Raw genomic sequence first — 57671 nt, forward strand, 5'->3', positions numbered from 1 at the left:
CTATAGTTTCAGGAAATGAGGATGGTATATTTAAAATTGATGAGAATTCAGGGGAAATTACGGTTTTTGATAATACCTACCTGGATTATGAACGAGATGGGAGTCATAACCTAATTTTAACAGTAAGTGATGGATTACATACGAGTGCAGAGGAAAATGTACAGATTCAGATGTATGATGAAAACGATAATGCTCCTGTAATTGCAAATGGACAGTCATTTAATGTGGACGAAAATGCTTCCAATTCAACAAGTGTAGGAACAGTAAGTGCAACAGATGCTGATTTGAATACTCATTACACAGACTGGACAATTACCGGAGGGAATACAGATGGCATTTTTGCGATTAATGCAGCATCCGGAGAAATCAGTATTGCAGACAATACGAATCTTGATTTTGAACAAACGGAATCATATACACTTTCTATAACAGTAAGCGATGGTTCGAATACCAGTCTGGCTGAGAATGTCAGGATCGATATCAATGATTTGAATGACAATATTCCAGTTATAGTGGCAAATCAAACTTTCAATGTAGATGAAAACAAAGCTAATAATACAATTATTGGAACAGTAATGGCAACAGATAATGACGCCGGTACAAGTTTCTCTGCATGGAAAATTACAGCTGGAAACACAGATGGTATATTTGAGCTTAATGCTTCTTCCGGAGAAATCAGTATTGCTGACAATACGAATTTGGATTTTGAAACTACTACCAGCTATGCATTAAGTATTACAGTTAGTGATGGCATAAATACCAGTCTTGCTGAAAATATTAGAGTTAAGATCAATGACTTGAATGATAATATTCCTGTTGTTACTGCAGGACAAAATTTTGGTGTAGATGAAAACTCAGCAAACAATACTGCAGTTGGAATAGTTTTAGCCACAGATGCAGATGCACAAAGCACATTTTCGCAATGGACAATTGTCGATGGTAATGAAGATAGTATTTTTACTATTGATGCTGTAACCGGAGAGATCAGTATTGCTGATAATTCCAATTTGGATTTTGAGAAAACAGCATCGTTTACACTTTTAGTGACTGTTAGTGATGGATTGAATATCAGTACTGCTGAGAGCTTGATAATAAGTTTAAATGATATAAATGACGTTCAGCCAGTAATTACTCCTGCACAAGTATACCATATTGCAGAAAATTCTGAGCAAGGAGTTGTAGTTGCTACAATAGATGCTACAGATGGAGATGTAAATCCTTCTAATTTTACATTTGCATGGAGCAGTAATGATGGAAATATTAATTCTGCCTTTGTTTTAGAACCATCAACAGGTAAAATTAAAATCAATAAGGAAGGTGCTATTGATAGGGAACAATTTGAAAAGTTTGAATTAATGTTCACAGTTAGCGATGGAGTGAATACAAGTGTTCCCGAGAAAGTGATTGTTGTTTTGGATGATCAGAATGAATTTGCACCAATTATTTCAGAGGGACAACGTTTCGATATTAATGAGAACAGCAAGCAAAATACCATTGTTGGTACAGTGAATGCTACGGATGGAGATATCAGTTCCACATTATCAAACTGGAAAATTACCAGAGGTAATGAAGATGGAATATTCAGTATTGGAGAATCAAACGGTATGATTTCGATTGCTGACAATACCAAACTCGATTATGAAGCAATAACAAATTATAGCTTGCAACTAACGGTTAGTGATGGAGAAAAAATCAGTACAGCACAAAACATTTCAATTAATGTGATGAATGTAAATGATAATGTTCCATCTATTACACCAAATCAAAGTTTCACAATTCATGAAAATCTTCATAATGGGAATGGGTTTGCAGTGATCAGTGCAATAGATAAAGATCATGATGCAGAACTGACAAACTGGAAGATTATTAGTGGAAATGAATTGAATGCATTTAGATTGAATTCCGATGATGGATATTTATACGTCAATAATAGTAGCCTTTTAGATCGTGAAAAAGTAGAGTTTTTTGAAATTACTGTGAGTACAAGTGATGGCGAACACACTTCGGAACCTGAAGTAATTAAAATTCTCCTGAAGGATTTAAATGATAATCGTCCGGTTATTGCTACAAATCAAAGCTTTTCTTTAGATGAAAATCCGGAAGAAAATGAGATCATTGGTAAGATATTGGTAAGCGATGCTGATGTAAGTCCAACAACTTACAGGAACTGGATGATCACAAACATGCTTGATTTTGACAATAATGGTAATAATGCAATCAAAATAGACCAGGACAATGGTAATTTATTGGTGAATGATCCTGCAGATTTTGACTGTGAAACCAATGCGAGTTTTACAATTAAAGTAAAAGTATCGGATGGTACTGATTTTGGAGCTGAGGAAACAATTACTATTAATCTGAAGGATATTAATGAATATGCTCCTGTTGTGACAGAAAATCAAGAGTTTAATATCGAGGAAAATGCCAGTGAAAATACAGCCATTGGTGTTTTAAGTGCTACGGATAAAGATATTGAAACAAGTTTGTCACAATGGACAATTACGGATGGAAATGAGGCTAATATTTTCATGATTGATCCGTCATCTGGTGAAATCACACTTGCTAACAATGAGAATTTAGATTTTGAAATAAACCAGGCTCATATCTTATCAGTTACAGTAAGTGATGGAATGTATAGCAGCGAACAACAAAATGTAAGTATTAAGGTTATCGATGTAAATGAAGCACCTGTTGCCAATGTTGGTGATGATCAAATGGTGGCAGGAAATGTATTGGTAACATTAGATGGGAGTAATTCTACAGATCCGGAAAATGATGAATTAACTTATCATTGGACAGCTCCTGAAGGAATTACCCTTTCGGATGTGAATTCGGCACAACCTACTTTTACTTCGCCAATATTGAATCAAAATAAAGACTTTACATTTACTTTAGTTGTAAATGATGGTGAATTTGATTCTGAAGAAGTAACAACAACAATCAATGTTGAGTTGACTACCGGAGTGGATGATCTAAATCCAATTGTTGAACAAGTCCTATTATATCCAAATCCAACGAAAGGTGCATTTAACTTATCGTTTGGTGAAAATCCAACAGGTGGAGTTCTTGTTATTATTAGTAATGTTAATGGACAGGTGTTCCATCAGGAAAGAATTTACGAAAAGGTGAAACAATTTAATAAATCACTGGCACCAGGTATGTATCTTGTAAAAATAATGTATCAAAATAATGTATGTACCCGAAAATTACTGATTCAATAATTGAATATTATCTAATTTAGATACTTGATTTTAAATAAATAACTACCTCATTTTTGGGGTAGTTTTTTTATTGGTTTCATTACTGTGGAACAATTCCACACAACTTGTCCAATAATTTCTACAATTCATAGATTTTTCCGTTTAAAACCATTTTTGGTCTTTTTGTAACAAAAAATATAACTTCTACGTTTACAGGGTGTTAATTGAAATTGCAAATTGGTAGGGTATACCTATACAATTTCGGTATTTTAATTGTAAAGGTTTTAAGATGAGAAATTAAACAAGATTTTAATCAAGTCCGGATGTAAAGAATATTGGGAAATCACATTTGGAGGATTATCAACTAAAATTTAAGAATATGAAAAGAAACATTGTTGCCGTAGGAATGTTGTTGGCTTTTTCAGCTGCACTTTGGAGTTGTTCAAGTTCTGATGATAAAACACCAGGACAAGATCAAACATTAGAACAAAACTTGACCAGTGAAACTCAATCATTAGCTACTGCTGTGGAAGAAATTTCTACATCAGAAGGATATAAACTAATTACTTTGAGCGAAAGCACAAAAGAAGGAACTGAAGGTGGATCTGATGATAGATTCTCGTTTACACGAACAATTACTCTTGAAGATATAAAAGGAGTATATAACTATATACTTCCAACAAACGAATCTGAAGGAAGTAGCACTAAAATGTGGGGAACAGAGTTTGCATTTGAAAAAGCTGAAGAGAGTGAATTTTTCGTAATTAACCTGCCTCAGGAAAAGGCTAAGAAACCTTGGATGCTATATCAGGAAATGGAAGGTGAAAGCGAAATGGATAATGATTTCAATGTTACCGCTTCTCAGTATAATTCTTCAACAGTAATGAATAATGAAGGCTTTGAATTCGATTATTTATTAGATGCAGATATTACAATTGAAGAAGAAGCTGCAGGAAGTATTTTTGTTGATTGGACAATGAGTATGTCTGCTGGTATGAGTTGGGATTATGAATCGGAGTTTGGATTCCCTAACGGATATTCAGTTGGTCACGAATTTGAATTTGGAGAAGAAATTGAGTTTGCTTACAATCTTAAGAAAGATGATGAAGTATTATTCATGGAAGAGGTTTCGTTTACTCCAGCTAATGGTGAAGAAAATGCAGAATATGAATATGCTCTGACAATTGGTAATATCAAGATTGTGAAGAATTCTTCAAGTGAAGAATACATGGTATACCGTGATGGTGAATTAGAAGAGGATGCTGTAATTACTGTTCTTCATAATGAAGATACAACTACAGGAGAGGGAGAAGAAGATGAATCAGATCATGCATTCTGTAGAGGAGGACTTGACATCAAAATTACTTTCACAAATGAAGATGGTACTCAAGAGGAAGTTATCCTATCAGAATTAATCGGTGAGGAAACTCTTGAACAACTTGACGAGATTTTTAGCTCGATGCACGATATGTACTTTGTAAACAAATTGGTTGACAGAGTAGCAAAGGAAGCATACGATATTAACATGGGTGAAGGTGCTGGAGAATAAATTTCAGCAAAAAATATAGATTAAAATCCGGCCAAAAGGTCGGATTTTTTTATGCATCTTTATTTCACCATCACAATAATAATTTGGATGAAGATAATTTGTATAAGCTTACTACTGAATCTCATTTTCTCCTCTGTAAATTCTCAGGAGAAAGAGAATTATTCTGAAGAAGGCAAAGCAAGTTTCTATTCGGACTATTTTGAAGGAAGAAAAACCAGTTCTGGTGAGATATTTTACCAATGGAAGTACACCGCAGCTCATAAGAGCCTTCCTTTTGGAACTTTGGTAAAAGTGGTCAATCTGGAAAATAAACGCTCTGTAATCGTCTTAATTAATGATAGAGGTCCATTTGTAAAAGGGCGGGTTATTGATTTATCCAAAGAAGCCGCAAAACAACTGGGAGGTTTATGCGAGGGGATTTTTCGTGTTCGGGTTTCAATTCATATAAAGGATGAGGATTACATTAGAGTTAAATCAGTTTTGAGACCTGTTCCGAGCCAATCTTTATCTTCATCTTTACATTAGGAAAGTTCGATATAAGAAAGTATAAGTATTTATAAAAAAAGAGCGCTACCCTAAAGGATAGCGCTCACTATATTTGGATTTCAGTCTAATTAATCCTTGATTTTTGCTGCTAAGAACTCACGGTTCAAACGAGCGATGTTTGCAATAGAAATTCCTTTAGGACATTCTACCTCACAAGCACCAGTGTTGGTACAGTTACCGAAACCAAGCTCATCCATTTTAGCTACCATGTTCTTCGCACGACGAGAAGCTTCAACACGTCCTTGTGGCAATTTAGCCAAGTGAGAAACTTTTGCTGAAACGAATAACATAGCTGAAGAGTTCTTACAAGTAGCAACACAAGCACCACATCCGATACAAGCAGCAGCATCCATTGCTTCTTCTGCATCATCCTGTGAGATTGGAATTGCATTACCATCAGGTACACCACCAGTATTTACAGAGATGTAACCACCAGCTTGCAATACTTTTTCAAAAGCAGTACGATCAACGATCAAGTCTTTGATTACAGGGAAAGCACCTGCTCTCCAAGGCTCAATAGTGATAGTTTCGCCTTCTTTGAATTTACGCATGTGCAACTGACAAGTTGTAATGTCATCATCTGGTCCATGAGCACGTCCGTTGATAAACAAGCTACACATACCGCAGATACCCTCACGACAATCGTGATCGAATGCGATAGGCTCTTGTCCATCATTAATCAATTGCTCATTCAAAATGTCCAACATTTCAAGGAAAGAAGTACCTCCTGAAATATCATTGATTTTGTAAGTTTCAAACTTACCTGCAGTTTTAGCGTTTTTTTGACGCCAAACCTTTATAGTTAATTCTTTAATTACTTTATCTGCCATGGTTTACTTGTATGAACGTTGTGTCAATTCTACAGTTTCAAACACTAAATCTTCCTTATGCAATACAGGCTCTTGGTTTTCTCCTTTGTACTCCCAAGCTGATACATAAGTGAAGTTGTCATCGTCACGTTTTGCTTCGCCTTCCTCAGTTACTGATTCTTCACGATAGTGACCACCACAAGATTCGTTACGATTCAAAGCATCACGAGCCATCAAATCACCCAATTCAAGGAAATCTGCTACACGACCTGCTTTCTCCAATTCGATATTCATTGCATCGAAATCACCAGGAATACGTACGTTTTTGTAGAAATCAGCTTTGATTTTAGCAATCTCTTCGATAGCATATTTCAAACCTTTCTCGTTACGTGCCATACCTACATAATCCCACATGATGTTTCCTAAACGCTTGTGGAAAGAATCTACCGACTTATCACCTTTAACATTGTAAAGTCTTTGTAGACGTTCGTTAACAGCTTTCTCTTTTTTATCAAACTCAGGGTGATTTACATCGATACGAGGAGTCTGAATTTCGTCAGCTAAGTAATCACCAATAGTATATGGCAATACGAAGTAACCATCAGCCAAACCTTGCATCAAAGCAGAAGCACCAAGACGGTTACCACCATGATCAGAGAAGTTAGCTTCACCAATTGCATATAAACCAGGAACAGTAGTCATCAAGTTATAATCAACCCATGTTCCACCCATTGAATAGTGGATTGCAGGATAGATCTGCATTGGCTCTTTGTAAGGATCTACGTCAGTAATCTTTTCGTACATCTGGAATAAGTTTCCATAACGAGCTTCGATTACATCCTGTCCTAATCTTTCGATAGAATATTTAAAGTCAAGGTAAACGGCTTTTCCTTCAGCGTTAACACCGAAACCAGCATCACAACGCTCTTTAGCAGCACGAGAAGCAACGTCACGTGGTACTAAGTTACCGTATGATGGGTATCTTCTCTCCAAATAGAAATCACGATCTTCATCAGCGATATCATTTGGTCCCATTTCACCTTTTTGCAATTTAATTGCATCTTCTTTTTTCTTTGGAGTCCAAACACGACCATCGTTACGAAGTGATTCAGACATCAAAGTTAACTTAGATTGTTGCTCACCGTGAACAGGAATACAAGTTGGGTGAATCTGTACGAAACATGGATTTCCAAAGAATGCACCGTTCTTGTAAGCTTGCCATGCAGCACCTCCGTTACAACCCATAGCGTTGGTTGAAAGGAAGAATACGTTACCATAACCACCAGTTGCAATTACAACTGCGTGAGCTCCGTGACGCTCAACCTCACCAGTAACCAGGTTACGAGTGATGATACCACGAGCTTTTCCATCAACAGTAACAATGTCAAGCATTTCGTTACGTTCGTGCATTTCGATCTTACCTTGTCCGATCATGCGGTTCATAGAAGCGTAACAACCTAATAATAGCTGCTGTCCGGTTTGACCACGAGCATAGAAAGTACGGCTTACCAATACACCACCGAATGAACGGTTAGATAGAGTTCCACCATACTCACGTGCAAATGGTACACCTTGAGCAACACATTGGTCGATGATGTCACCACTTACCTCAGCCAAACGATATACGTTTGCCTCACGTGCACGGTAGTCACCACCTTTAATTGTATCATAGAACAAACGATAAATAGAGTCATTATCGTTCTGATAGTTTTTAGCAGCGTTAATACCACCCTGAGCAGCAATAGAGTGAGCTCTACGACCTGAATCCTGGTAGCAAAATGCTTTTACGTTGTATCCCATCTCTGCCAAAGAAGCGGCAGCAGATCCCCCGGCCAAACCGGTACCTACAACGATAATATCTAATTTTCTCTTATTCGCAGGACTAACTACTTTAATAGCAGCTTTGTGTTTCGACCACTTTTCAGCTAATGGTCCGGCTGGAATTTTTGAATTTAATACTGTCATAACCGTTTAAATATTAACAATTAAGCAAAAAAGTGTAAATACAAAGGAATAATAATGAATCCGCCAGAGATAATAATTGCGTAGATGTAACCCGCTTTTTCCAAACGTGCTCTCCAAATAATATTACTCATTCCGATAGATTGGAATGCTGACCAGAAACCGTGAGCCAAGTGTAATCCCAATAAGATTGCACCAACTACATAAAGACCAGTGTATACCAGGCCTGTTGATCCATTAGTAAATAGGTTTTTTACCAATTGATAATCGTCATGTACATTTCCTTGAATCTGAATTGGCACGAAGAAATGCATCAAGTGCATTGCAATGAAAACCAACACAAGACCACCCAAAACAAACATGTTTCTTGAAGACCAGGTACTGCTGTTACCCAAGTTCTGCGAAGCATACTTTTGAGGACGAGCCTTCTGGTTTTGCAATGTCAAGATGATTGCATAGATGATGTGCACGATAAAACCACCAAATAAAACTGGCTGTAAACCAAAGCGGATTACCGGCATTGCCATAAAGTGTGCTCCTGCATTAAATAACTCTCCTGTGCTATCAAACATCAAGAAGGAGTTCAAGATCAAGTGCACCAACAAAAATAGCACAAGGAAAAGACCTGACAAACTCATTATCAACTTTTTCCCAATAGATGAACTTAAAAAACTGCTCATAAGTTTAAAGATTTAATTAGACTGTTTATTATAAGCTTTTACTATAATTCCTTGCAAATGTAGACGCTCCCCATGGCTGAAACAATATTTAGGAACATATACAATTTATTTAGATTGATTCTAGGATAATCCTATGATTCAGGTTTTTAGAAAATTAGAATTATAAAACTAGGTATAATTCTAACTATAAACCAATTAAGGAATATTTTCCGTAATGATTTTTTTCAAAACGATGCAATTTATTAAATATTTGTATGTTATAGAACAAGCTTTTTTGATATTCTACTAATTTAGAATGTCATTAAAACTTGTAAAAAATTGTTTTATCCGATAAGAATACAATTTGCTCTTTTGCTGCGTGTTACTTGTTGAAATTTCAAATTTACATATGGATCAGTATTTAGAACTGGAAAATTGCCGATTACGATTCAGAGATAATGGGAAGGGAAATACAGTCGTTCTTCTTCATGGATATCTTGAATCTGTAGAGACATTCGAAACTTTTGCCAATGATCTTTCTCGATTGGCCAGAGTAATTACCGTTGATTTACCAGGGCATGGATCCTCAGAGTTAAAAAGCGATTCTTGTAGTATCGATCAGATGGCCGAGGCTGTTAATCAATTAGCTGAACATTTGAATTTGGAGCGAATCAATATCATTGGACACTCCATGGGAGGATACGTGGCATTGGCTTACGCAGATTTATTCACCGAAAAACTGGAAAGCTTTTGCTTGTTTCATTCAACGCCAAATCCGGATACCGAAGAGAAAAAAGCCAATAGGCAAAAAGAAATTGAACTGGTGAAAAAAGGGAAGAAGGAACTGATTTGTAAAACCAGCATTCCTAACACTTTTTCGAATAGTAATCTGAAAAAGTTTGCACACGAAATAGATCGAATCACTCAAATTGCTTGTAATACTTCAGATGTTGGAATTATTGCTGCCTTAGAGGCTATGATGAATCGCCCCGATAGAAATCATGTAGTAAAAGAACTGGATATGCCCAAGGTGAGTATCATTGGGAAAATGGATAATTTTATTCCTTTTCAGGTGGCAGGACAAATTGCCAAAGAGAATAATTTAACTCCTTTGGTATTGCAAACATCAGGACATATGGGATTTATTGAGCAAAGACAAGAATGTTTGCGTGAGATTTTCAGGATTATTTATGAGTGTTGATCCTTAACCACTAAGGATAAAGAAGTACTTCACAAAGGAACACGAAGTAAAAGGAATAAAAAAAGTCTCACAAAAGAACTATAAATTCCTTTGTAAGACTTCGTGAAAAACCTTAGTGTGTACTTTGTGGTTAACTACTTTTCTCCATAAAGCAACTCATATTCTTTTTTACTTGCTGTGGCATGCCATTTTGCAGGAAGTACTTTCCAGTTGTTGTCGCACTCAATATCAACCGTTCCCTTTTCTTCTATCCATTTCATCAGGTAGTAACGAAGATCTTTGGTAGTTGAGTTAATCAATCTACTGGTTAATTCTTCTTTCGTTAGGCCAGAACCTTCGGTAAGGTGATTACCGCCGCCATTTCCACGATAAGAATTTAAAGCAACTCGGTAGGTTTTGTTTTCATCGAATTTTTCACCCGAACTCATTCCCGAGATCTTGATTCGATTGCCATATGATTTTGAAACATCAACGGTGTAATCAATTCCTTCGGCCGAATCGTAATTGAAAAACATGGTGGTTAGTCGGCTGCCTTTATCCGTAGTTGAAATGTATAGCATCGGATCCTTTGCCGATTTCATTTGCTGAAACCAGTTGTTGTAGCTAAACTCCAGAAAATCTTTAATCTCTTTCCCGGTAAGATTCATGGTGTATAACAAATTCTCAAATCGATACAGCTTAAACAGGTCACGTACCTGTAGTTCTCCAGAGTCAATTGTAGCATTGAAAGATAAAGGTGCAGCAAATGAAATGTCTGCATCAGCCAAATCCATTTGAATGTTCTGAATTAAATCGATGAAAGGAGAATCGCCAAACATGGCATCTTTTGTTGAAATGCTTGTTTTAAAACTACCTACTTCTCTGGAAACATATGCTTCTACCTCTTTAAACAGGGGTGTGAAGTGATCAGCATATTCTTTCGATTTTTGTACATCAGCAATCTTTACCAAATTTGGTTTTAAAGTTTTATCGTAGGAGTTCTTTTCATTGTTCCAGTTTAAATCAACCACAACTTCGGCCAAAAATTTAGCTTTGCTTTTGGGGTTGATCACCAAAACTTTTTCCTTATCAATGTTTTCGAACCAAGCGATTTGTTCATGATGATCGTGTCCGCAGATTACCATATCGATACCTGGAACTTGTTTGGCAACCAGTATAGAAGCATTTTCATGGCTCATTTCATTTTCATGCTCTTCTCCAGCGCCCGAGTGGAATAATCCAACTACAAAATCAGGCTGTTCTTTTTCCTGAATGATTTTCATCCACTTTTGTGCCGATTCAAGCATGGGTTCGAAATGCATTCCCGACCAAATTTTCTCTGGCAACCATTTCGGAATTGCAGGGGTGATTAAACCCAAAACTGCAATTTTCACACCTTGTTTTTCGATTATGGTATAAGGTTGGAAATATGGTTTGCCATCTGCGTTTTTAACTGCATTGGCTGCCAACCAAGGAAAGGCAAATTCCTTTACCACTTTATCGTATACGGCATGTCCTGGCTCAATGTCATGATTTCCAACTGTAGCTGCATCGTATCCCATGTAATTCATTACATCGGCACAAATGTGTTTGGTTTCTGTTTTTTCGAAATTCGAATAGTAAACCAAAGGATCGCCTTGCAGGATATCGCCATTGTCAAGCAAGATTACTTCAGCATCAGCATTTTTTCTTTGCTCGTTTACATACTCATAAACCTGAGCCAACGAGGTAGAAGTTTCTCGTTCGTTAACCAAATCGTAAGGAAATAGTGCTCCGTGAACATCACTGGTTCCGTATATTTTTAATTGTAATTGTTCTGCTTTTTTTTGTCCACATGCCGAAATCATCAGCATGATAATTGTGGCATAAAAGATTGATTTTAGTTGCATCTTAATTGGCTTGTTTTTTTGTGATTTGAATAAGGTGCGTAAAATAATAAAAAAGAACAAATACTGAATGGACTGGAATATCTATCGAAAGAATACGCCTGAAGAGGTATCTGGAGCATTGGTTCTTTTTTTGGCTTTTTCTAGTACCTCTTTCTTTTCATTATCGTTGTAAAGCGACCAGTTTCCAATTTCTTCTGTAGTTCGCTGGCATCCAAAACATACGCCGTTGCTGTCTTGTCGACAAATTTTAATACATGGTGATTTTATTTCTTCCATAGCTTAGTTTGTTTATTTAAATTCATTACAAATAAAGATTAAAAAGTCTTTTTTTCAAAATGGGAGCTTGAATTTATCCCAAAGAAAAATCCCGAACTTCGTTAAGTCCGGGATTTTCTCTAACCACTATTTACTAACCTAAATCTAATCTATGAAAAAACTTCTCTGTTTTGTACATTACAAATGTAGGGTAGAAGTGTGCTAAATGGTTTGAATAAAAGTTAATGAAACTTAAAAGAGATGAGAATATTGTGATTCAGACTGCGGTGCTCTGCACCTAATTAAAAATACAATTGTATAGTTCTATAAATACTGCGCAGCTCTGCTGCTTTACCAGTAAAATGTTTAGGTACGGAGTACCGGAGTATTTGTAGAAAATTAGAATAAGTGGGAATGAGGTACAGGGTACCGTGGTGTTTAAATTGTATGAATACCTTGGTTTGAAATCCGAGCCAAAGACTAAATACAGCACGGACTATTTCCATTTGCTCTGCTTTAGATTAGGGCAGAATATATTCCAAAGAAAAATCCCGGACTTGCAAGTCCGGGATTTTCTCTAACCACTATTTACTAACCTAAATCTAATTCTATGAAAAAACATCTCTGTTTTGTACATTACAAATGTAGGGTAGAAGTGTGCTAAATGGTTTAAACAAAAGTTAATGAAGCTTAAAAGAGATGAGAATATTGTGATTCAGACTGCGGTGCTCTGCACCTAATTAAAAATACAATTGTATAGTTCTATAAATACTGCGAAGCTCTGCTGCTTTACCAGTAAAATGTTTAGGTACGGAGTACCGGAGTATTTGTAGAAAATTAGAATAAGTGGGAATGAGGTACAGGGTACCGTGGTGTTTAAATTGTATGAATACCTTGGTTTGAAATCCGAGTTGAAGACTAAATACAGCACGGACTATTTCCATTTGCTCTGCTTTAGATTAGGACAGAATATATTCCAAAGAAAAATCCCGAACTTGCAAGTCCGGGATTTTCTCTAACCACTATTTACTAACCTAAATCTAATTCTATGAAAAAAACATCTCTGTTTTGTACATTACAAATGTAGGGTAGAAGTGTGCTAAATGGTTTAAATAAAAGTTAATGAAGCTTAAAAATGTTGAGATTGATATTACGGTGCGCTGCACCTTGATTAAATTTCTAATGTGTAGTTCTATAAATATTTCGCAGCTCTGCTGCTTTATTTTTCCAAAGGAGTTAGGTGCCGTGCATTTTGGAATTTATAGATTGTAAATCCATTTACTTCAGAATCCCTGATTGCAAATCAGGGATAGCTTGAGAATTTTAGGTACGGAGTACCGTAATATTTATAGAAAATTCACATGAAATGAAAGAAGGTACAGCGTACCGTAATCTTTAGATTGTATGAGTGTCTTGTGTTAAATCCCGAGGCAAAGGATAATTTCAGTATTTAAGGATTATAAATCCTTTTTCTCCACAATCCCTGATTGCAAATCAGGGATAGCTTAAATGTTGATTACTCCTTCGAATTCCTCAAAAAAGACTGCACATATCGTAGTTCCGAATAGCTGTAATCATTTCCCAATGCTTCTTTTACTGGGTTTAAACTATCGGTACCATGCTTTTTAAATTGCTCTTTAATTTTTTTGATTTTCTTTTTTTCCACAAAGTCTTTTAAATCGAGCATGCCCAGGCCAACGTAGTGTGCCAGGTGCGATTCTATTGTGGTTTGTGACAAGTTGCGTAGAGCTGCAATTTCCCGAACGTTTTTGCCTTCGGAATACATATCGTAGCTCACCTCCTTGGTGTTGGGTTTCTTGGGTTTTACTTCAGGCTCTGGTGTAAAATTAAGCATGCCCAAACCTTTTTCTTGCCTGTATTCCATTACCAGCTTAATTAGCTCGCCACCATATCGTTCAATTTTCTTTTTCCCAAATCCTTTTACCGCTTTTAGCTGGTCGGCCGAACATGGCAACATATTGGCAATATCAACCAGACTTCGTTGTGAGGCAATCATGTAAGCAGGTGCATTTATATTCTCTGACAGCTCTTTTCGCCAGTTTTTTAATTTGCGAAGCAAAGTAGGATGTTCAACATTTTCATCCACCACATCGCGTTTCCGTTTGGCTCTAAAACGAACTTTTTCCAAATGTGCCTTGGCCCTGATGTCCAAATAATGATCAAGCTTAAACCCATTGACGCATGATTTTACACAGCTAAGTTTTACGTGCGAAAGCTCGTGTAATTGCTTTAGGTATTCATTAATCACTTTTTCAATGGCTTGATTATCGGTTTCAAACGAATGATCGTTTATGATGGAAATTAAATGCTGATCGAGTTTATCTGTAAAATACTTGCAGCCATTTTTAATTCTTTCCTGAGCTTCCTTGTTGTCATCCAATTTTTCATCGCCAAAGCAATACCTTTTTAAACTTGGCATAAACTTATCGGCAACGCTTAAAATTTCGGTCTGGAATGCATCGAAGCCAGCTTTGATTTTCTCAGGCAGATTGCCCTGGAATGCTTTCAGGTTATCTTGCAGTTGCTTGTTGATGTTTCGATAAACTCGATATAGATCGGAGTAGGTAAACAGTTCTTCCAATAGCTGAAACTGGAAACTTCTTTTGGCAATTTCCAATTGTTCTTTCCTTGGCGGATTTTTCTCGATGTATTGGGTGAACTGCGATACCGAACGATCGCAAATGATACCGCTTTCGCTTAATTTCGATTTTAGTACCAATCCTTCCAAAGTTTTGCACCTACTCAGAGCTACATAAACCTGACCATGAGCAAAAGCTGCATTGGCATCGATAATGGCCTTGTCGAAAGTCAAGCCCTGGCTTTTGTGAATGGTAATGGCCCAAGCCAATTTCAGTGGATATTGGGTAAACTGACCAACCACATCTTCCTGAATCTCTTTCGATTCCTGGTTGATGCTGTATTTAATGCTTTGCCATTCTTCAGGGTGTACCTCAATTTCGGAATGATCATCTTCACATTTTACCAGAATGGCATCTTCTTCGAATCCGATAACAGTACCAATTTTTCCATTGAAATATAGTTTCTCAGGTGAGCTATCGTTCTTAACGAACATTACCTGGGCACCTTTCTTTAATTTCAAATCTTCATCGGTAGGATAGGAGTATTCAGGAAATTGTCCATCAATTCTAGCGCCGAAAGATTCTGTTTTGCTTTTAAGCTTCTCCAGTTGTTCTTCGTTTATTTTTTGGGCTCGTGCATTGTGCGTAGTCAATGTAATGTAGCCATCCTTATTTTTTGGATTAAAATCAGGCAAATATCTTTTTTCCAATTCCTTGAATGAGGCTTGGGAAAGGTGGTTGTTCCTGATTTCGTTTAGGATTTGAATAAAATCCTGATCTTTTTGGCGATAAACATGTTTTAACTCGATACTAATGTGTTGCGAGGAACGAAAAGCGCGACTGCTAAAGAAAAATGCGGTATCGTAATGCTGGCTGAGCAAACTCCACTCTTCATTTTTTACTACAGGAGGAAGCTGTTGCAAATCTCCAATCATGAGTACCTGCACGCCACCAAAAGGTAGATTTCGATTCTTGAATTTTCTCAACACTTCATCAATTCCATCCAGCAAATCGGCACGAACCATACTTATCTCATCAATGATGAGAAGATCCAAAGATTTAATCAGGTTGATCTTTTCCTTTCGGTATTTGCGCACCGAAGCTTCGCTTGCATTGGGGTTTTCATTCAGGATTTGACCAGGGAGAATGGGGCCAAATGGCAACTGAAAAAAGGAATGTATGGTAACCCCTCCCGCATTAATGGCTGCCACACCCGTTGGTGCGACCACAACCATTCGCTTAGGCAATTCAGCCTTAAGTTGTTTCAGAAATGTTGTTTTACCTGTACCGGCTTTTCCTGTCAGAAAAATTGTGGTATTCGTATTTCTAACGAATTTATGCGCAAGCTCGAGTTGTGAATTGGATTCCATTTTGTTCAAATCAATATAAGATATTAAAAGTACAAAATGTTTATGATTAACCCGTTTTTATATGGAATTATTGATTTCTTTTGACTCAGTTGCGGGAGTTGTCAGAGATGGAGTAGTGCACATAGCAAGTATATCCTAAAAAATTATCTTGCCTTTTGGTTAAGGGAAAGTTTTGAGCTGTTGTGTTCTTCTTTAAGGTTTTAAGTTGAACATGTATGTGAAGTTCTTTTACTTTCTGATCGGTTTCTTTTAAATTGATATTCGAAATGATCCAGGGATATGAAATATCTAAAGCTTGAGAAAATATTTTGTATTCATTCATGTCCGAGATTTTTTAAATCGAACCCTGAATCAATACTCAGGGTTCGAACTTAGGTTAATATGAATAGATCTAAAAAGCGTATTTAAAGTGCAGAAGAAATCTTGTGCTGTTTACAACATCAGAGTCTCCAACCTTGCCGTCGGCCTGAGTTGTTCCGTAGGCAGCACCCGTGTGAATAATTTCTCCACCAATCTTCATTTTACCAGTCAAGAATTCAATTCTTGGCGCTAGCTGGTACAGATAGTCTATGTTTGAGCCGCGGCTGTATAGGCCAACGAACTTATCTCCATTTTTAGCCAAATCATCATCAGCTCCCAGGTTGGCGCTGTAGCCCGCGTTGAATCCGTAACGAACATTTCCTGTTGTAGTGAAAATATCAGAAGTCAAATTCCAGGTCTTAATATTTGTGTACTCATAGTCACCATTTGACTTTACATTTTTCACTCCATAGCCACCAATCATGGTGAAGTTGTACATGTTTTGTCCGTAGATACTCTGGATGTTCCACTTGAACTTTTTGCCTGTGATACCCAACCAATAGTTCATGTAGTAGCTGCCCAGTTTCTCATTGGTTTTAACTCCGGCAGAATTAACCGTTAAAGGCATAATGGTTCGGTAACCTACAGTTAGTCCTGTAGAAACTGCATTTGATAATTTGGTTTCGAAACGAGAACTGATCTCAGGAATACTTGACTGCTGAACGTACTTCACATTTGCACCTTCAGGTCCTGTACTTTTAAAGTCCATCTCGGAAAGCAGTGCAAAGCTTAATTTGCTCTTGTTAAATTTTCTGGTGTATCTCAACTGAGGTGCACGATTCAACAATCCAAACGGAACACCTGCTCCCCAGTGTAATACTCTTGGGAAAGCCGACTCAATAAACATTGGGTGCCAGTACTTACCCGCTAGCAGCTGGTCTTTGTCCCAGTCAAGCTTGATGAAAGCATGACGCAGGCGAAGCAATCCGCTTTTGTCGTTCGAGGTTCCTACAAAGTCACCTTCAATAACTGCTGTTCCTTTTGCTCCGAAAGCTTCAAATCCACTTACCGTTGCATTCAAACGAGACTGAATGGTCGTCATAAAGAACTCCGATCGATCGTTTAAATCATTGCCTTCCAAATCTAAAGATTCAGGTGCAGGATAAAGTAGGATTGCTCCCTCTCTGGCATTAACGGTTTTGCGTGTATCGAAGTAGGTTTCAGCGGCTACAAAGCCTTTAATTTTAACGTTCACTTTTTCCTGTGCCTTTGCAAGAGATCCAAAACAGATCAATAGTGCAGGAAGTAAAAATTTAAGTGTTTTCATTTTTGTACAGATTTAGTTTGTTAGGTTTTATTGATGTTCTAGTTTCACTTTGGCTTGAGACTTTTTGTAAGCCACGAACAAGAATGCTCCAAGACTTGCTAGGGCTGTGAAAATTCCCAATGGGTAAGCCATGCTTTGCGAGATTCCAAATCCTTCAGGTGCAATTAAAATATAGGTTGTGATTACTGCTGTCATAAAAGTGGCAGGTAAAGAGATAAACCAGTGGCTTCTACCTTTGTGTACCATATACATGGCAGCTGTCCATAGTACCACGGTTGCCAAGGTTTGGTTTGCCCATCCAAAGTATCTCCAGATAATGGCGAAGTTGACTTGTGTAAGTAGGAAACCTACTGCGAACAATGGCAGGGTAATCAACAGACGTTTACCAAGTGATTTCTGGGAGAAATTCAAAGAGTCTGCAATGGTCAAACGAGCACTTCTAAAGGCTGTGTCACCAGAAGTAATTGGAGCGGCAACAACGCCGAAAACAGCTAACAGTCCACCAATTTTACCAAGCAGGCTATTACAGATTTCATTAACAACCCAAGCTGCATTGTGTCCTGGTTGCGACATGGTTTCTCCCAATTCGCGGATACCACCGAAGAATGTCATGGCAGCAGCGGCCCAGATCATGGCAACAATACCTTCTGCGATCATGGTTCCGTAAAATATTTTTCTTCCCTGCTTTTCATTGGTCATACAACGAGCCATAAGAGGCGATTGTGTTGAGTGGAATCCTGAAATGGCACCACAAGCAATGGTAATGAACAGAAGCGGATAGATTGGATATTTACCTGGAGAGGCGTGAAAGTTCATGATGTTTGATGGAACCAATTCCGGAATTTGATAACCTCCGAAAATTAAAGCTCCGGCAATTCCGAATGCCATAATTAAAAGACACAAACCAAAGATTGGGTAAATCTTACCAATCAGCTTGTCAATAGGAATCATGGTAGCTAACAGGTAGTACAGGAAGATGGCACCCACAAGGATGGAAACATTGAATCCTGTTAAGCCATTAAGGATACTGGCAGGCCCTTTGATAAAAACAACGCCAACCAACACCAAAAGCACAACTGAAAATACTCGCATGAAGTTTTTAAAGGCTGGACCTAAATATTTTCCTACTACTTCTGGAATACTGGCACCTCCATGGCGAACAGAAAGCATTCCTGAAAAATAATCGTGGACAGCTCCGGCGAAAATACAGCCAATAACGATCCAAATAAAGGCAACAGGCCCCCACAAAGCACCGGCAATTGCTCCAAAAATTGGACCCAGTCCGGCAATATTTAAGAATTGAATCAGGAAGATCTTCTTCCAGTTCATAGGTACAAAGTCAACGCCATCTTCTTTCGAAATGGCAGGTGTAGTTTTTTCTGAATCAGCTCCAAACTTGCGTTCTACGAATTTTCCGTAAACCACATATCCAAGAATCAGAGCGGCAATACAAATAAAAAAGGTTACCATAGTAATTTTGTTTTGTATGAGTACTAAATTTTACTTCTACAAAACAAGTGGAAACGATTGCGTAGGGGAAGGGTAGTTTTGCGCAAATTGCGCCAAAATACCCTCACAAGTGTATGAGGGTAAATACGCACAAGGGGGTTGTAAGTGATACAATTACAGGTGCTTGCGATCTTGTTTGGAATGGATTTAATTAAGGGTCTGTAAGTATCAGGTTTTGAGCTTAAATCTCAATAATATTGTTTTTCACAGCATACATTACCATGGCTATGGAGTTGGCACAATTGGTTTTACTTAGCAAATTGGCTCTGTGTCGTTCCACGGTTCTAATGCTAATATAAAGGGTGTCTGCAATTTTGTTATTGCTGTATCCTTTACAGATAAGTTGCAGAACTTCCAGTTCGCGATCGGTAAAATGAACCACCTCAGAAGGGTTCTTTTGTTGTTTTCGTTTGTTTAGAATACCAACCAGTAATTCTTGAGAAAAGTAACTTCCTCCTGCTCCAACCATATTAATAGCCGTGGATAATTCATCAACATCGGAGTTTTTAAGCAGAAAACCTTTTACCCCTGCTTCTACCATTTTGTCGTAGTATTGTTCCTCTCCATGCATCGACAGAACAATAATATTAAGGTTCGGATTCTCTCTGAGGGCATGTATGGTAGCATCAATACCATTCATCTTTGGCATATTGATGTCCATTAGAACAATATCAGTTGTGGTAAGTTTTAGCAAATCCAAAAACTCCTGTCCATTTTCGGCTTCCCCAACCACATGAATTCCTTCCATATCATCAAGCAAAAAACGCAATCCTTTACGGAAAATTTTGTGATCGTCAACAATGATTATTTTTTGTTCGTTCATGTTAGAAATTTTAAAGGTTTACATTTACAACAGCCATCATTCCACCTGACTCTGCGCTGCTCTGAATGCTGTGCGAGCCATTTAGCGATCGAATTCTACTCAAAATGTTATAGAGTCCCATGCCAGAACTTTCGTAGTTGAGTTCGTCCGGGTCGAATCCTTTTCCGTCGTCAATATATATTAAATTCAGCAAATTGTGCTCCCGCGAGAGTTTGATCTGAATATGATCGGCATCGGCATGCTTAATGGTGTTATTGATTAGCTCTGTTACAACCCTGTAAATCACAACCTCCACTTGTTGGTTCATTCTCGACTCCAAATTCTTGGTATCGAAGGAGATGTTGATGCTTTTTGAAAGATTGATTTTGTTGATGAATGAGTTGATGGCATTCACCAATCCAAAGTCGTTTAAGATATGAGGACTTAAATTGTTTGAGATTTCCTTGATATTTACAAGGGTTTCACTCACAATATCTCTTGAAGCAGTAATCATCTGTTCATTTTTTGGACTTAAATCGGCTTTTCCAAGTGCTGAAAGATACAGGTTTATACTGGAAAGAAGTGGTCCAATGGAATCGTGCAGATCCGTGGCAAATCGTTTTCTTTCGTTCTCCTCGGTTTCAATAACGGCATTTAAAACCTTGCGTTCGGTTTCCTGCCTGATACTGATATCGCTAACCACCGCCAGGATGAGTTTGCTATCCGACAGATCTATTAAACTGATATGTACTTCAATGGGGAAAGTCGTATTGTCTTTTCTTTTTTGAATAGATTCTAATTTTACCGAAGGATTCTCGGTGTTCAGCTTGCTCCACATGGATTTCAGTTGCTTCAGATTGTACTTGTTGTCCAGAAGTGTAACGTTGGCACCAATGATCTCCTCGCGGCTGTATCCTGATAGCTTGCAAGTAGAGAGGTTTGCATCCAAAATTTTTCCATCAAAATCAAGGATAATAATTTCATCGGCAGCTTGCTCTATTAAGGAGCGCCAGCGTTTTTCCGAGGCTCGTATTTTCTTTTCATCCTCTTTAATTTTAGCTTCTGCCTCTTTCCTTTGGGAAATATCTATGAGTGTTCCTACCAGGTTGATTGCTTTTTTATCCTGTGTAAAGTCAAGATTTTTGGCCTTTGCTTTCAGCCAAATCCATTCGTCTTTTTTCGATAATAATCTGAATTCAACATTAAAAAGGTCAATTTCTCCCAGGCTTAGCTTTTCTCTGTTCAAAATAAAATTTTCTAAATCGAAAGGGTGGATAAGATTTTCAACAAATTCAGGAGTGTTTTGCACCAAATCAGGATTGTAGCCTAGCTTTTCCCAGATATTTTTACTGATATAAGTGGTTTGCTCTACAAAATTGTGCTCCCAAACTCCATCAGAATTGGCATCAAGCATTCTTAGCAATCGATCACGACTGCTTTTTAGTCTTTTATTTCTTTCCAGAAGCCTGTTTTCGGTTCTTTTACGTTTGACCCTCAAATAAACTACAATCAGAACGATAAGTGTAAGAAAGGCAATAATGATATTGATACTGGACCTGTGTTTAGACAAAAAGCTTGGTGGTTGATTGATGATGGTACTATTTTTTGGAAGGTCGTTGACCATTATGCCAAAGCGTTTCATTTGCTGAAAGTCAAACATGAAACTGTTGTATCCTTCGGTAACCAAAGGTATGCTGTTGATGTCGGTACCATTAACAACTTTTACAGCCAGTTCAGCTGCCAATTGTCCTTGTTTCACTCCGCTGGTGAGCATACCCCCAACAATACCCTCGTTAAAATAGAATTCCCAGGAGCTGTAGATGGGAAGATTAGTGGCTTTGCGGATGATCTCAATATTTTCCTGGTAGGAGATGTAGTTGCCCTCCTGGTCCTTACTGAAATTGATCAGTAAAATGACGTTTGAATCATCCAGCTTTTCTACCTTTCTTACCAAATCTTCTATGGAAAGGTTTTCCAGGAAGATCAAATTCACATCTGTTTTTAATTCAGGCCAAAAAGAAATGATATGGTTTCGGTTGATGATGGCAGATGTGGTAATGTTATCGTTGATTACCACTAGGTTTTTGGCTTTTGGATGAAGGCGCAGGGCCTGCTCAACGGTCTGTTTAAAATCGATGAATTCAGTAACTCCGGTAATATTGGTCATTCCCTCGATGAGGTTGTCTTCAAATTGATCGATGGAACAAAAGACTATGGGAATATCTTTGAAAAACTCATCTTGGTGGTCGCGGGTAAAATAAAGAGCATTGTTATCGGAGGCGATAACTGTATTGTAGGGAATTCCCTTGTGTTTGAGTCGGTATAACTTTACAAACTCTTCAAGATACTCTTTGTCATATCTTCTTTTGGTATCCATGTACTCAAACTGAATCTCGATGTTTTCATGATGGTTGAGTACGGAAAGAATGCCTTTGGTGATATTATCGGTCCAATTCAATCCCTGATGGTAGGAGTGAAGTACTAGTATTTTTTTTCTTCTTGCCGAAGCATCTAGACAGGATATAATCAGGAATACCACCAGAAGAAGTAGGAAATACTTGTATTTACCCAGTAGTTTTCTCATCGTTTATCATTCTATTTCAACAATTTTATTTTTAACTGCATACATAACCAGTGAGGTAGAGTTTTTACATCCTGTTTTACTGAGTAGATTGGCACGATGACGATCAACAGTTCTGTGGCTGATGAAAAGTTGTTCGGCAATCTCAGCATTACTAAAACCGTCACAAATCAACTTTAAGACTTCGAGTTCTCTGGTGGATAGTTTAACTGCATCGGTTCTAAGTTTTTGTAATCTTTTCTGATCCAGAATATCCACAAGCAATTCTTGCGAAAAGTATGATTTTCCTGCGATTACAGCCTCAATGGCTGCAATTAATTCATCGGCATCAGAATTTTTTAAAAGGAATCCTTTCACACCTGCGTCCAACATCTGATCGTAATATTCTTCTTCGCCGTGCATCGAAAGAACAATTACTTTCAAATCCGGATATTTTTCCATTGCAATTCGAGTGGCATCTATACCATTCATCTCTGGCATATTGATATCCATTAAGGCAATATCGATTGTTTCATTCTCAGCCATTTCAAGAAACTCCTTTCCGTTTGAGGCTTCTCCAATAACAGTAATGTTTGGAATATTGCTTAATAAGAAACGCAATCCGCTTCTAAACATCTTGTGATCGTCAACAATTATTACCTTATTTTCTTCCATTTTGCAATTATAATTTAATTTCAATAATAGCCATCATTCCGCCACGTTCGGGATTACTTTTTATTTTATGAGTTCCATTTAATGATCGGATACGACTTAACACATTGTACAGTCCCATTCCACTCGAAGTTCCGGCATTTATTTTTTTAGAGTCAAAACCTATTCCATCATCAATGTAAATTAAGGACAAAAGCTTGCCTTCACGCGACAGGTTGATTTCTATATTTGTAGCCTTGGCATGTTTAATGGTGTTATTGATTAGCTCAGTTACTACTCTAAAAATAACAACTTCTATCTGGTGATTCAACCGTTCCTTCATATTTTCTGCATAAAAGCTGATATTTATGGCCTGCGAAACATTAATCTTATTGGTGAATGATTGAATTGCTTTTTCTAAGCCAAAATCATTTAAGATGTGTGGACTCAGGTTGTTAGAGATCTCTTTAATGCTTACTAGTGCTTCGTTTACGGCGTCTAAAGAAGCACTTATAATATTATCCTTATCATCTTGAGTTTTTACTTTTCCAAGTGAAGAAAGATACAGGTTAATACTTGATAACAAGGGACCAATGGAATCATGCAAATCGGTTGCAAAACGTTTCCTCTCGCTTTCTTCCGTATTGATAACAGCATTTAAAATTTTACGCTCAGTTTCTTGTCTAATGCTGATATCGGTACCAACAGACAGAATTAGTTTGCTATCCTTAAGTTCAATTAAACTCAGGTGAATTTCAACAGGAAAAGTACTGCCATCTTTACGACGTTGTACTGATTCAAATGAAACCGAAGGGTTTGATGTACTTAGTTTTTTTCGATAAGTATGAAGCTTGGAGCTGCTGTGAACGATATCAATTTCACTATAGTTCAGTTCTAATAATTGACTCTGTTTGTATCCCAGCCATTTGCATGCAGCAGAATTGGCATCTAAAATCTGACCATCAATATTGTAAATCAGAATTTCATCAGAAGCTTGTTCAATTAACGAACGCCAACGTTTTTCTGATACTCTTAACTTTTTCTCTTCCTCACGAATTTGCTCTTCAGCAACTTTACGTTGGTTGATATTAATTAGTGTTCCAACCATGTTTAATGGGCCTCCATTTTCAGAGTAATCTAGAATTTTGCCTTTTGCCTTGAACCACATCCATGTTTTATTCTGAGAACAAATTCTAAATTCGATAACAAACATTTCGCTTTTACCGGATCTGTTTTGTTTGTCTTTCTGTTTAATAATGATCAGATCTTCAGGATGAATTACTCTGCATAGCAATTCTCGTGTATCATTTTTGGTTACCGAATGGTAGCCAAGTTTGTCCCAAATGGTTTTACTAATGAAAATTTCACCAGTCTTAAAATTGTGTTCCCATACACCATCCGAATTGGAATCGAGCATGTGAAGCAATCTATTTCTACTGCTTTTTAATTCCTCATTGGCATGCTCAAGGTTTTCGGTTCGTTCTTTTACCAGTTCCAAGAGGTTGTGGCGGTGATGTTCAAGTTCTTTGTTTTGTTTTATAATTTGTTCAGTTTGCAATTCAAGTTTTTCATTGGCAAAAATGATTTCTTTGGTACGAACCGCAACTCTTCTATCCAGTTCTTCATTAATTTTTTTCAATCTTCTTTCATTTCTTTCTCGTTTAATGGTAGTGTATCTAAGAATGAAAATAATCACCACAATAAAAATGGCAATAACAACAAGAGAGGTTCTATATTGCTTTATGATTGAAGGCGGTTGATTGCTGATAAAGCTATCCTTTGGTAGTTGCTTTGGAAGGATTTTAAATCGCTTCATCTGTTCAAAATCGAACTTGAATTGGTTGTATCCTTCCTTTACAAGAGGAATATCCGAAGCATTTGCACCATATAAAATTTTTAAGGCTGATTTTGCCGCTAGTTCTCCTTGTTTATAGCCACTGGTGATCATTCCACCAACAATACCTTCGTTAAAATAAAATTCCCAGCTACTGTATATTGGTAGGTTTGTGACTTCGCGAATGATTTCGATACTTTCCTGGTAGGAGATGTAGTTCCCTTCCTTGTCGCGGCTAAAATTGATAAGGTATATGATGCTTTTCGGATCAAGGGTTTTTACTTGGTGTACTAGTTCATCGATTGATAAATTTTCAAGAAAAACAAGTTCAGCATCGGTGTCAACTTCAGGCCAGATGTCTCTTACATTATTTCTATTAAGAATTGCAGATCTGGTTTGGTTATCGTTGATCACCACCAATTGCTTGGTTTTTGGATGCAGTTGAAGCGCAATTTCGATGGTTTTCTTTGAGTCAATTTCTTCGGTAACACCTGTAACCTGATCGAAACCACTAATTAAATTGGATGAAAATTGATCGACACCACAAAAAACAATTGGGATTTTATCAAAGTAATTTTGATAGTAAGTCCTTACAAAATCGAGGGCATTATTATCGCAAACTAAAATAACATCGAATAGGTTTTTTTGATGTTTTAGATCGTAAAGTTTTGCAAACTCAGTCAGATATTCAGCCTCGGAATGCCTTTTTGTATCCATGTATTCAAAGATAATTTCAATGTCATCATCTTGATCAAGAACGGATAAAATTCCCTCACTGATATTATCGGTCCAATTTAATCCCTGGTGATAGGAGTGAAGTACTAGAACTTGTTTCTTTCTTGCAGCAGTTTCAAAACTGCAAAGCAATATACAAATGCATATTAGCAGAATCCCGATTGATATATTTTTAAAATACTTCATTCTTTTTATACAAAACAACACATCAAATTAATTGAATGTTTGGAAAGATACTAAGCTTAATGATGTTTTACAATGTTATAAAATACCCATTTTTTGATCCAGTTCAGGAAATGACTAATTCTAAAAAAATAAAAGGCTGACCCTTATTAAAGAATCAGCCTTTATATCTTATTATGAGTAATCAATTATTCATTACCAATTACTCATTATTAATTGAATTATAGTCCAAGAACTTTTACTCCTTGCTTGAACACTACATCTTTTGGTATACCAGCATTGTTCACTCGATCAAGATCTTTTTGTAAATCTTCACGAATAAAACCTCTTTCAGCAATCATTTGTTTTGCTAATTCGTAGTTACCATCACCCTGAACAATTAGGATTTGTCTTCCTAACTCGTTCATAGCAGCTTTCATTTTTTCGAAATCTACTTTGTAAGTTCCGGTTTCAGGATTTCTTGCGAAAGCACCTTGCTCTTCGAAGAAATAGAAACGCATCATGTTTGCTTTACCATGAGCACTTGCAGCACCAAAGCGAACCGAACGGAAGATACCAGCCATGAAAGTAACATAGTTATCCATTAGCTTGCTCTTGTCCATTTCGCCCCACTCTGCCATTTGAGTAATCATGTATAAACCTAAAATGTCAGCTTTACCTTCTTCGATAGAAGTGTAAGTATCTTTAAGAGCCTTACGAACACTTACCTTATCTTTTAAAGTGTAGTTGATTCCTAAACCATGAGCTACTTCGTGAAACATTACATTTTCGAAGAATGCATCGAAAGTAACGTTCTTGCGCTGGCTTTCGTCAATCAATAAATCTGAAATAGGAAGTAAGATTTTGTCGAACTTTGCTTTCATTGCATTTTTCAACTGAAGCTTTCTACTACCTTTTGCAGCGTGTACACGAGGATCGTTTGGTAGGTTAATTGCGATGTTTTTGCTACCTGCATTACAATCCCCAGCGTAGTAAATTACATCGTAAGCATTCATGTCTGCATTTGCATTTGCTTTTTCAGCTTTGTATTCAGCAGGAACAGGAAGACCTTCTTGCAAGCGTGGCAATAATGAAGCAAACTTTGATAGTTTTTCACTCCAAACTTTGTCTTTAACCAAAATCTGACCTGAGTGAGAAGCTTTGTATCCGTAAAGAGCATCTTCGTAGGTTTCGATAGGACCAACTACAAAATCGATAGTATTCGATTTCATATCCATCCAAGCCAAATCAGAAGCCAAATAGTCATCAGTTAAAAGAGCTTCAGCACGAAGTTCTAAGTATTTCTTCAAACCTGCATCTTCAGCCAATTCAGCAGCTTTTTTTAACAAGGCAGATGCTTTTTTGATTTCTTCTGGATATACTTCATGGTATGGAGCAACTCTTAATGTGCCATCTTCATCACGAACGATTTTAGTATACCAGTCAGTTTTCATTTCATCCTCGATCGCATCGAACTCTTCGGCAGTCATATCTTTCGGATAAAAGTTTGCACCTTTTGGCTTAGCATCAAATCCTTCCAGGAAAGGTTTGTTGTCATCTAATCTGTCCCAGGCACCATAGTTAATTTTTGAGTAGGCAACAGCAGCAGGGTTGGTTAACATCGAAAGGAATTCTTCTTTATCACCGATAGCATCTTTCCAGAATAATTCTTCCATGATATCAGCAACTTCGATTAAAATAGGAAGCATTTGTTTTTCCTTTTCTGTCAGAATACTTAAGTCAGTAGTAAGCTCAAATTCAGCATACTGATCAACTAGCTCTTGAGGAACTATGGTATCATTCTTTTTTTGTTGGTTACAAGCTGCAAAACCAATAATTAGGCCTAACAACAAAGTAACAGATGCGAGTTTTTTCATTTTTGCAATGATATTAGTTAGAAAATGTTGTTTATGATATTTAAAATCAGGGCAAAAGTTGTTTGATTATTTTTACCTTGCATGATCTTTCAAAACATTCAAAAGTACAAGCAAAGAATTGCATTATCAAGATTTATGCATGGAAAGCTAACAGTTTTGATTTTTTATAAACAACAAATAAAATAACCATGAATTTAAGATTCGTTTTATCGGCTTTACTGGCAGTAGCCTTAATATTGCCTGTAAGCGCAAAAAAGAAAAAAGAAGAAAAGAAATCTTACCAATTTACCATTGAAAAGCAGTTGGATGCTACCTCGGTAAAAGATCAGCACAGATCGGGAACTTGTTGGTCATTTGCAACTGTATCATTCATCGAATCGGAATTGTTGAGAATGGGCAAAGGGGAGTTTGACTTATCAGAAATGTTCATTGTGAACAGAAACTATCACCTTAGGGCAAAAGATTACGTTCGTTTCCATGGAAAGAAAAGCTTTTCTGCAGGAGCCGAAGGTTGGGATGCCATGAATGTGGTGAAAAAGTTTGGAATGATTCCGCAGGAAGCTTATTCAGGAAATACATTTGATGAAACTTTGCCTGTTCATGGAGAAATGGATGCTGTTTTAAAGGCCTATGTAGATGCAGTGGTGAAAAACAGAAACAAAAAATTGACTCCTGTTTGGATGAAGGGATTCGATGGAATTCTAGATGCTTACCTGGGAGAGATTCCGGAAACCTTCAGCTATAAAGGAAAGGAATACAGTCCAAAATTGTTTGGTGAAGAATTGGGTATTAATCCGGATGATTACATCACCATTACATCCTACAATCATCATCCTTTTTATGAATCATTCATTTTCGAAGGTCCGGATAACTGGTCGCTGGGAGAGGTTTACAACCTGCCAATGGATGAAATGATGCAATGTGTTGATCATGCCATTGAAAATGGATTCAGCATTGCCTGGGGGAGTGATGTAAGTGAAAAGGGATTTGCTTTTAGAAAAGGAGTTGCAGTTGTAACTGATACGGAAGTAAAAAACATGGCTGATTCGGAAATTTCGAAATGGCAAAACATGAGTCGCGATCAGAAAGCTGATTATGGTACCGAGTACCCTGTAAAAGAAAAAACAATAAGCCAGGAAATGCGCCAAATGGCTTTCGATAACTATCAGTCAACCGAAGATCATTTGATGCATATGACGGGTATTGCAAAAGATCAGAATGGCACAAAGTATTATTTAATCAAGAACTCTTGGGGAACCGATTTGAATAATTACGAAGGTTATTTCTATGCATCGAAAGCATTTGTGCAATATAAAACTGTGGGGTTAATGATGCACAAGGATGCAATTCCGGCAGATATTAAAAAGAAATTGGGATTGTAAGAATTACGAATTACGATATAAATGCGCTTCATTTTGGAGCGCATTTTTTAGTTGAATGGATAAATCAAGCTTCAGATTGATGTTTTGCATGGTAGAATCGATAAATCAGGAGGTAGAATTGATTCCGCAAGCTCAAAATCGATATATTCATTGGTAGAATCGACAAATCTGCCGTTCGGATCAATACTTTACGCTTCGATTGGATTCCGCAGGTGGTTTTATGGTGCCGCAGTCGGTTTTATGCCCCCGCAAGTGGTAAAATTGATGTTTTATACGAGTACTTTCATTCAATTAGTTCTTCGCATCATTCTAAAAAAAACACCTCCTCCCAGCGTGGGAAGGAGGTGAAAAAAAAAGTCTGAGGAAAAGACTTCCTCAAACAGATATCTTGAAGTTATTATTCAATTTTCGCTTTATCGGTTACAACATAGTAACGAGGATCATCGATATCCCTAATAATTACAGTTCTAAAATGATCATCAGCACGATTCAGCAAGTTAATACAGTCTTCACTCAAGTGCTTCAACTTGATTGTTTTTCCTGCATCTTCGTACTTCTTCACCAAATTGCCAATGGCTTCAATTCCCGAGTGATCAGAAACTCTTGATTCAATAAAATCAATTTCTACAGATTCAGGATCGTTTGCAATATCAAACTTGTTCATAAAGGTAGTAATTGATCCGAAAAACAGAGGTCCCCAAATCTCATAAACTTTGGTGCCATCTTCTTTTATCGATTTACGAGCACGAATTCTTCTTGCATTCTCCCAAGAGAAAACCAGTGCACTAACAATAACACCTACAAGAACTGCAATCGCCAAATCGAAAATAACGGTTAAACCAGATACCAAAATCAATACAAAAGCATCTGATTTTGGGATTTTATTTAGAATACGGAAGCTCGACCATGCAAAGGTTCCGATCACTACCATAAACATTACACCAACCAATGCTGCAATAGGTACCATTTCGATATATGGAGCAGCAAATAGGATAAATGCCAATAAAGTAACCGCAGCAATAATTCCTGATAATCTTCCTCGACCACCAGATTTTACGTTGATTAATGACTGTCCGATCATTGCACAACCACCCATTCCACCGAAAAATCCGGTAACGATATTGGCAGCACCCTGGGCCATACACTCACGGTTACCATTACCACGACTGTTGGTAATTTCATCTAATAGGTTCAGAGTCATCAAGGATTCGATCAAACCAATTGCAGCCAAAATAGAGGCGTAAGGCAATACAAATTTGATGGTTTCCCATGTGAAAGGAACCATGGTAAATAGTTGCGACTGGAATGTTGGCAAACCACCTTCCAAACCGGAACCTCCACCATCTCTAATAAATGATCCAACGGTGCTAACATCTAATCCTCCAAAAATAACAATGGCCGAAACCACTACAATACCGGTTAAGGCTGCTGGAATTTTAGAGGTTAGTTTTGGTAGAAAGAACATGATGGCCATGGTTAAAATAACCAATCCAATCATGGTGTAAAGTTCTGCTCCGTGCAACCATACAGCTTCTCCTGCTATTTTTTCGGTAAACATTCCCAATTGAGAAAGGAAAATTACAATTGCCAATCCGTTTACGAATCCCATCATAACAGGATGAGGAATCAAACGAACGAATTTACCAAATTTGAACACTCCTGCTAAAAACTGAATGATACCTGTAAGAACAATTGTAGCGAACAAGTAATTCAGTCCCATATTTTCTACAGGAGTAGCCATAGCCATTCCCATTTCGTTTCCTTCTTTTACAAGGCTAACCAATACCACAGCCATTGCTCCAGTAGCACCGGAAATCATACCTGGACGACCGCCAAATACTGAAGTAATTAGTCCGATCATAAAGGCGGCGTATAAACCCACCAAAGGATCAACACCAGCTACAAATGCAAATGCAACAGCTTCTGGAACCAAAGCAAGCGCAACGGTTAAACCGGATAAAATATCATCTTTAGAATTCTTAGCTTTCTTTTTGAAAAAATCTACCATGTTTTAAAACCTAAAATTTTGATTAAGGGCGCAAAAATAGGCTTTTGGTTTGAACTGGCATGCACTTTATATCAATAAATTGTAAATATTTTGAGCGAAAACGATATAAAACCAATTGGCAATTAAGAATTAACAAATATCCACTCTAAATTTGCATAAAGCGAGATAAAATATTTTTTTCTGCTATTTCTAATTTCCTTAAATTGATATCAGCAAAACAATCCTGATTTATACACTCTTACCCGAAAGGGATTACATGATTTGGTTTGATAAAAATGATTATCAGTAAGAGATGAAAAGAGTAATTAAGGACTATAAAAGTATTGGAATGGATTTGTTGCAATTGTTGATCAAATCTTTTCCGGATGGAATCTACGAAGATGATTTAATAAAAATCACAAAGCCTAATGGTAAGAAAATAAATGTAATTGAATTACGTACTGAAGATACTGTATATTTAATTAAAATGGATAAGGAAATGCAATCGCAAATGGATTCCTTTACAGGCGATTTTGAAGGCTTGGATCCTTATTCGGATGGATACAGAGATGGGGTTTAGCTTGTATGTTTTGCTAACACTTTATTTACAGTAGCTATAATTCCTTCTTTGTCGTAACCACATTCTTTGTAGAGTTCTTGCTGGGTTCCTTGCTCAACCCATTTGTCAGGAACTCCAAGGCGGGTTATTCTGCTTTGATATCCATTATCACTCATAAACTCTAAAACTGCTGATCCCAAACCACCAACTATACAACCATCTTCAAGAGTAATTATATTATTGTGTTTCGAGAAAACTTCATGTAGCAATTCTTCATCAAGAGGTTTCAAATATCTCATGTCGTAATGAGCGATAGAAATACCTTCTTTTTCCAATTCTTCAATGGCATCTATTGCCTCTGTTCCGATAGCTCCGATCGATAGAATGGCTAAATCGTCACCATCTTTTAGTTTTTGACCTTTCCCAACAGGAAGAATTTCAAATTCCTGTTTCCAATCAATAATTCTTCCTCTTCCACGAGGATAACGAATAGAAAATGCTCCCATATTTTCCTGCTGAGCGGTAAACATGAGATTACGCAACTCTATTTCGTTTAATGGAGCTGCTATGGTTAGGTTTGGAACACAACGCATAAAAGCAAGATCGTAAACACCATGGTGAGTTGCACCATCGGCACCAACCAATCCACCTCTATCCAAACAGAAAACAACATTTACACCTTGTAAGGCTACATCATGAATTACCTGGTCGTAGGCACGTTGCATAAATGATGAGTAGATGGCACAAAACGGAATTTTTCCTTGAGCAGCCAATCCGCCTGAGAATGTAACGGCATGTTGTTCTGCAATACCAACGTCAAAGGCTCTTTCGGGCATTGCTTCCATCAGTTTGTTCATTGAACTGCCAGTTGGCATTGCAGGAGTAATCCCTACAATCTTGTCATTCATTTTGGCAAGATCAACCAATGTTTCCCCAAACACATCCTGAAATTTTGGAGCTTGTGGTCCGTTGTCTTTCGATTGAATTATTTCCCCGGTTTCCTTATCGAATTTACCAGGAGCATGCCAATAGGTTTGATCGATTTCGGCTTGCTTAAATCCTTTGCCTTTTTTTGTAATACAGTGTAGTATTTTTGGTCCGGGAATTTTTTGCAGATCACTCAGTACTTTAACCATGTGATTTACATCATGACCATCAACCGGACCGAAATATCTAAAGTTAAGCGCTTCAAAAAGATTACTTTGCTTTAATAAAATGGTTTTTACACCATTTTCTACCTTTTGAAACAACTTTTGAGTGTTTGGATTGATTCTGTTGAATTTTCCAAGAAGTCTCCATACATCGTTTTTAACCTTGTTGTAAGTTTGCGATGTGGTAATATCCAGAAGGTAATTGTTCAATCCACCCGTATTAGGATCTATGGCCATATTGTTATCATTCAGGATAACCAATAAATCGGCATTATTACCGGCCGCATTGTTTAAACCTTCGAAAGCCAAACCTGCCGTCATCGAACCATCACCAATTACAGCAACAGTTTTTCTATCGGTTTCACCATTTAATTGGGCGGCTACAGCCATTCCTAATGCTGCAGAGATAGAAGTAGAAGAGTGACCTACAGTGAAAGAGTCGTATTCGCTTTCTTGTCTGTTTGGAAATCCACTGATTCCTTTGAACTGACGATTGGTATGGAAAACATCTTTTCGTCCTGTAAGGATTTTGTGTCCGTAAGCCTGATGGCCAACGTCCCAAACCAAGTTGTCGTATGGAGTATTCAAGACATAATGAAGGGCAACAGTAAGTTCAACAACTCCCAGACTAGCACCAAAGTGCCCTGGGTTATTTGATACCTGTTCAATAATTTCCTGTCGCAATTCAGAACATACCTGAATCAAATCATCTTCAGAAATCTTTTTAAGATCTTCCGGATAATTAATCTGATCCAATAATTTTTTATCTGCTTGCGCCATGTACGAAATTCCTCCTTATACCGTTAAAAATATTGCACGAAGATAATAAATAATTAACAAGTAATGTTGCAGTGTTATTCGTATATAAAACGCTGTATTCATATATTTGTTTAGGTAATACCAAATTAACTAAAGACTAAGCAATAAAATTATTTCTTTTGCACTTCTGTGTCATTAAAAAAAGCTGCGTCGTAAGTCTGCTATGCCTTACTTTTTTATCTTGCACAAGGACAAAATATTCTAATTTTAAAAAGCTTATCTTTTAATGAAATTGATATAAGCGAGTTCTATTACTAATAAAAGTATGATTTAAAATGATTAAAAAAATAAGCCCATCAATAATCGCTTTGTTATTAGCGGTAAGTCTTTTTTCATGTGTTCCGACAAGACAATATCAAGAACTTCAGAATAAACAGGCCAACTGTTTAGACGAACTTGAAATGCAGAAAGAAAAAAATCTTGAATTGAGTGAGAGTAATAACGAGCTGAAAGGAAAATATGATGTTTTAAAAGGAAAGTTTGATAATATTCTTTCTGATACCATTGCTTTATCCAGAAGATTACAATCAGCAAGAGAAAGGTTAAGTCGTGTAGAAAAAAGCAATCGAGATTTGATGGATCAATTGGCAGGTATGCAGGCTGGAAATGCAAGAGAAACAAAAGCTTTGCTCGAACAAATCCGTAAAGCTCAAAACGATTTACAACTGCGGGAAGATGAGGTTTTGGCTCTTGAAAAGCAAATGGATGCCCGAAAGAGAAAGTTGGATGCATTGCAGGCAGAATTGGGAAAAAGAGATCAAAGACTTAGAGAACTCGAATCGGCCCTAAGAAGGAAAGATGAGGCAGTAAAAGCTCTGAAAGATAAAGTGATGAGTGCATTAACCGGTTTTGAAGGAAATGGTTTATCAATCAGTACCAGGAATGGAAAGGTGTATGTTTCTATGGATGAGAAATTGTTGTTTAGATCTGGTTCTTATACTGTCGATCAGCGAGGAGTGCAGGCATTGGGTCAATTGGCAAAAGTATTGGCTCAAAATAAGGATATCAATGTGATGATTGAAGGGCATACCGACAATGTTCCTTATAACGGAAGCGGTGTTTTAAAGGACAACTGGGATTTAAGTGTTAAAAGAGCAACTTCAATTGTAAGAATCATTATTAAGAATAAAGGAGTAGCTCCAAATCGATTAACTGTTGCAGGCCGTAGTAAATATGTTCCGGTTGAAACCAATTCAAGTTCGGCAGGACGAAGCAAAAATCGTAGAACAGAAATCATTTTAACTCCTAAGTTGGATGAGTTGTTTAAAATTTTGGAGAGTAATTAGGTTTTGGAGAGACGCACGGCTGTGCGTCTGTACGATTAAATTATTGTATGCTTGAGTGAAAAATTAAAGTTATGAAGTTGGAAAAATCTATCATCGGCATGGTACATGTGCAAGCCTTGCCAGGAACCCCCAATAATAAGCACAGTATCGAAGAAATTTGTGAAATTGCAGTACAGGAAGCCAAGACTTATGAAGAAGCTGGCCTGGATGCCATCATGATTGAGAACATGCATGATGTTCCTTACCTAAAAGGAGCAGTTGGACCAGAAATTACTGCAAGCATGGCGGTAGTGGCAAGAGCCATTCGGGAAGTGGTTAATTTACCTTTGGGCATACAAATATTGGCCGGAGCCAATAAAGAAGCTTTAGCCGTGGCCAAGGCTGCAAATTTTCAGTTTATACGAGCAGAAGGTTTTGTATTCGGACATGTAGCGGATGAGGGTTATATAGATTCCTGCGCTGGTGAGCTATTGAGATACCGCAAGGTAATAGGTGCCGAAGATGTGAAGATCTTTACCGATATAAAAAAGAAACACAGTTCGCATGCACTTACTGCCGATGTTGACATTGATGAAACCGCAAAAGCTGCTGAATTTTTCTTGAGTGATGGACTAATTGTTACAGGGGCGTCAACAGGAAAAGCAGTTTATCTTCATGAGTTAAAAAGTTTGAAAGATAAGGTTCAAATTCCGGTATTAATAGGATCGGGGATTACTGCCGAAAACCTCGAGGAATATTGGAATTATGCTTCCGGATTTATTGTTGGTTCACATTTTAAAGAAAATGGTTTTTGGAAGAATCCAATATCGAAAGATCGGTTAAAGGTATTTATGGAAAAAGTGAAGCAGCTTAAAAAGTAGACTTTCAAAAATTAATAATAGAATTGTAAAAGTCTAAGAGATAAGATCTCTTGGGCTTTTTTTTGTATGTACAAGCTAATATTTAAAGCGATCTTATACAATCTAAACTAGAAAATCCGTTCTTTAACGAGAAAAATAGTTAAGGAACGAGAAAAGTAGTTGTTAAAACGAAAAAAATAGTTATATTTGAATTGTCAACATTATTCATGGTATATAAAAAGGGTAATTTAAATGCATACAAAACGATTAACAAAACGGGAAGAAGATGTAATGAAGATATTGTGGAATGCAGGTAAGGGTTTTGTAAAAGACTTGCTAAAACAGCATTCGGAACCTAAACCACACTACAATACTTTTAGTACAATTATTCGCGGATTAGAGGAAAAAGGCTTTGTATCTCACAATTCCTATGGTAATACACATGAATATTATCCGCTTATAACTAGAGAGGAGTATCGGAAGCTATTCATTAAAAATGTAGTATCGGATTATTTTGAATCTTCCTATAAAAGTGTGGTTTCATTTTTTGTGAAGGAAGAAAAACTAAATGTTGATGATCTTAAGGAACTCATTGATCTGATTGAAAAAAAAGAAGAAAAGGAGTAAGCTATGGTCGAAATGTTTTGGGAATATCAAATTAAAGGAGGAATTGTACTGGCAGTATCAGTTCTTTTGTATGTGCTCGTATTATCAAATGATAGCTTTTTTAAGCGCAACAGGTTATGGCTGGTTGGTAGCCTTTTATTACCATGGATAGTGCCATTAATTACCATGCCTGTTTGGTTGGAAAAGATGTTGTTTACTGATATGGGTGCTACTGTACCTTTACATACTTTTGTATCGGTCGGTCAAATGAATATGGATACAGTTCAGGCAACGAATTATTTTTCTTTTTCGATAGAGTTTTTGGGCATTGTGCTGTATGGGCTGATTAGTGTTGTATTCTTGGTCAGGCTTTTTTACGGCTATGCTTCTATTTTAAGTTTAAAAAAGAGTGCAGAATGTAAATCCTATAAAGGATTTTCGCTAGCAGTTCTGCCAGACTCAAAGCTTGGGCCATTTTCTTTTTTCAGAACCATTTTTATTCCTAAAGAATTGGAAAAAAGCCGAGAGAGTAGACTTATTTTGGAACATGAAAAAGCACATTGTGCCGGATGGCACTCTATCGATCTTACTTTAGTTGAATGTATGCTAATCTTTCAATGGTGGAATCCTTTTGCATGGTGGTTACGAAATTTAATTGCCAATAATCATGAATTTTGTGTTGACAACATCATGCTAAAGAATCTGTCAGATCCGAAAGATTATCAATACTCCTTACTCAATCTTATACGTGGGCAAGGACAAAATCATTTGGTTAACAATTACAATCAAAGTCTTACTAAAAAAAGAATAATCATGATGAACAAATCAGATAAAAATAGAACGATACATAGATTAAAAGGATTACTCTTATTGCCTATATTGACTTTTAGCCTGTTGGCATTTACCAACCCTAATCAGGCTGATGAAGTAAAGGTGGAAAAGAAATCAGAACAGACAATCGCAAACACTTTAGATTTACAGAAATACATTGCCCGAAATGTGAAGTATCCTGTAATCGCCCAAGAGAATTATACACAAGCTGATGTAATTGCCCATGTTACTATTGATAAAAATGGTAAAGTAAAAGGTGTAAAAATTGCTCAAAAAAGGCAGTCCAATTTGGTTAAAATTGATGAGGTTGTAATTACTGCCTATAAAACTGCTGGAGGAAATCAGGATAATACCCAGGCAGGCATAAAGAGTTTGGAAAAAGAGACAACGCGTATTTTAAAATCCTTACCACGATTGAGTAATCAGGCTTGGGTAGGGCAGAAGCTTGAATTTAAGCTTAAATTTAAATTGCAATAAAAGATAAAAAGAAAGCTGCCAAATGGCAGCTTTCTTTTTATTATATGGTCATTATATCTTTCTCTTTTTCTGCAAGCATAGCGTCAATCTTTTTACCGAAATTATCGGTCATGTTTTGCACTTCTGCTTCAGCATCTTTTTCAAGATCTTCTGATAATCCTTCTTTAATCAATTTTTTCAACTCTACGTTGGTATCTCTACGAGCGTTACGAATACTCACTTTGGCATTTTCACACTCTGCTTTCGATTGTTTTACCAAGTCGCCACGACGTTCCTCAGTTAAAGCAGGAATATTAATACGGATAATTTCACCGTTGTTATCAGGGTTGAAACCTAAGTTTGCATTCATAATTGCTTTTTCGATAGGAGAAATCATGGTTTTTTCCCAAGGTTGAACAGCAATTGTTCTAGGATCAGGAACACTTACGTTAGCAACCTGAGCTAAAGGAGTCATGCTTCCATAGTAATCAACCATAACACCATTTAACATGCTAGGACTAGCTTTTCCTGCACGAATTTTAAGTAATTCTTTTTCAAGATGGTCTACTGCAGATTCCATCTTTTCCTTTGCATCATCCAGATACATTTGAACTTCTTCGGTCATAGGAGAAAGATTTTAATTGTAATTATTGATCAATGTATGTGTTTACAAAAATAATAAAATTTAGCTTCTAGCTGTTGGCTATTGTCTTTTAGCTTCTTGTCTTTCTAGTATTAAGACTGCTTATGTAATGGAGCAATCTTAAAAGTCCTCCTTCAAATATCACTAATAAAGATAACATTTTTTCTTAAAGCTAACAGTTAAAGGCTAATAACAAGAAACTTTTAGTTGTGTACTACAGTTCCAATGTTCTCTCCTTCAATCACTTTTTTCAAGTTTCCTTTGGTGTCCATATCGAACACTACAATGTTCAAATCGTTTTCTTTGCACATGGTTGTAGCAGTAAGGTCCATAATACGAAGATTGCGATTGTAAATTTCGTCGAAAGTAATATTTTCAAATTTAGTTGCCGATGGATCTTTTTCAGGATCTGCAGTGTAAATACCGTCAACGCGAGTACCTTTTAGCATTGCATCAGCTTCAATTTCGATACCTCTTAATGAAGATCCGGTATCGGTGGTAAAGTAAGGGTTACCTGTTCCTGCAGAGAAAATGGTAACATAGCCATCGTTTAGGTAATCAACGGCTTTTTGCTTTGAATAAAACTCACCAATTGGTTCCATTCTAATGGCTGTGAGTACTCTTGATTTGCACCCGATTGCATCCAGGGAAGAGTTTAGAGCTAAACTATTAATAACGGTTGCCATCATTCCCATTTGGTCTCCTTTAACGCGATCGAAACCTTTGGCCGCGCCGCTTAAACCACGGAAAATATTTCCACCGCCAATAACAATTCCTACTTGAACGCCAAGTTCGGTGATTTCCTTAATTTGTTCTGCATAATCGTTCAAACGTTGTGAATCGATACCATATTGTTGTTCACCCATTAATGATTCGCCACTTAGCTTTAAAAGTACTCGTTTGTATTTTGCCATAATTTTATCAGCTGTAAGCTAAAAGCATAAAGCTAAAAGCTTGAGGTTTATTTTTTAGCTACCGTCTTTAAGTAATTTACTTCAAGCGGTTTGTTGTGATTCTAAAGATAAATAAATTAGATATTTAAAAGATGTCAGCTAAAATCTTTTTGCTAATATCTTTTAATAGTATACAAAAAAAGAGTTCCGAAAAGGAACTCTTTTTATATGTAATAATAATTGTATTAAGCATTCAAAGTAAAACGCTTCATTGCTGTAACAGTAAGGTCTTTGTCAGCATCTGCAAGATATTGCTTCACTGATTTCTTACCATCTTTTACGAAGTCTTGGTTCAATAAAGTAACCTCTTTGAAGAATTTACCTAAACGACCTTGAGCAATTTTGTCAAGGATCTGCTCTGGCTTACCTTCAAGGCGAGCTTTTTCTTTACCAATCTCCAACTCTTTAGCTACAACGTCAGCAGGAACTTCCTCTTCGTTAATAGCGATAGGAGCCATAGCTGCTGCTTGCATAGCAACGTCTTTACCCATTTGTTCTTCAACTTCTTTGTTGAATCCAATCAAAGTCGCCAATTTGTTACCTGCGTGGATATATGCAACTGCTGCTTCAGCTTCGATTGTTTCGTATGTACTCAAATCGATTTTTTCGCCGATAACACCAGTTTGCTCAGTAACGTGCGCTTCAACTGTTCTACCATCCATTTCCAAAGCTTTCAAAGCTTCCAAATCAGCTGGCTTGTTTGCTAAAGCAAGATCAAGGATCTGAGTAGCGAAAGCTACAAAGTTTTCATTCTTTGCTACGAAGTCAGTTTCGCAGTTCAAAGTAATCAAAGCACCTGTTTTCTTGTCTTCTGAAACTTTTGCTAATACAACACCTTCAGTTGCTTCTCTGTCGGCACGTTTGTTAGCAATTGCCATACCTTTTTTACGAATGATTTCTACTGCTGCGTCAAAATCTCCTTCTGCTTCAGTAAGAGCTTTTTTACAATCCATCATTCCTGCGCCAGTTGCTTTACGCAATTTGGCTACGTCTGCTGCTTTAATAGACATGATATATCGAATTTTTTTGTGTGAATAAATTACTCCTTATCATTCTTTCCTGCTTCAGTAGCTGGGGCTTCTGGTGCAGCTGGAGCTTCTGCTTTAGTCGCTTTTTTAGCTTTAGCTGATTTCTTATCTGCAGATTCTTTTTCTTTCTCTACTTTTCTTTCAGCTAAACCGTCTTTAATAGCTCCGGTAACTTTATCAAGGATAATAGAAATTGAGTTAGAAGCATCGTCATTCGCTGGAATTACGAAATCAACACCTTCTGGGCTTGAGTTAGTATCTACCATAGCAAATACAGGAATACCCAAACGGTTAGCTTCTTTAACTGCGATGTATTCTTTCATTACATCAACTACAAATAATGCCGCTGGTAATCTGGTCAGATCAGCAATAGAACCTAAGTTTTTCTCTAACTTAGCTCTCTGGCGAGATACCTGTAGTCTTTCTCTTTTAGAAAGGTGGTTTAAAGTTCCATCAGACTCCATTTTATCAATAGAAGTCATTTTCTTAACTGCCTTTCTGATAGTAGGGAAGTTAGTTAACATACCACCTGGCCAACGCTCAGTTACATATGGCATGTTTACAGCACTTACTTTTTCTGAAACGATAGCTTTAGCTTGCTTTTTCGTTGCAACAAAAAGAATTTTTCTTCCTGATTTAGCAATTTGTCTTAATGCTGCAGCAGCATCATCAACTTTAACCGCTGTTTTGTGTAGGTCAATAATGTGGATTCCATTACGCTCCATGAAAATATAAGGAGCCATTTTAGGATTCCATTTTCTTGTTAAGTGACCGAAGTGACATCCGGCTTCTAACAATTCTTCAAATGTAGTATTTGACATTTTTTTGTTTTTTTAATCGTTTACATTCATTTTATGGCAATTGTCAAGTAGTTCGAAAAACGAAGTCTTAACAATTTAGATACTAAACCTGCCACAAAAACATTAACGTTTACTAAATTGAAATCTTTTACGTGCTTTAGGCTGACCTGGCTTCTTACGTTCAACCTCACGAGGGTCACGTGTCATGAAACCTGCAGTTCTAAGAGCAGATTTTGATTCTGCATCAATTTTTACTAGAGCTCTAGCGATAGCCAAACGAAGTGCTTCTGCTTGACCTTTTACACCACCACCATCAAGGTTTACTTTGATGTCATACTTATCAGCAACCTCAAGAAGGTTTAATGGCTGAGTAACGATGTATTGTAGAGTTCCGGTAGTAAAGTACTCTTTAAGCTCTTTTTTATTGATGGTAATCTGACCCTTACCTTCGCTAACGTATACACGAGCAACTGCTGCTTTTCTACGTCCGATAGCATTAATTACTTCCATACCTCTTATTTAATAGTGTTTAAATCTAATTTCTTTGGCTGTTGTGCTTCGTGCTTGTGCTCACCACCTACGTAAACGTGAAGGTTAGTGTAAAGCTTTCTACCTAAACGGTTTTTAGGAAGCATACCTTTTACAGCTTTTTCAATCAATCTCTCAGGGTGCTTAGCCATAAGGTCAGCAGGAGATTTAATTCTTTGTCCACCTGGGTGTCCAGTGTAAGAGAAATACTGACGGTCAGTCATTTTGTTTCCAGTCAAACGAACCTTTTCAGCATTAATAATAACCACGTTGTCTCCACAATCAACATGAGGAGTGTAGTTAGGCTTGTATTTACCTCTAAGTAGTTTAGCTACTTTCGAAGCAAGTCTACCTAACACTTCATTTTCTGCATCGATAACAACCCACTCTTTGTTAGCAGTTGCTTCGTTAGCAGAAACAGTTTTGTAACTTAATGTATCCACTTCTAAAACTTTTAATAATTAATACTTTAATACAATTATTCCAATTTGGCTTGCAAAAGTACAAGAATCTCCCAAATACACCAATTTTTTTCTTGATTAATTGATGGATACTTAACCAGTTGTGGATAATCGGGATGATGTGGAGTGATTAAGTGTATCAAAAAATCAAAATTGATATATTACCCAGTATTGAATTTGGTACTTGCTAAGGGTAGTCAAATCAACATGTTGGGGAGGGATTCGTTCTCTAGAAAGCCCATCGTCACAATTTCACTGCAAAAGTATGAAATAATTTTTGCTTCACCTGTAATTTTCTCTCTTTTTTTAATGCAAAATGATTTCTGATTCTTTGATATGCAGTTGGTAAGATGTGAAATTGTTATTTTGTGAATATTTTATTTCGAAATAGATTCTGATGATAGAAAAATTGGAAAAAGAATTTTTTACACGTGATATTAGATTAGTTGCTGAAGAATTGATTGGGAAATTGATTGTGTATAAGAAAACAGATGGAAAAATTGAAAAATCCAGAATTACTGAGATTGAAATGTATATCGGTGAAGAAGATTTGGCATGTCATGCGGCTAAGGGACGAACAGCCCGTACCGAAGTAATGTATGCTGAAGGTGGTTTGGTGTATGTTTATTTGATTTATGGAATGTATTGGTTGTTTAATATTGTAACAGGACCAAAAGATCAGGCTCAGGCGATTTTAATTCGGGGAATAGAAAATATAAATGGACCAGGTAGAGTGGGGCGAACTCTAAATTTGGATAAGACTTATTATGGGGAGGATTTGACTTTGTCCGAAAGGTTGTGGATTGAGGATGACGGGTACAAGTGCAGCTTTACACGTCATCCTCGTATTAATATCGATTATGCAGGTGAAATCTGGAAAAATAAACCTTTCAGATATTTAATGAAGTAGAATATTATCTATTCCATTTTACTTTCTTTAGAAAGAAATCACCGTTAATTCTTAAGTAGATGGCTGCGGCCCAATTCTCCGAAGAATTTTTCAGATCATAGTAAACATCTAATTTGCCACCAAAATGAATGCCGCTGGCGATTTTATGCTCATGGTAATAGTTTAGTGTAGCCAATTCTCTTCTTTCTTCAAAATACCCTGGAGTATCTATTGCGATAGATTGGAATAATTTTGATCCGCGTGAAGATGCAAAATGATACGCGTTCCAGTAGCCCAGGTTTAGCTTGGACTTTTTTGTTGTGATCCCCACTTGTGGAAAAAAAGCATGTCCTTTATCGAATAGGTAGTCTTTTTCTGAGGAGTTATCCGAAAAGAAATAGCCCATTGCTTTTACATGCCATGATGTGATTTTTGAATTCGATATGTTTTTTTTCAATACAAGTCCCGAACCATAATTGCCTACGGTTTGAACCGATCCTTCCGAACTATCGATTTCTCCACCACGATGTGTGAAAATTACTTCCAAAGGTATAGAAAGCTTGGTTTTTGAAGATTGGTTTACTTGCCAGTTTCCTGATAAACCAAACGTAAATCTTTCCTGAAAAGGATCATTTTCTAAAATAAACTTTTCCCAGTTTATCCAAGTTTGAAATTGTAATTTGGACGCATTGTATAAGAATTGAAATCCATTTTCGGCAGTTTCCATAAAGTATCTTTCAGGTTCGAACATTGGTTCGGAAAGATTATGGTTGTTGTTCTGATTTAAACTACCCATAATAAACTCAATTTTATCCGAAGGTTTATAGATGGCTGAAAATATAGGTTCTGTTTCAGTAAAATCTTCTCTGCCTGAATATTTTTGGAGACGAACACCAGCTTCAATTCTAAAATTAGAACTTGGATAATAAACTAGTTTGGGCGATGCAATATATCCAATCCAAGTAGCACCTTTCGAAAATTCACCACTGTATTCATTGTTTTTTACAAAGTTTAGATTTTCGAAACGAAGAAATAGCTTGTTGCTTTCAGCTGCCTGAAACTCTTTATGGTGCATATAAGGAGTATTGACTTGGGAAAAAGTGTGATTGATGATTGTTGTAAGGAACAATATCAATATTAGGGCATTTAGTTTTTTCATCTGTGTAGTTTACTTTTTACGCTGCAAAAATACAATTATCTATCATGATTGATTGTTAATAATATATAAAAAGTTTAAATCGATTTTAAATAACGAATGCTTTAGTTAAAAAATGTAAAAAAAAGATATGTAAATATAATGTAATTTGTAGATTTAACAATTAGTGAATTATATTATAATGTAAATCATTAGTTAATTATCTAAACAAAAACGGGTTGTGTGAATCGCACAGGGTTTGTAATCTTTTGCGAATTGGAAGGGTTGAGGATGTTGTGTGGTTGGCATGATCATTTAAAACCAAACAAACAATGAAGAAAGTTAATGTTCTTTTTGCCTTTGTGCTGGGAGTGATTTTGTTTGCTTGCACGACAAAGGAAAAGTATCAAACTGTTCCAAACACAGACGAAAATGGTTATAGGTACGAAACGGTTACCAATGATCCTATGGGAGTAAGAATTTATACTCTTGACAATGGATTAAAAGTGTACTTATCTGTTAATCGAGATGCGCCACGAATTCAAACCTTTATTCCAGTAAAAGCTGGTTCTACCTATGATCCTTCAGAAACTACAGGACTTGCTCACTATTTAGAGCATATGATGTTTAAAGGTACTGATGATTTTGGTACTGTAAATTGGCAAAAAGAGAAAGCCTTAATTCATGAGATTTCTGATTTGTATGAAGAGCATAAGTTGGCTTCCACAAAAGAGGTAAAAGCAAAAGTTTATGCAAAAATCGACAGTATATCTGCTTTGGCTTCAAAGTTTGCTGTGGCCAACGAGTATGATAAGTTGGTATCATCAATTGGTGCTAAGGGTACCAATGCTTATACTACCTACGAGAGAACCGTTTATATGAATGATATTCCATCAAACGAGCTTGAAAAATGGTTGAATATCGAAAAGGAAAGATTTAGTAAACTGGTTCTTCGTCTATTCCATACAGAATTGGAAACGGTTTATGAGGAGTTTAATATGTCTCAGGATAATGACTTTAGAAAGTTGCGTTATGCCTTAATGTCTGGTTTGTACAAAAAACACCCTTACGGAACACAAACTACATTGGGAAGAGCTGAGCATCTTAAAAATCCATCGATGGAAAATATTCACAAGTATTTTGATACTTATTACGTTCCTAATAATATGGCTATTGCCATGTCTGGAGATTTGGATTTTGAAGAGACCATTAAATTAATAGATCAGACTTTTGGAAAACTGGAATCAAGAGAAGTTCCTAAGTTTGTTGCTCCGGTAGAAGATCCAATTGCCAAGCCAATTGTTAAGGAAGTTTTTGGTCCTGATGCAGAAAGATTGTCAATGGCATTCAGGTTTGATGGAATTGGTTCGGAAGATCAGAAATTTGTAACTCTTATTGATGGTATCTTAAATAATTCAAAAGCGGGTTTAATGGATTTGAACCTGAATCAGAAGCAAAGAGTGCTAAGAGCTGGTTGTTACGCAAGTTTTAATATTGACTATGGAATGCATTCATTTTATGGAGTTCCTCGTCAAGGTCAAAAAATGGAAGAAGTAACAGAATTGATTCTTGGTGAAATCGAAAAAATCAAAAAAGGAGAGTTTGAGGATTGGATGCTTGAGGCTGTAATTAATGATTACCGTCTAGGTAAAATTAGAGGACAGGAATCAAATGGAAGAGCTCATGAATTTGCAGTTGCTTTTGCAAACAATGTAGCTTGGGCTGACAACCTAAGAATGCTTGATGAACTTGAATTGGTTACAAAAGAACAATTGGTTGAGTTTGCAAACAAGCACTACAATAACAATTATGTTGTAGTTTACAAGAGAAAAGGTGAAGATAATAAGGTTGTAAAAGTAGAAAAGCCAGCTATTACTCCAGTTAAAATCGACCGCAAAAAACAATCGGAATTTTATAAGAAACTAACTGCAAAAGAAACTCCTGCATTAAAACCTTTATGGGTAGATTTTGAAAAAGAAATCCAGTCAGAAGATCTGAAGCCTGGTGTAACTTACGATTACTTACATAATAATTCAAACGAGTTGTTCAAGTTGATTTACATTTACGAAATGGGTAAAAATCATGATAAAATGTTGCCTATAGCTGTAAATTACTTGCCATACATTGGAACCGATAAGTATTCGGCTGCTGACTTACAAAAGGAATTGTTTAAGTATGGTTTATCCTTTGGTGTTGAAGCTGGTGATGACAGATGCTATGTGTATATCTCCGGATTGAAAAAATCATTCGACAAAGGAGTAGAGTTAATGGAGCATGTGTTGGCCAATGCCAAGGCTGATAGTGATTCTTACTCAAAGTATGTTGATGGTATTATTAAGGATCGTGCGGACAGTAAGCTAAACAAGGGTGAGATTTTGTGGGGAGCAATGTATAGTTACGCGAAATATGGAAAAAAATCGCCTTATACAGATATCTTGTTGGAAGATGAATTAAGAAGTGTGGATCCAAATCAGTTAACTGAAATGTTGTCTCAATTAAAAGACTATAAGCATAGAGTGTTTTATTATGGAGCTGATGAAAAACAGCAAATCGCTGAGAATTTAAAGGCAAATCATAAAGTTTCGGAGCAGTTAAAAGAGATTCCTGAACCAACAAAATATCCTGAATTGGATTATACCAAGAATGAAATTTTCTTTGTTAACTATGATATGGTACAGGCAAACATCATTATGTTGGCAAAAGATGAAAAATTGGATATGAACCTAATGCCAGAAATCAGATTATTCAATGAATATTATGGTGGAAGTATGGCATCAATCATTTTCCAGGAAATTCGCGAATCAAGAGCTCTTGCATATTCTGCTTTTTCATCTTACAGCACCCCTTCAAAATTGGATGATTATGGTTACTCATTCTCATATGTTGCAACAAGTGCTGACAAAGTGAAAGATGCTACTGAAGCATTGGTTGAGTTGTTGAATGAAATGCCTTATGAGGAGAAGCAATTTAACGAAGCCAAGACTAACATGCTTAAAAAGATTCAATCAGAAAGAATCACTAAAGAAAGAGTTTACTGGACTTATTTGAGTAACCTTAGAAAAGGTGTGAAGCATGATTACAGAAAAGATGTTTACGAGAAGGTGAAGAATCAGAATATTGATGATTTGAACAAATTTTTTAAGGAACATATTGCCAATAAAAACCATTGTTATTTGGTGGTTGGTAACAAGAAAGATATCAATATGAGCGTACTTAAAAAATTAGGTAATGTTCATGAGTTGAGCTTGGAAGAAGTATTTAATTATTAATTAGGGTTTAGTATTTGTAATTAAATGAAAAGGCCTCTTCCGTAAATGGGAGAGGCCTAACTTTTTGAATACTTTTGGTAAAGCAGGTGAAAAAGACAAACCCTTCTTCACCAAATTGGGGTAAAGATCGCATTCAAATTTATACTGTTTCGCAGTTTGCATCTGGTAGCACCATTGCAAGAATAAAATAAACCAACAACATTAACGGATTGAATAATGTTAGGATTAAATATCCTGCTCTAATAATTACAGGATCGAGTTCTGGATTGATGTATTGAGAAATACCACCGCAAACACCTGCTATCTTTTTATCTCTTGATCTGAATAACCGTTTCATAGTATACTGTTTTAATTACTCTTCATCTTTGTCGATACTGTAATGCGACAAAGTTTCTAATTCGTCCACATGGAAGTCTCCAAAAAATGAAATCAATGATGTTCTGTGTTCATTGTAGTGAAGGATGTGGAATTCGCTAAACCTCTTTCCTTTTCCTTTGGCAAAGAAATGAACTTCGTCACTATCTTTATCTCTTTCTTCGGTTAATACTTCTTTGTAAGAGTTCCCTTTCGAAAGCTGCGATACTATAATCTTTTTAAACTTAGATTCATCACCAGTTTCGTGTTTAAAACTTAAGAGTTTAATGGATTTACAATCGCCTGTTACGTTTTTCTCCAATTCATCCTCGTCGACGTCAAAGTCCAAGTTTTTTAAGAATGAGCCTGCGAAACTAAAACTGTTGAAGCCATCAAGATTTGAATATTTGGCATGTAATTTTTCTCCTTTGGTTTGAGCCTGTGAAAGGATTGGTAGGGCTATTGCAATCAGAATTACTAATAATTTTCTCATAATGTTTGTTTTAAAATTAGCCATGTTTGCACCGATTGTTGTGTTTGATGAAAAAGGTATCGGTGCAAAACATGGATAGAACAACTATTTATTATTCAACTAGGCTTAAGCCTTCTTTTTTCATGATCCATTTTTCGCCAAGCATGTCGAAATCCCAGGTGTTACTTACGTTGTCGATGTCGTGAATAATTTTGCTCATCGAATCATCGAGGTAAATAACTTTTCCTTCCGGAACTTTAACCGTAATATGTAATCTTTGATTTCTCCATTTGGAATCATTTTCCAATGTGAAAAATTGATTGAATACGATTATAGAATCATTTTGAACCCATTTGTAATTAATTCCTTCTGCGTTTTCCACAGCTCTATCTAAAGTTCTTCCGCGGGCTTTTTTCTTTAGTTTTATCTCGAAATTATCCGAATAACTTCTTTCTATATCCAAAGTAGGTTCACCTACAATAATTTCTTCATTATCATTCATGTATACTTTAACATTGTCCAGATCAATATGGCCTTCGTACCAATGGTCTCCAATGTTATTTGTACTTTGTAAATACAATGTATCATTGGCTATTTTTTCGATTGGTTGATTTTCAGAGTATCTGGTGCTGCTGTGCATGTAACCTTTGATCTGTGAAAAACTCAGGCTAATTAAAAGTATAATCCCTGTAAGCCAAACTGCCAGAGCTGTAAAACCTATAATCTTGTTGTTGGTTTTGAAGTTAAAAAGCAATTTAATTCCTGCAAAAATCAATAGCATTAAAGGAATGGCAATTACAACAATGATTCCAATGGTAAATAAAGTAATGCTTGTTCCATCAAGAAATAATTTGGGAAACATTGCACCTGGGAAATGGAAATCTGCAAAAGGTCCAAAGAAGCTATGAGCAAATATCATCGATCCAATAAAGCTTATAAGCGAAACAAATCCTGCAAAGATAAACCCAATACCGAGTAAAATGATAATCACTTTAAGTACCAAGCGGAGAGCAGAGCCAAGGAAGTCAACAGATCTATCGAAACCATCTTTTACCTGAGGTCCGTTTTTTTCTCTCATTTTATCGAAGTTTTCTTTTACTTCGTTGTATTCGTCTTTAATAGATTCTTCGATATTGGATATGTTGACCTTTTTGCCTTTCATCTCAAGCTTTTGACTTGTGGTGGTTGCTTTGGGAACAACAATCCATAAGATGATGTACAGTAGGAAAGCAAAACCATAACCAAGAAAGAAGAAGAGTACGAATAGTAATCTGAATACGACTACATCTATACCAAAGTATGCTGATAAACCACTTGATACACCTCCAAATACTCTTTTGTCTGGATCGCGATACAATCTACGTTTCTTTCTGCTGGTAGTTGTGGTTTGTGATTGATTTTGTGATTCTTCGGTAGTTTCATCATCAGTTTCGAAAATTTCTTCCGGTCTACCCATAATGGTTATTACCTCTTCAACCATATCAACATTTACGACCTGGTCTTTGCTACTTAGTTTTTCCTGGAAAATCTCAGCAATTCTGGATTCGATATCAGAAATGATTTCTCTTCCTTCTTCGCCAGCGCCATAGTGACTATTGATCGTTCGCAGGTAATCTTGTAATTTTTCAAAAGCATCTTCATCTATGTGAAATATACTTCCGCTTATATTAATTGTTAATGTCTTTTTCATAGTGTTAACAGTTTTTGGACTTACTTTTTAATCGTATTTACGGCATCAACCAATTCTTGCCAGGAACCATCCAGTTCTTTTAAAAATTCATTGCCTACTTCTGTACTTGTGTAATACTTTCTTGGAGGTCCTTGTGTTGACTCTTCCCATCTGTAGCTTAATAATCCAGCGTTTTTTAGCCTGGTTAGTAAGGGATAAAGTGTCCCTTCCACTACAATCATTTTGGCTTCTTTAAGTTCCTTAATGATATCTGATGCATAAGCATCACTTTTTGAGAGAATGGAAAGAATACAATATTCCAGCACTCCTTTTCGCATTTGGGCTTTTGTGTTTTCTATTTTCATACTTGGAATATTTATATTGATTAAATTGTTGATCTGATGTTACCAGGGAAATTCCTGAAATTTTTAGATCTTTTCTTTTTTGATGTTATTATCGTTGTGTTCTGTTTTACAGTGATCGTATCCTTACAAGTCTTACATCTTAGTGATGTATCGATGTTTAGCTTTGGAGAGATGTAATCTTCCTTATTTCCTGATACGATGTCTTTACAAACTTTAAGATTTTCTTTAAAGATTAAGATTCCATTATCTAAATACCCTCTCTCATTAGTTATTTCCTCTGCTGGAGATTCACCGCTATTATTGTATTCGATTTTAAAAAATGGTAGAAGAAATTTATCGATTGTTAACAATTGAGCCTTAGACTCAATGGAGAAAGCTACTACTGTTAATGTCAGGAGTGAATATCTCAATATTTTGTCTTTTAATAAGGATTTCATTTGTCTTCGTTTTTTTTATAATACTATCTCTAACCTATAAGTTTGTATTACAAATATACGGACAAAAAAAGGTAATATGCAATACATAGTACTAGATATTTTAAAATAAAAACGATAACTAGCTGTAAATCAAGATAAAAAATTTTAAAATATTTTATCCTATATTTGAGATTCTCTTGAATTTTTATTAAAACAGTAATTTTTGTGATGATGAAACAGGTGTATCAAAAAAGAAGTAAGTGCATTGGATGTGCGTATTGTGTAGGGGTGGCACCTGGATTTTGGCTTATGAATGAGAGTGATGGGAAATGTGATTTATTGGGAGCAAACCTCGTAAAAGATGAATTTGTACTTGATCTTTTTGATGATGAGCTAGAACAAAATCAGAAAGCTGCAGAAATATGTCCCGCCAATTGTATTAGAATAAAGTAAGTTTTATTTGAAAGTCTATTCATGAAGTGAAAAAGTAGAAAAGTGAAAAAGTAGAAAAGTCAATGATCAAACGCCAACGGCTGATTGTAGGTATCAAATAGATAAAGTATCCGAAAGTAGTTGAGGTCAGTAATTAGAGGCAAATGCTTTCCGAAATCGAACTCAGGTTAATATTAGGGCATAAAAAAAAAGGAACTTTATAAATAAAGTTCCTTTGTGTATATCTCAATTGTTTAGCTTATCTATTCTTTCGAAGCTCTTTTTCTGTCGTGTTCAGAAAGTAAGATCTTACGAAGTCTGATATTATTTGGCGTTACTTCAACATATTCATCACCTTGAATATACTCTAAAGCTTCTTCCAATGAGAAAATTACTGGAGGAGCCAATCTAATCTTATCATCAGTACCTGAAGTACGCATGTTGGTAAGCTTCTTTGTTTTGGTAACATTGATATCCAAATCACCAGCACGAGTATTTTCACCCACAACCTGTCCTTTATAAATTTCGGTTTGAGGAGCTACAAAGAATCTACCACGATCCTGTAGTTTACCCAATGCATAAGCAAATGTAGTACCTGTTTCCATTGCAATTAATGAACCATTAATACGTCCTGGAATTTCACCTTTGAATGTTTGATACTCGTGGAAACGATGCGACATTACAGCTTCACCTGCAGTTGCAGTCAAAATCTGGTTTCTTAAGCCAATAATTCCTCGCGATGGAATGTGGAATTCAAGGTGAATACGATCAGCCTTACGTTCCATGGTTAACATTTCACCTTTACGCTGAGTAATTAATTCGATGGCTTTTCCTGATACATCTTCCGGAAGATCGATGTATAGAATCTCCACTGGTTCACATTTTTCACCAGCTATATCTTTAATAATTACCTGTGGCTGTCCAACCTGAAGTTCGTAACCTTCACGTCTCATAGTCTCTATTAATACAGACAAGTGAAGTACACCACGACCAAATACATTGTATGAATCGGCCGAATCAGTTGGAACAACGCGTAAAGCCAAATTCTTTTCTAATTCTAATTCCAAACGATCGATCAGGTGACGAGAGGTTACATATTTACCATCCTGACCGTAAAATGGAGAGTTATTAATGGTAAACAACATACTCATTGTTGGTTCATCGATAGCAATCGGATCCAATGGTTCAGGATTTTCCATATCACAAATTGAATCTCCAATATCAAAACCATCGATACCTACTAAAGCACAAAGTTCACCAGATTTAACACTCGATACTCTTTCTTTACCTAAACCGGTAAATACGTGTAATTCTTTTATACGAGATTTTTTAATGCTACCATCGCGTTTGGCAAGGCTAACATTCATGCCTTCTCTTAATTCACCTCGATGAACTCTACCTACGGCGATACGGCCAACATAGTTCGAGAAGTCAAGAGATGTAATAAGCATTTGTGGTGTTCCTTCCAAGATTTTTGGCTCAGGAATGTATTCAATAATTGCATCAAGAATTGCAGTAATGTCATTGGTTGGCTTTTTCCAATCTTTCGACATCCAACCTTCTTTAGCAGAACCATAAATAGTTGGGAAATCAAGCTGTTCTTCTGTAGCTTCAAGGTTGAACATTAGTTCAAACACTTGCTCTTGTACTTCTTCAGGACGACAGTTTGGTTTATCAACTTTATTTACAACTACTACTGGTTTTAGGCCTAATGCAAGCGCTTTAGACAATACGAAACGAGTTTGAGGCATGGTTCCTTCAAAGGCATCTACCAATAAAAGTACTCCATCTGCCATATTCAAAACACGCTCAACCTCTCCACCAAAGTCGGAGTGACCAGGAGTATCGATGATGTTGATTTTCACATCCTTGTATTCAAGAGATACGTTTTTTGATAAAATGGTAATACCTCTCTCTCTTTCCAGGTCGTTATTGTCAAGGATAAGGTCACCTGGATTTTCATTCTTTCTAAAAATGTTACTGTGCATTATCATTTTATCAACCAATGTGGTTTTACCGTGGTCAACGTGAGCGATAATCGCAATGTTTCTTAGTTTCTTCATCTCGTATCTTCTTTATGACTCTGTGTCTTAAAAATCAGTCAATATCACTGAAAAAGGATGCTTTTATAGTAAAGCTTCTCATTGTAAATGTCAAGATTCGCACACAAAAAATGTGAATTAATTGTGGCAGAATCGATTGCGCTGCTAAAAATGCGGCTGCAAAAGTACGGTTTATTTTTGTGAATCAATCTTTTTATATGGAATAATTTAAAACTTGGGAGAATTAGTATCTAACTTATCGCTTAATTAAAATTAACTTAACATGTAGTTCTGTATTATCTGATAGATTTGTACAGGGCATTTCTAACAAGAGAATATAATTTAGAATCAAATCAATTAAACTAGTGATAAAGGAAAAAACTGTACCTTCGCAGAATTATTGACGAGTTCAAGAATTACATTGTTTTGTAGATAGAGTGGAATTACTTTTAAACTAAATATTTGGGAGGTTTTAGATTGTGTAAATTGAATAAAAAGCACTATCTTCCGAATCCTAAATTTTAGAAGTGATGAACTTATAATTCGATATAATTTTTAGGTTTTTAGAAAAAATTGCCTCGGTATTTTAGTGTCAAAATATTTTTTCGACGAACTGCATAATTTATCGGATGAATCCTAAACAAATGATTGTTGATTATTTGTTAATAAGTTTTAAACGAACCATTTTTGTAATCCTTTTCTCCAAGGAATGTGAGATGATTTTGTAGCAATTTTGCTACACTATTACTAACCTAACAATTCATTTTATGAAAAATGCAATGAGAAGTATTTTGACAATGGCAGCTGTATTGATGCTGTCCGTTGCAGCTATTGCTCAAACCACCGTAAAAGGTGTAGTCGTGGATGGAGGTTCTGGTGAAAGTTTACCGGGAGCTTCAATTGTTGTACCAGGAACCACTTCGGGTACAGTTTCAGGTTTTGATGGTTCTTTTGCCTTGCAAGTGCCTCAAGGAACATCAAAAATTGTAGTTAGCTTCGTTGGTTTCCTTGATAAGGAAATCGCACTATCAGGAGCTCAGGATTTGGGTACTATTAAACTTGAGTCTGATGCTGTTGGTTTGAATGAAGTAAGTGTTATGGCTTCGATCGTAACAGACAGACAAACTCCTGTATCTGTGTCAACAATTTCTACTGAACTAATTGAAAACAAATTGGGAACTCAGGAATTTCCTGAAATCTTAAAGTCTACTCCATCTATTTATACTTCGAAAGAGGGTGGTGGATTTGGAGATGCTTCAGTTTATGTTCGTGGATTTGACTCAAACAATGTTGGAGTATTGATTAACGGTATCCCTGTTAACGATATGGAATCAGGTAAGGTTTATTGGTCGAACTGGGCTGGTCTTTCTGATGTAACACGTACAATGCAGGTGCAAAGAGGACTTGGAGCTTCTAAACTTGGACTTTCTTCTGTAGGAGGTACAATTAACGTACTTTTAAAATCGTCAGATGCTAAAAAAGGTGGTGTTGTTAAAACAAGCGTAGCAAATGATGGTCGTAAAAAGCAATTGTTTTCTGTTTCAACAGGATTAATGGATAATGGCTGGGCTGTTACTTTATTAGGATCTCATACTTATGGAAGTATGTGGGCTAAGGGTACTGAGTTCGATGCATGGGCTTATTATGCAAATATCTCTAAGAAAATTAATGAAAAGCACTCTCTTGCTTTCATGATAACAGGAGCACCTCAATGGCACAATCAACGTGGTAATAAGCACACAATTCAACAGTATAGAGATCATAAGGATGAATTTAAATACAATTCAGACTATGGTATTCGTGATGGAAAAGAATATGGTGGAGCTTACGGTTACAACTACTACCACAAGCCACAAGCTCAGTTGAATCACTACTGGAATATCGATGATAAAACGAACTTAACTACTTCTCTTTATGCTTCTATTGGTTCAGGTGGAGGACGCCGTGTAGATGGTGCTCAGAAAAAATGGTTAGGCGTTGATAGATATACTGGTGCTGACTATGATGAGACAATGAGAACAGGTGATGGTTTACTTGATTTTGATGGAGTTGCAGCAAGAAATGCAACTTACGTTGCTGAAGGTTCACAAGCTATTATTGGTAACTCAGTAAACAATCACACATGGGTTGGTTTGTTATCAACATTCACTAAGGATATTGAAAATATAAAGCTTACAGCTGGTTTTGATGGACGTTACTATAAAGGAGAACACTATAAAGAAATTGATGATTTATTAGGTGGCGCTTTCTTTCTTGATGGTCATAAGAACAGAGATGATTATACAAAGTTGAAGAAGGGTGACAAGTACTCTTACTACAATGATGGTGAGGTATTGTACACCGGAGTATTCGGACAAGGTGAATATGTTGCAGATGATTATTCAGCCTTTGTTTCTGCTGCAATTTCTAGAAAAGCATATAAGCGTGTTGATTACTTCAACTACCTTCCAGGTGAGCAGGAATCAGATTGGGAAGATTTCTTTCCTTGGAACGTGAAAGCAGGTTTCAACTATAAGATTAATTCAGTTCATAACGTATTTGTAAACGGAGGTTACGTTCAAAGATCACCATATTTCAGAAATGTATTCTTGAACTATACCAATGAAGTGAATGAAAATGTGAAGTATGAGAAAATCATTACTGCTGAATTGGGTTATGGTTATACTTCAACAAATTTTGATGCGAAAGTAACAGCTTACTGGACCAATTGGATTGACAAGGGTTTGGTAATGAGCCTTCAAGGGCAAACTGCTAACATTACTGGTTTGAATCAATTGCATAAGGGTATTGAAATTGAAGCAACCTACAAACCTAGCAAGAAGTTAACTGTTAAAGGTATGTTATCAGTTGGAGACTGGGTTTATGAAGATGATGTAAACTTTAGTTTATATGATGATAACAATGTATTAATCGATGAGTTTAATGCATATATCAAGGATGTACATGTTGGTAACTCTGCTCAGTTAACAGGAGCTCTTGAAATTAATTATGAAGTACTTCCTAAATTAAGAGTTGGAATTGATTACTTATACAATGGAAGACACTTTGCTGATTTCGATCCTACAAACAGAACCAATGGTGCTGAAGATAGAGTAGATTCTTGGGAAATGCCAGATGTAAGCTTGGTAGATATGAACTTCGTTTACAAGTTTAAAATTGGTAACCTTGATGCATCGGTTAATGGTAAGGTAAATAACTTGTTTAATGTAGAGTATGTTTCTAAAGCTGATGATGGAAACCAACACAATGCAGCTTCTGCTTTGGTATGGTATGGTTACGGAACAACTTGGTCAACAGGTTTAAAAGTTAAATTTTAATCATTATTAAAACCTTTAAATTAATTAAGATGAAAAAATTTATATATATGCTTTCATTACTTGCAATTGTATTTGCAAGTTGTGATCCGATGGAGGACACTTATGATGAGCTTGATGCTTTGGATAAGGTGACTTTCGACCCAACTCAGTTAGAAATTACATTAAACGCTGATCAATATGCTGCTATTAGCAAGTTGGCTTTAGAAACAGCTAAAAATGCTGAAGATACAGCAAGAGCAGAAGAAATTGCTTCTTTATTAAGCTTTAGCGATAACAGACCTGCTTCTGCTTATATGCCTGCAGCTTTAAATGCTGCATACCAAACATTGGATGAAACATCTTCAATCAAGGTGAACTATAACTATGATACGAGAGATTTGGCATATCTAACAGCTTATACTGGTGCTCCTTATTTTAAATTAGGAGAAGATCAGTATGCAATGGTAAACGAATTGATTGCTGCTGCTCAGTATTTCTCTCCAAGTTATCCGGCAAATGACTTCTTGCCTGAAATTCTTGCAGCAAAATATCCTGATGCTGTAGATGGTGATGTTAGCTTGGTTCGTTATGACTATAGAAATGTAGATCCAGATCCAAATGAGTACTCAGAAGTTACCCTTTTCTCTGCTAGCTTTTCAGATTTATCTCAGTTTACAACTGTATCTGTAACAGGAGATGATCAAGAATGGTATGATTCAGGTTATGGTGGAGTTGATTACGCTAAGATTTCAGGATATGTTAGTGCTGATAAAGCGCGTTATGAAAATGAAGACTGGCTAATTTCTCCAGAAATTGATTTGGCCGATGTTGTAGATCCATTCCTTAATATCTCACAAGCTTTGAATTTCTTATCAGGAGATTGGAAACAAACTTTTGTATACGTGTCAGACAAGTATGATGCAACAAAAGCACCAGATGTTGCAGATTGGACAGAGTTAACCATTGAAAATGCACCAGCGGGTGATAGCTGGTCGTTTGTAGAGTCTGGAAATATCGATTTATCTGCTTACGAAGGAAAGAAAATTCATGTTGCTTTTGTATACAAATCATCTACTGATGATGCAGCAACCTGGGAAATTTCTCAACTTGATGTAAAAGGTATAACTCAAGGAGCTGAAGGTGAAAAAGTAGAAGAGTTCTACGAGTTTGACGGAAGCGAATGGGCAAAATCAGATGTATACTACTTACAAAGAGGTGATTATACTG

General features: G+C 36.5%; 44 protein-coding genes (2 of these 44 only partly in view). 15 read left to right on the forward strand and 29 right to left on the reverse strand.

The window, feature by feature from the left end; genetic code table 11:
- The 3 genes from BXY64_RS01295 to BXY64_RS01305 form a co-directional block, all read left to right on the forward strand.
- Positions 1-3221, forward strand: the final stretch of a protein-coding gene (locus tag BXY64_RS01295) for a cadherin domain-containing protein (protein ID WP_120238184.1). The gene continues 4591 nt to the left of window position 1, outside the view; the window shows 3221 of its 7812 coding nt (coding positions 4592-7812); the start codon falls outside the window, past its left edge; it ends in the stop codon at positions 3219-3221.
- A gap of 358 nt (positions 3222-3579) precedes the next feature.
- Positions 3580-4749, forward strand: coding sequence for a hypothetical protein (locus tag BXY64_RS01300; RefSeq protein ID WP_120238185.1), 1170 nt, complete (start codon positions 3580-3582; stop codon positions 4747-4749).
- 87 nt (positions 4750-4836) lie between these two features.
- Entirely contained in the window at positions 4837-5274 is a 438-nt protein-coding gene (locus BXY64_RS01305) for a septal ring lytic transglycosylase RlpA family protein (protein ID WP_120238186.1), read from the forward strand.
- Positions 5275-5363: 89 nt separating this feature from the next.
- On the opposite strand, the gene BXY64_RS01310 is transcribed toward BXY64_RS01305, so the two are convergent.
- From BXY64_RS01310 to BXY64_RS01320, 3 genes are read right to left on the reverse strand one after another with little or no spacing between them, the layout of a single operon-like run.
- A complete protein-coding gene (locus BXY64_RS01310; protein WP_054715437.1) occupies positions 5364-6125 on the reverse strand; it encodes a succinate dehydrogenase/fumarate reductase iron-sulfur subunit in 762 nt (253 codons plus the stop codon).
- A gap of 3 nt (positions 6126-6128) precedes the next feature.
- Positions 6129-8069, reverse strand: a complete 1941-nt coding sequence (locus tag BXY64_RS01315) for a fumarate reductase/succinate dehydrogenase flavoprotein subunit (RefSeq protein WP_120238187.1) — start codon at positions 8067-8069, stop codon at positions 6129-6131.
- Between the two features lie 20 nt (positions 8070-8089).
- A complete protein-coding gene (locus tag BXY64_RS01320; RefSeq protein ID WP_120238188.1) occupies positions 8090-8746 on the reverse strand; it encodes a succinate dehydrogenase cytochrome b subunit in 657 nt (218 codons plus the stop codon).
- A 388-nt stretch (positions 8747-9134) separates the two neighbouring features.
- Here BXY64_RS01320 and BXY64_RS01325 point away from each other — a divergent pair, with 388 nt between their 5' ends.
- A complete protein-coding gene (locus tag BXY64_RS01325; protein WP_120238189.1) occupies positions 9135-9926 on the forward strand; it encodes an alpha/beta fold hydrolase in 792 nt (263 codons plus the stop codon).
- Positions 9927-10060: 134 nt separating this feature from the next.
- Here BXY64_RS01325 and BXY64_RS01330 read toward each other — a convergent pair whose 3' ends face one another.
- The 11 genes from BXY64_RS01330 to BXY64_RS01380 form a co-directional block, all read right to left on the reverse strand.
- Entirely contained in the window at positions 10061-11794 is a 1734-nt protein-coding gene (locus BXY64_RS01330; RefSeq protein ID WP_120238190.1) for a bifunctional metallophosphatase/5'-nucleotidase, read from the reverse strand.
- An 81-nt stretch (positions 11795-11875) separates the two neighbouring features.
- Positions 11876-12070, reverse strand: coding sequence for a DUF1289 domain-containing protein (locus BXY64_RS01335; protein ID WP_120238191.1), 195 nt, complete (start codon positions 12068-12070; stop codon positions 11876-11878).
- A gap of 1495 nt (positions 12071-13565) precedes the next feature.
- Entirely contained in the window at positions 13566-16019 is a 2454-nt protein-coding gene (locus BXY64_RS21625) for a helix-turn-helix domain-containing protein (RefSeq protein ID WP_120238192.1), read from the reverse strand.
- Positions 16020-16104: 85 nt separating this feature from the next.
- The gene (locus BXY64_RS01345; protein ID WP_120238193.1) at positions 16105-16341 is read right to left on the reverse strand and encodes a hypothetical protein; all 237 of its coding nucleotides are present in this window, start codon (positions 16339-16341) and stop codon (positions 16105-16107) included.
- 69 nt (positions 16342-16410) lie between these two features.
- Positions 16411-17646 carry a hypothetical protein gene (locus tag BXY64_RS01350; RefSeq protein ID WP_120238194.1) on the reverse strand — a complete coding sequence of 412 codons (1236 nt, stop codon included), beginning with the start codon at positions 17644-17646 and terminating at the stop codon, positions 16411-16413.
- Between the two features lie 27 nt (positions 17647-17673).
- The gene (locus BXY64_RS01355) at positions 17674-19116 is read right to left on the reverse strand and encodes a carbon starvation CstA family protein (RefSeq protein ID WP_120238195.1); all 1443 of its coding nucleotides are present in this window, start codon (positions 19114-19116) and stop codon (positions 17674-17676) included.
- 220 nt (positions 19117-19336) lie between these two features.
- A complete protein-coding gene (locus BXY64_RS01360; RefSeq protein ID WP_120238196.1) occupies positions 19337-19978 on the reverse strand; it encodes a response regulator transcription factor in 642 nt (213 codons plus the stop codon).
- Positions 19979-19988: 10 nt separating this feature from the next.
- Positions 19989-22541 (reverse strand): sensor histidine kinase, encoded by a 2553-nt coding sequence (locus tag BXY64_RS01365; RefSeq protein ID WP_120238197.1) that lies wholly within the window; start codon positions 22539-22541, stop codon positions 19989-19991.
- Positions 22542-22547: 6 nt separating this feature from the next.
- Positions 22548-23192: a response regulator transcription factor gene (locus BXY64_RS01370; RefSeq protein WP_120238198.1), complete on the reverse strand. Its 645-nt coding sequence runs from the start codon at positions 23190-23192 to the stop codon at positions 22548-22550.
- Between the two features lie 7 nt (positions 23193-23199).
- On the reverse strand, positions 23200-25923 hold the full coding sequence (locus tag BXY64_RS01375) for a sensor histidine kinase (RefSeq protein ID WP_120238199.1): 2724 nt from the start codon (positions 25921-25923) through the stop codon (positions 23200-23202).
- Between the two features lie 218 nt (positions 25924-26141).
- On the reverse strand, positions 26142-27776 hold the full coding sequence (locus tag BXY64_RS01380) for a dipeptidyl-peptidase 3 family protein (RefSeq protein WP_120238200.1): 1635 nt from the start codon (positions 27774-27776) through the stop codon (positions 26142-26144).
- A gap of 188 nt (positions 27777-27964) precedes the next feature.
- On the opposite strand from BXY64_RS01380, the gene BXY64_RS01385 reads away from it, so the two are divergent.
- Complete coding sequence (locus tag BXY64_RS01385) at positions 27965-29158, forward strand: C1 family peptidase (RefSeq protein ID WP_120238201.1); 1194 nt, start codon at positions 27965-27967, stop codon at positions 29156-29158.
- Between the two features lie 397 nt (positions 29159-29555).
- Here the strand turns inward: BXY64_RS01385 and BXY64_RS01390 are convergent, their stop codons facing one another.
- On the reverse strand, positions 29556-31166 hold the full coding sequence (locus BXY64_RS01390; RefSeq protein WP_120238202.1) for a SulP family inorganic anion transporter: 1611 nt from the start codon (positions 31164-31166) through the stop codon (positions 29556-29558).
- Between the two features lie 292 nt (positions 31167-31458).
- On the opposite strand from BXY64_RS01390, the gene BXY64_RS01395 reads away from it, so the two are divergent.
- Complete coding sequence (locus tag BXY64_RS01395) at positions 31459-31725, forward strand: hypothetical protein (RefSeq protein ID WP_120238203.1); 267 nt, start codon at positions 31459-31461, stop codon at positions 31723-31725.
- Here BXY64_RS01395 and dxs read toward each other — a convergent pair.
- Positions 31722-33635, reverse strand: a complete 1914-nt coding sequence (gene dxs, locus BXY64_RS01400) for a 1-deoxy-D-xylulose-5-phosphate synthase (protein ID WP_120238204.1) — start codon at positions 33633-33635, stop codon at positions 31722-31724. The two genes, BXY64_RS01395 and dxs, sit on opposite strands and share 4 nt — an antisense overlap.
- 314 nt (positions 33636-33949) lie before the next feature.
- On the opposite strand from dxs, the gene BXY64_RS01405 reads away from it, so the two are divergent.
- From BXY64_RS01405 to BXY64_RS01420, 4 genes are all read left to right on the forward strand, one after another.
- Complete coding sequence (locus tag BXY64_RS01405) at positions 33950-34960, forward strand: OmpA family protein (RefSeq protein ID WP_120238205.1); 1011 nt, start codon at positions 33950-33952, stop codon at positions 34958-34960.
- Positions 34961-35031: 71 nt separating this feature from the next.
- Positions 35032-35820: a BtpA/SgcQ family protein gene (locus BXY64_RS01410; RefSeq protein ID WP_120238206.1), complete on the forward strand. Its 789-nt coding sequence runs from the start codon at positions 35032-35034 to the stop codon at positions 35818-35820.
- Between the two features lie 231 nt (positions 35821-36051).
- Positions 36052-36426 (forward strand): BlaI/MecI/CopY family transcriptional regulator, encoded by a 375-nt coding sequence (locus BXY64_RS01415; protein ID WP_120238207.1) that lies wholly within the window; start codon positions 36052-36054, stop codon positions 36424-36426.
- Between the two features lie 3 nt (positions 36427-36429).
- A complete protein-coding gene (locus BXY64_RS01420) occupies positions 36430-37713 on the forward strand; it encodes a M56 family metallopeptidase (RefSeq protein WP_120238208.1) in 1284 nt (427 codons plus the stop codon).
- 40 nt (positions 37714-37753) lie between these two features.
- Here BXY64_RS01420 and frr read toward each other — a convergent pair whose 3' ends face one another.
- From frr to rplM, 6 genes are all read right to left on the reverse strand, one after another.
- Complete coding sequence (frr, locus tag BXY64_RS01425; protein ID WP_120238209.1) at positions 37754-38317, reverse strand: ribosome recycling factor; 564 nt, start codon at positions 38315-38317, stop codon at positions 37754-37756.
- A gap of 221 nt (positions 38318-38538) precedes the next feature.
- Positions 38539-39249, reverse strand: coding sequence for a UMP kinase (gene pyrH, locus BXY64_RS01430; RefSeq protein ID WP_120238210.1), 711 nt, complete (start codon positions 39247-39249; stop codon positions 38539-38541).
- A gap of 224 nt (positions 39250-39473) precedes the next feature.
- Positions 39474-40298, reverse strand: a complete 825-nt coding sequence (gene tsf / locus BXY64_RS01435) for a translation elongation factor Ts (protein ID WP_120238211.1) — start codon at positions 40296-40298, stop codon at positions 39474-39476.
- 29 nt (positions 40299-40327) lie between these two features.
- Entirely contained in the window at positions 40328-41137 is an 810-nt protein-coding gene (gene rpsB, locus BXY64_RS01440; protein ID WP_110363654.1) for a 30S ribosomal protein S2, read from the reverse strand.
- A gap of 102 nt (positions 41138-41239) precedes the next feature.
- Entirely contained in the window at positions 41240-41626 is a 387-nt protein-coding gene (gene rpsI, locus BXY64_RS01445) for a 30S ribosomal protein S9 (protein ID WP_054715526.1), read from the reverse strand.
- A 5-nt stretch (positions 41627-41631) separates the two neighbouring features.
- Positions 41632-42087 carry a 50S ribosomal protein L13 gene (gene rplM, locus BXY64_RS01450; RefSeq protein WP_110363652.1) on the reverse strand — a complete coding sequence of 152 codons (456 nt, stop codon included), beginning with the start codon at positions 42085-42087 and terminating at the stop codon, positions 41632-41634.
- A gap of 415 nt (positions 42088-42502) precedes the next feature.
- On the opposite strand from rplM, the gene BXY64_RS01455 reads away from it, so the two are divergent.
- The gene (locus BXY64_RS01455; RefSeq protein WP_120238212.1) at positions 42503-43015 is read left to right on the forward strand and encodes a DNA-3-methyladenine glycosylase; all 513 of its coding nucleotides are present in this window, start codon (positions 42503-42505) and stop codon (positions 43013-43015) included.
- Between the two features lie 4 nt (positions 43016-43019).
- Here the strand turns inward: BXY64_RS01455 and BXY64_RS01460 are convergent, their stop codons facing one another.
- A complete protein-coding gene (locus BXY64_RS01460) occupies positions 43020-44153 on the reverse strand; it encodes a hypothetical protein (RefSeq protein ID WP_120238213.1) in 1134 nt (377 codons plus the stop codon).
- Between the two features lie 308 nt (positions 44154-44461).
- On the opposite strand from BXY64_RS01460, the gene BXY64_RS01465 reads away from it, so the two are divergent.
- Positions 44462-47398 carry a M16 family metallopeptidase gene (locus BXY64_RS01465; RefSeq protein WP_120238214.1) on the forward strand — a complete coding sequence of 979 codons (2937 nt, stop codon included), beginning with the start codon at positions 44462-44464 and terminating at the stop codon, positions 47396-47398.
- 139 nt (positions 47399-47537) lie between these two features.
- Here BXY64_RS01465 and BXY64_RS01470 read toward each other — a convergent pair whose 3' ends face one another.
- The 5 genes from BXY64_RS01470 to BXY64_RS01490 form a co-directional block, all read right to left on the reverse strand.
- On the reverse strand, positions 47538-47735 hold the full coding sequence (locus tag BXY64_RS01470) for a PspC domain-containing protein (protein ID WP_120238215.1): 198 nt from the start codon (positions 47733-47735) through the stop codon (positions 47538-47540).
- Between the two features lie 15 nt (positions 47736-47750).
- On the reverse strand, positions 47751-48245 hold the full coding sequence (locus BXY64_RS01475) for a DUF4252 domain-containing protein (protein WP_170150544.1): 495 nt from the start codon (positions 48243-48245) through the stop codon (positions 47751-47753).
- A gap of 91 nt (positions 48246-48336) precedes the next feature.
- Positions 48337-49914: a PspC domain-containing protein gene (locus tag BXY64_RS01480; protein WP_120238217.1), complete on the reverse strand. Its 1578-nt coding sequence runs from the start codon at positions 49912-49914 to the stop codon at positions 48337-48339.
- 20 nt (positions 49915-49934) lie between these two features.
- Complete coding sequence (locus BXY64_RS01485) at positions 49935-50258, reverse strand: PadR family transcriptional regulator (RefSeq protein ID WP_054715551.1); 324 nt, start codon at positions 50256-50258, stop codon at positions 49935-49937.
- A 20-nt stretch (positions 50259-50278) separates the two neighbouring features.
- Entirely contained in the window at positions 50279-50695 is a 417-nt protein-coding gene (locus BXY64_RS01490) for a hypothetical protein (RefSeq protein WP_120238218.1), read from the reverse strand.
- Positions 50696-50905: 210 nt separating this feature from the next.
- On the opposite strand from BXY64_RS01490, the gene BXY64_RS21655 reads away from it, so the two are divergent.
- Positions 50906-51127: a ferredoxin gene (locus tag BXY64_RS21655; RefSeq protein WP_394340474.1), complete on the forward strand. Its 222-nt coding sequence runs from the start codon at positions 50906-50908 to the stop codon at positions 51125-51127.
- Positions 51128-51369: 242 nt separating this feature from the next.
- On the opposite strand, the gene typA is transcribed toward BXY64_RS21655, so the two are convergent.
- Positions 51370-53169, reverse strand: coding sequence for a translational GTPase TypA (gene typA, locus BXY64_RS01500; RefSeq protein ID WP_120238220.1), 1800 nt, complete (start codon positions 53167-53169; stop codon positions 51370-51372).
- Positions 53170-53915: 746 nt separating this feature from the next.
- Here typA and BXY64_RS01505 point away from each other — a divergent pair.
- Both BXY64_RS01505 and BXY64_RS01510 read left to right on the forward strand, forming a co-directional pair.
- Complete coding sequence (locus tag BXY64_RS01505) at positions 53916-56465, forward strand: TonB-dependent receptor (RefSeq protein WP_120238221.1); 2550 nt, start codon at positions 53916-53918, stop codon at positions 56463-56465.
- Positions 56466-56494: 29 nt separating this feature from the next.
- A protein-coding gene (locus BXY64_RS01510; protein WP_147375847.1) for a choice-of-anchor J domain-containing protein crosses the window boundary here: on the forward strand, positions 56495-57671 show its 5' portion. The gene runs 641 nt beyond the window's last position; the window shows 1177 of its 1818 coding nt (coding positions 1-1177); the start codon lies at positions 56495-56497; its stop codon lies beyond the right edge, outside the window.

Source organism: Marinifilum flexuosum, from assembly GCF_003610555.1.
GTDB classification, from domain to species: Bacteria; Bacteroidota; Bacteroidia; order Bacteroidales; family Marinifilaceae; genus Marinifilum; species Marinifilum flexuosum.

Coding starts and splice junctions, on each gene's coding strand:
- BXY64_RS01300 (WP_120238185.1), top strand. CDS start 3,580: ATGAAAAGAAACATTGTTGCCGTAGGAATGTTGTTGGCTTTTTCAGCT.
- BXY64_RS01305 (WP_120238186.1), top strand. CDS start 4,837: ATGAAGATAATTTGTATAAGCTTACTACTGAATCTCATTTTCTCCTCT.
- BXY64_RS01310 (WP_054715437.1), bottom strand. CDS start 6,125: ATGGCAGATAAAGTAATTAAAGAATTAACTATAAAGGTTTGGCGTCAA.
- BXY64_RS01315 (WP_120238187.1), bottom strand. CDS start 8,069: ATGACAGTATTAAATTCAAAAATTCCAGCCGGACCATTAGCTGAAAAG.
- BXY64_RS01320 (WP_120238188.1), bottom strand. CDS start 8,746: ATGAGCAGTTTTTTAAGTTCATCTATTGGGAAAAAGTTGATAATGAGT.
- BXY64_RS01325 (WP_120238189.1), top strand. CDS start 9,135: ATGGATCAGTATTTAGAACTGGAAAATTGCCGATTACGATTCAGAGAT.
- BXY64_RS01330 (WP_120238190.1), bottom strand. CDS start 11,794: ATGCAACTAAAATCAATCTTTTATGCCACAATTATCATGCTGATGATT.
- BXY64_RS01335 (WP_120238191.1), bottom strand. CDS start 12,070: ATGGAAGAAATAAAATCACCATGTATTAAAATTTGTCGACAAGACAGC.
- BXY64_RS21625 (WP_120238192.1), bottom strand. CDS start 16,019: ATGGAATCCAATTCACAACTCGAGCTTGCGCATAAATTCGTTAGAAAT.
- BXY64_RS01345 (WP_120238193.1), bottom strand. CDS start 16,341: ATGAATGAATACAAAATATTTTCTCAAGCTTTAGATATTTCATATCCC.
- BXY64_RS01350 (WP_120238194.1), bottom strand. CDS start 17,646: ATGAAAACACTTAAATTTTTACTTCCTGCACTATTGATCTGTTTTGGA.
- BXY64_RS01355 (WP_120238195.1), bottom strand. CDS start 19,116: ATGGTAACCTTTTTTATTTGTATTGCCGCTCTGATTCTTGGATATGTG.
- BXY64_RS01360 (WP_120238196.1), bottom strand. CDS start 19,978: ATGAACGAACAAAAAATAATCATTGTTGACGATCACAAAATTTTCCGT.
- BXY64_RS01365 (WP_120238197.1), bottom strand. CDS start 22,541: ATGAGAAAACTACTGGGTAAATACAAGTATTTCCTACTTCTTCTGGTG.
- BXY64_RS01370 (WP_120238198.1), bottom strand. CDS start 23,192: ATGGAAGAAAATAAGGTAATAATTGTTGACGATCACAAGATGTTTAGA.
- BXY64_RS01375 (WP_120238199.1), bottom strand. CDS start 25,923: ATGAAGTATTTTAAAAATATATCAATCGGGATTCTGCTAATATGCATT.
- BXY64_RS01380 (WP_120238200.1), bottom strand. CDS start 27,776: ATGAAAAAACTCGCATCTGTTACTTTGTTGTTAGGCCTAATTATTGGT.
- BXY64_RS01385 (WP_120238201.1), top strand. CDS start 27,965: ATGAATTTAAGATTCGTTTTATCGGCTTTACTGGCAGTAGCCTTAATA.
- BXY64_RS01390 (WP_120238202.1), bottom strand. CDS start 31,166: ATGGTAGATTTTTTCAAAAAGAAAGCTAAGAATTCTAAAGATGATATT.
- BXY64_RS01395 (WP_120238203.1), top strand. CDS start 31,459: ATGAAAAGAGTAATTAAGGACTATAAAAGTATTGGAATGGATTTGTTG.
- dxs (WP_120238204.1), bottom strand. CDS start 33,635: ATGGCGCAAGCAGATAAAAAATTATTGGATCAGATTAATTATCCGGAA.
- BXY64_RS01405 (WP_120238205.1), top strand. CDS start 33,950: ATGATTAAAAAAATAAGCCCATCAATAATCGCTTTGTTATTAGCGGTA.
- BXY64_RS01410 (WP_120238206.1), top strand. CDS start 35,032: ATGAAGTTGGAAAAATCTATCATCGGCATGGTACATGTGCAAGCCTTG.
- BXY64_RS01415 (WP_120238207.1), top strand. CDS start 36,052: ATGCATACAAAACGATTAACAAAACGGGAAGAAGATGTAATGAAGATA.
- BXY64_RS01420 (WP_120238208.1), top strand. CDS start 36,430: ATGGTCGAAATGTTTTGGGAATATCAAATTAAAGGAGGAATTGTACTG.
- frr (WP_120238209.1), bottom strand. CDS start 38,317: ATGACCGAAGAAGTTCAAATGTATCTGGATGATGCAAAGGAAAAGATG.
- pyrH (WP_120238210.1), bottom strand. CDS start 39,249: ATGGCAAAATACAAACGAGTACTTTTAAAGCTAAGTGGCGAATCATTA.
- tsf (WP_120238211.1), bottom strand. CDS start 40,298: ATGTCTATTAAAGCAGCAGACGTAGCCAAATTGCGTAAAGCAACTGGC.
- rpsB (WP_110363654.1), bottom strand. CDS start 41,137: ATGTCAAATACTACATTTGAAGAATTGTTAGAAGCCGGATGTCACTTC.
- rpsI (WP_054715526.1), bottom strand. CDS start 41,626: ATGGAAGTAATTAATGCTATCGGACGTAGAAAAGCAGCAGTTGCTCGT.
- BXY64_RS01455 (WP_120238212.1), top strand. CDS start 42,503: ATGATAGAAAAATTGGAAAAAGAATTTTTTACACGTGATATTAGATTA.
- BXY64_RS01460 (WP_120238213.1), bottom strand. CDS start 44,153: ATGAAAAAACTAAATGCCCTAATATTGATATTGTTCCTTACAACAATC.
- BXY64_RS01465 (WP_120238214.1), top strand. CDS start 44,462: ATGAAGAAAGTTAATGTTCTTTTTGCCTTTGTGCTGGGAGTGATTTTG.
- BXY64_RS01470 (WP_120238215.1), bottom strand. CDS start 47,735: ATGAAACGGTTATTCAGATCAAGAGATAAAAAGATAGCAGGTGTTTGC.
- BXY64_RS01475 (WP_170150544.1), bottom strand. CDS start 48,245: ATGAGAAAATTATTAGTAATTCTGATTGCAATAGCCCTACCAATCCTT.
- BXY64_RS01480 (WP_120238217.1), bottom strand. CDS start 49,914: ATGAAAAAGACATTAACAATTAATATAAGCGGAAGTATATTTCACATA.
- BXY64_RS01485 (WP_054715551.1), bottom strand. CDS start 50,258: ATGAAAATAGAAAACACAAAAGCCCAAATGCGAAAAGGAGTGCTGGAA.
- BXY64_RS01490 (WP_120238218.1), bottom strand. CDS start 50,695: ATGAAATCCTTATTAAAAGACAAAATATTGAGATATTCACTCCTGACA.
- BXY64_RS21655 (WP_394340474.1), top strand. CDS start 50,906: ATGAAACAGGTGTATCAAAAAAGAAGTAAGTGCATTGGATGTGCGTAT.
- typA (WP_120238220.1), bottom strand. CDS start 53,169: ATGAAGAAACTAAGAAACATTGCGATTATCGCTCACGTTGACCACGGT.
- BXY64_RS01505 (WP_120238221.1), top strand. CDS start 53,916: ATGAAAAATGCAATGAGAAGTATTTTGACAATGGCAGCTGTATTGATG.